The sequence below is a fragment of the Kumtagia ephedrae genome (assembly GCF_003012745.1).
Classification (GTDB): Bacteria; Pseudomonadota; Alphaproteobacteria; order Rhizobiales; family Rhizobiaceae; genus Kumtagia; species Kumtagia ephedrae.
The window spans coordinates 222,138-262,937 of the sequence record NZ_PXYK01000006.1 but is presented as its reverse complement, the minus strand read 5'-3'; the positions used below and the strand labels follow the sequence as shown (position 1 = coordinate 262,937).

Sequence of the window (40,800 nt, the reverse complement as noted above, 5' to 3'; positions counted from 1 at the left end):
GCATCCGGCTGCATTTCCTGCCCGCCTACGCGCCCAACCTCAACGCCATCGAGCGGCTGTGGAAACTCATGCACGAGCACGTCACCCACAACCGCTATCATGACAGCTTCCGCGCCTTCGCCGAGGCCATCATGCGCTTCTTCAAGTCCACATTGCCGAAGAACTGGAAATCCTTCCGCGACACCGTCAACGACAATTTCCACATCGTCAGACCCGAGGCTTTTCGGGTCGTCGGGTAGGCGGGGTATTACTAAAGAGGCTCGGCCCAGCGCCCCGCTTCCCGACTTCTCCCTCCGCGGCAGGGAATGCCCTTCGACAACGGCCAGGGCCGCAAGGCAGCGTGGCGAGGATGGAGGCTGGCTGTTGAAGACGGTCTTGTCTCAATCTTCGTGAGGACCGTCGCACAGCCTCCAAACTATCATGCATCATGCATCATGCCTTGACATCTGCGCATCGCGCCTGTTATTGCCGACCTCGATTTCGACGCCATGCGCGCGGTCGATCATGCATCCTCCCATCCCCACAGGAGAAAACTGATGCCATCACCGAGCAGCGGCGGTGCCGGATCGAGATCCAACAGCTTCGCGCCTGCGCCGGAGACGGTCGCCATGCTGAAGGAGCGGGCGCGCTTCATCCGCCTGGAGACCGTACGCCTCATAGACATCGCCAAGACCGGGCACTACACCTCGGTGTTCTCGGCGGCCGAGATTTTCGCCGCCCTCTATTACGACGTCATGCGGCTCAGGCGCGGCGAGCCCGGCTGGCCGTCGCGCGACCGCTTCACCATCGGCAAGGGCCACGCCGCCGTTGGCCTGTTCCCCATCTACGCCGATCTCGGATTCTTCCCGGCGGAATGGCTCGACAACTACACCCGCCTCGGCAGCCCGCTCGGCGACCATCCCGACATGCGCAAGGTGCCGGGCGTCGACTTCTCCTCCGGCTCGATCGGTCATGCGCTTTCCAACGGCCTCGGCATGGTGCTCGCCCAGCGCTGGACCGGCGAGGACTACAAGGTCTTCTGCATGATGGGTGACGGCGAGATGCAGGAGGGCCAGGTCTGGGAGGCCGCCATCGGCGCGGCCCAGCACAAGGCGAGGAACCTGATCGCCATCGTTGACCGCAACGGCTACCAGCTCGACGGCAAGGTCGACGACGTCATGAACATCGAGCCGCTCGACGACAAGTGGCGCGCCTTCGGCTGGGAGGTGCATGTGGTCGACGGCCACGACGTCGCCGAGACGACCGAGCTGCTGCGCCGGGTCCGCGCCGACGACGAGCGCGCGAAACCCTGCTGCATCATTGCGAAAACCGTCAAGGGCAAGGGCGTCTCCTATATGGAGACCGAGCCCGGCTGGCACCTCGGCTATCTCGACCCGTCCGACGCCGAAGCGGCGATCGCCGAAATCAAGTCCCGGGAGATTTGAGCATGACCGGTCCGCTTTCCCCCAATTCCTGGCAGTACCGCGGTCTCAACGCCGCCAATCCCGGCCTCGACCACCTGTCCAACGGTCTCATCGAGCTGGTCAAGGCCGGCCACAACGTGGTCGCCGGCTCGGCCGACCTGCAATATTCCAACGGCTTGAACCGCTTCGCCGCCGCCTATCCCGACCGCTACGTCTCCTTCGGCATCTCCGAGCAGAACATGGTGAGTGCGGCCGCCGGCATGGCGAGCTGCGGCGTCGTGCCTTTCGTCGCCACCTTCGCCTCCTTCATGGCCCTGCTCGCCTGCGAGCAGATCCGCATGGACGTCGCCTATTCGGCGCAGCCGGTGCGCCTCATCGGCCATCACACCGGCATCTCGCTCGGCTTCTACGGCACCTCCCACCACGCCACCGAGGACATCGCGACGATGCGCTCCATCGCCGATCTCGCCGTGGTCTCGCCGGCTGACGGCGCGCAGCTCGAGGCGGTGATCCGCGCCTCCGCCGGCTACGACCGGCCGATCTATGTCCGCATCGGCCGCGGCCGCGACCCCGTCGTCTACGCGGGCGGCGCCAGCTTCGCCTTCGGCAAGGCGCACGAACACCTCAAGGGCGACGAGCTGACCATCATCGCCTGCGGCATGGCCGTCCACGGCGCCATCGAGGCGGCCAGGGCGATGAACGCCGAGGGCCGTTCCGTCGGCGTCATCGACATGGCTTCGATCAAGCCGATCGACCGCGACGCCATCCTTTCCGCCGCCGCGCGGACGAAGAAGATGATGACGGTCGAGGAGCACAACGTGCTCGGCGGCCTCGGCGCGGCGGTGGCCGAGGTGCTCACCGACGAGGGCGCCGGCGTCAAGCTCAAGCGCCACGGCATCTACGACGAGTTCAGCCTGATCGCCCCGCCGACGCATCTCTACGCCCATTACAGGCTCGACGGCGCCGGCATACGCAGCGTCGCGGAGGAATTCTTGCGGTCGTGAGCGGGCACCGCTTCGCCCCCGGCGGCAGCGGCGAAAATCTCGACCGCCTCTACGCCACCTCGATGAAGGAGGCGCCGGAGCCCGGCATCGTCGAACCGGTCCCGCTCGCCGGCTCGCTCTTCGTCCGCTACCGCGGCTGGGCACTCGATGTGCCGGTCGGCCGGCCGGGCGGGCATACTGACAGGCCGATCGCGCGTGATGTAGGGTCTGTCGAAACAAAGGATCCCATTACATGCATGGCAAGCCGCTTTCCCGCGCCAACCTCTCGACGCAGCTCTACGAGGATCTGCGCCAGGGGCTGATGGACGGGCATTTCAAGCCCGGCCAGCGGCTCACCATCGCCGCCTTCGCCGAGCAGTACGGCACCAGCATCACGCCGGTGCGCGAGGCGATCTCGCGGCTCGCCAGCGAGCGGGCGCTGGAGGTCCGCGCCGCCACCTCGATCGTCGTGCCGAAGCTGACGCCGCGCGACCTGCGCGAGATCGTCGCCATCCGCGTCGAGCTCGAGGGCATGGCCGCCTACCGCGTCGCCGAGATCGTGACGCAGCAGCAGGTCGAGGAATTCGAGGCGCTCAACGACACCTTCACCCGCGCCGCGCACGATCCCGAACTCGCCAGCCGTGCCAATCGCGACTTCCATTTCCGCATCCTCAGGCTCGCCGGCATGCCTTATGTCGAGGCCATCTGCGAGAGCATGTGGACGCTGATGGGGCCGTTCCTGCGCACCTTCCACGAGGAGATCCCGGTCCGCCAGCTCACCGGCCGCAACCACAAGCATTTCCAGTTCCTCGACGCGATCAAGGCGCGCGATCCGGCCGCCGCCAAGCATGCCATGCAGGAGGATATCCGCTGGAGCGACGTGCTGGTCACGGCACAGGAGAAGGCCGACGCCGAAAAGGGCAAGGGCGAGCAGCAGGCCGTCTGACGAAGAGGGTTCGGGAAATCAACATCGATTTTCCGTGGGAGGCCCTCGGTTTTCGGTGGAAAGCGAGAGCTTTTCTCGTCCAAAGCGATACAAATCCGGACTGCTCGACCCGCTTTTCGGCGCTGTTTCCCAGGAGCGGAACTGCTGCTGCGTCCTGCGATCTCTCTGACCGGGCGATTTGTGTGACCATGCCGAAACCCGAACCGTCGCTCACACCTCCGGAATGTTCTCCTTCAGGATGAGGTGCAGCCGCGGCGGGTGACCTTCATAGGGCAGGCCGCGCACGGCATGGGTGAGCAGATTCAGCGCCTCGCGCGCCTCGACGCGCGGGTTCTGGTCGATCACCGCGTCCAGCGTGCCGTCGAGCAGGAGCCGCTTGGTCCCTTCCGTCAGCTCGTGCCCGAGGAACACCACCGACCGCTCCAGGCCGCGCTCGCGCAGGGCGCGGGCGACGCCCTGGTTGCCGGCGCCGATGTTGTAGATGCCGGCGAGGTCGTCGTGGCGGTCGAGCAGGGCGGCGGCCTCGACATAGGCGCGCTCGCGGTCGTCCAGCATCTCGCGCAGCTCGACGATCGACAGGTTCGGGAACTCCTCGCCGAGCACGTGCCGGAACCCCATCTCGCGCTCCTGATGACCGCGATAGGAGAGGGAGCCGGCGAACATCGCCACCTTGCGCGGCGCGCTGCCGCCGAGCAGCCGCCCGAGCACATAGCCGGCGAGGCGGCCGGCCTGGCGGTTGTCGATGCCGACATAGGCGATGCGCGGCACATGCAGCACGTCGGTGGCCAGCGTGACCACCTTGACGTCGCTGGCCGACAGGGAGCGGATCGCCTCGCGCACCGTCGGATGGTCGAGCGCGATCAGCCCGACGCCGCGCGTCCTGCCCTCCAGATCGTGCAGGGTCCGCGCGAGCGTGTCGGGATTGAACCCCTCGATCGAACTGATGTGGACGTCGAGCTCCTGCCTTGCAGCGCCCTGCAGCGCCAGCTGGTCGCGCAGCATCCGGATGAAGGTGTTGGTGCCTTCGGGCAGGACGAAGTCGAGGCGGATCGTCTCGGACGGGCCGAGATCGGAGACGTCGCGATCCCCGGCGATATAGCCCAGTCTTCGCGCCGTCTCGTACACGATCTCGCGGGTGCGCTCGCGCACGCCCGGCCGGTTGTTGAGCACGCGGTCGACCGTGGCGGCCGAAACGCCGGCTTCGCGTGCGATGTCGATAAGGGTCGAGCGCATGCTAGGAGAAATCCCGTGAATTTGCGGGGCCGAACGGGGACAACTTCATCCTCCGGATGAAAGCCGCTGACTGCGATTCTGATGGGAAATGATGTATCTCATGCTGGCGCGGCAACAAGCCGGCGCGGCATGTTTCCTCAGCCTTGTCACGGATGCGCATCTCGATCCGTCGAAGAGAGGCATCAAAACCCATCATGACGGCGAACGCTTACGGCGCGGAAGATCGTAGATTTTGCATGAGTTTCCCTCCTAAGCGACAGATATGATGATTTTTGATTTGAACTGATGTTGACAGCCTCATCGCCTCGCGTCAATGTGCATCAAGCTGGTGCCGGAGGTTCCAGAGGGGAGGAAATCAATGTCGAACATCATGCGCATGTCGCGCCGCGGTCTGCTCGCGTCCGGAGGAAAAGCCGTCCTGTTTGCCGGCGCGGTCGGAATCGCACCGAAATTCATCCGTCCGAGCCGCGCCTTCGCGGCCGATGCGCTTGCCGCCGGCATGATCGGCGGCCCGACGGGCTTCGAGGGAGCCGAGCGCTACCAGTATGGCGCCGACACGCCGGAAGGACGCGCCGTCGAGGCGGCCAAGGCGATGAAGGCGGCGGGCGTCGACAGGATCGTTCTCGGCCTGTCCGACGGTTCGATCGGCCAGCTCACGCAGCCCTTCCCGGCCGGCGCGCCGTCGATCAAGGACCTGTGGGAGAAGGAGACCGGCATCGCGCTGGACATCGTCGGCGTCCCCAACGGCCAGGAATTCACCAAGACCATGCAGGACATCTCCACCAAGGGTGGGGCCTACGACATCTATGCGGTGGAGTGGAACCGCCTTGGCGACCTCGCCGAAACCGGCGGCATCCTCAAGCTCGACGACTTCGTCGCCAAGCACAGGCCGGAATGGGACAATCCCGAGAACGGCTATGTCGGCGGCGCCAAGGGCGTGTCGCTGCTCAACCAGTATCGCGGCTCCACCTATGGCGTGTCGCTCGACGGCGACTTCCAGACCTGGGTCTACCGCACCGACCTGTTCAACGACGAGGCGGAGAAGAAGGCGTTCAAGGACAAGCACGGCTACGACCTGGCGCCGCCGCGGACCTGGAAACAGCTCGACGAGATATCGCTGTTCTTCCATCGCCCGGACAAGAACATGCTGGGCTCCACCGACATCCGCAACCAGGGCTGGGGCTACACCAACTGGTACCAGCGCTACGTCTCGATGGGCTCGCCCAACCAGTTCCTGTTCGACGACACCGGCAAGGCGCTGATCAATTCCGAGGCCGGCATCGCCGCCACCAAGGAATATGTGGACTCGCTCGCCTACAAGTCCCCGGACGCGATTTCCTGGGGCTGGCCGGAGCAGTACGGCAACTTCGCCAAGGGCGGCGCGGCGATGACCTGCGCCTTCTCCAACCTGCCGAAATTCCTCGACAATGCGGCGAACAAGGATTCGGCCGTCACCGGCAAGATCGGCTCGATGCTGCCGCCTGGCCGCGAGGTCGACGGCAAGCTGGTCAGCCGCTCGGTGCTGTGGCTGAACCTGTCGGCCTCGGTATCGTCGCAGGCGAAGAACCCGGAGGCCTGCTACCTCTTCCTGCAATGGCTCGGCTCGGCCCGCATCTATGCCTGGATGACGGCCAATCCCGGCGGCTATTTCGATCCGTTCCGCCTGTCGGATTTCTCCGATCCGCTGGTGCGCCAGACCTACCACGCCTACCACATGGACGTGGTGCGCGAGACGGTGGCCCGCACCGTGCCGACCATCAACTATCCCGGCGCCACCGCCTTCCACAACGCGCTCGACGAGAACCTTGTGGCTGCACTTACCAAGACGAAGACGCCCGAGCAGGCGATGGCCGACACCGAGCGGGAGTGGACCCGCATCGCGCGCCGCACCGGCGAGGACAAGCTGCTCGAGGCGATCAAGACCAACAAGGAGGCATGGCCCACGGTGCTCGACCCGGTGAGCTGATCCTCCCAAGCAAGCCGGACGGGAGGGACGCTCGGCGCCCCTCCCGGCACCTTCAGCCAGCAATGCATCGATCGTAATGAACCGTTCCCTGTCCTTCGAGCTGTTCCGCTACGCCGCGATCCTTCTCGCGCTGGCGCTGACGCTGATCCCCATCCTGTGGATGGCGTCGATGGCGTTCAAGCCGATCGGCGAATGGTCGGCGACCGGCGCGGACCTCACCTGGTGGCCGAAGGAACCGACGCTTTCCAACTTCCGCTTCATCTTCGGCGAGTCGGATTCAAGCCTGATCGTGGCGCTCGACCGGTCGGCGGCGAAGCCGATCCTGTCCTCGCTGCTGTCGGCGACATTCGGCACGCTGATCGCCATGATCGCCGGCACAGCCGCCGCCTACGGCCTGTCGCGCTTCGGCTCCGGCCAGAACCTGCCGCTGGCGCTCACGCAGCTCCGGCTGTTCCCGCCCATGGCGGTGATGATCCCGGTCATGATCATGTGGGCCTTCCTCAATCTCACCGACACCTGGTGGGGGCTGGCGCTGGTCTACGGCATCGTCACGCTGCCCTTCGCCTTCTGGCTGATGAAGACTTTCTTCGACGACATGCCGCGCGAGATCGAGGAGGCCGGCCTGGTCGAGGGCTGCTCGCGCTGGCGCGTGTTCACCAGGATCACCCTGCCGATGATGCGCCCCCCGCTGGCGAGTGCTGCGCTCTTCGTCTTCATCCTCAACTGGTCGGACTATCTGATCGCGCTGCTTCTGACGACGCGCGAATGGGTGACGGTGCCCGTCTACATGGCCTCGCTGTCGTCCTCCATGACCGGCCAGCTCTACGGCGCCAAGGCCGCGCTCGGCCTGATCGCCGCCGTGCCGCCGGTCATCATGGGCATCGCCATCCAGCGCCACTTGGTGCGCGGCCTCACCTTCGGGGCGCTGAAGCAATGAGTGGTCTTGTGGCTCGGTTGACCCCCACCCCTAACCACTCCCCACAAGGGGGAGGGGGAACCGGAAGCGCTGGCGCCAAGTTCCCCTCCCCCTTGTGGGGAGGGGTTAGGGGTGGGGGTATCGTGCGCACAAGGTTGAACCCATGAGCGCGACCACTGTTCCAGCAAGCGGCGCGATCACGGCAGTGGAAGCCGCACACAACAAGCCCTCTCCCGATTCCGAATCCACCCGGCTCGGCTTCCGCCTGACCCTGCCGGCGCAAATCCTGGTGCTCTTCATCGCCGTCTTCCCGCTGCTGATGCAGCTCTACATCAGCCTGACCGACTGGTCGCCGCTGTCGGGCATCGGCTGGTGGAGCGCCTGGGAGCTGTGGAACGGCTTTGCCAACTATTCCGACCTCGTCTCGGACAACCGGCTGTGGGGCGCGCTGTGGCGCACCTTCGTGGTGATGATCGTCTGCGTGCCCGTCGAATTCCTGCTCGGGCTGGCGCTGGCGACGCTGTTCGCCGACGATTTTCCGGGCAAGCGGCTGTTCTATTCGATCCTGCTGATGCCGATGATGGTGGTGCCGGCGGTGGCCGGTTACATGTTCTTCATGCTGTTCCAGTCGGGTGGGCCGGTGAACGACATCTTGTCGACGCTGACCGGCACGCGCATCGCCATCGCCTGGCTCTCCGATCCGACGCTGGCGCTGGTCGCGGTGATGATCGCCGACATCTGGCAGTGGACGCCGCTGATGTTCCTGATCCTGCTCGCCGGCCTGGTCGGCGTGCCGCAGGACCAGATCAAGGCGGCGACGCTGCTCGGCGCCAATGCCTGGCAGCGCTTCCTCACCATCGTGCTGCCGAAGATGAAGACGATCATCATCATCGCGCTCGCCATCCGCGTGATCGAGAACTTCAAGATCTTCGACACGCTCTACATCATGACCGGCGGCGGTCCGGGCGTCGCCACCGAGACGATCTCCGTCTACATCTACAAGGTCACCACGCAGGACCTGATCTGGGGCTATGTCGCGGCGATCGCGCTGGCCATCCTGATCGTGCTTTCCTTCGCCACCGTCTTCGCCATGAAGCGCATGGCGGCGGCACGGGAGGCGCGGGCATGAGCGCGATCCACCTGCACAACCTGGTCAAGAAATTCGGCGACTTCACCGCGCTGAAGACCATGGATCTCACCATCGAGGACGGCGAGTTCGTGGCGCTGCTGGGGCCGTCGGGCTGCGGCAAGTCGACGACCATGAACATGATCGCCGGCATGGAGCAGCCGACCGAGGGCCGCATCCTGTTCGGCGAGCGCGACATGGCCGGCGTGCCGATGGGGCGCCGCGGCGTCGGCTTCGTGTTCCAGAACTATGCCATCTTCACCCATATGACGGTCCGCCAGAATCTTGCCTACGGGCCGCGCATGCATGGTACGCCGAAGGCGGAGGTCGACCGCCGCGTCGGCGCCATCGCCGAGCTGCTGCAGCTCACGCCGCTGCTCGACCGCCGCGCCGACCGCCTGTCGGTCAACATCCTGCAGCGCGTGGCGATCGGCCGCTCGGCCATCCTTGAGCCGGCGATCTTCCTGCTCGACGAGCCGCTGTCGAATGTCGACGCCGCCTTCCGCGCCGTGATGCGCACGGAACTGAAACACCTGCAGCGGCAGTTCCGGCAGACGATGGTCTATGTCACCCACGACCAGCTCGAGGCAATGACCATGGCCGACCGTATCGCGGTGATGGATCACGGCGTGCTGCAGCAGGTCGGCACGCCGATCGAGGTCTACAACAACCCGGCCAACGTCTTCGTGGCGAAATTCATCGGCTCGCCGGGCATGAACCTGCTGCCGGGGCGGCCGGCGGAAAGCGACCGCGGGCTGGTGATCGACCTCGGACCGCTGGGCGCCACCGCGCCGCTTCCGGACCGCCTGGCGCACGTCCTGCGCGGTAGTTCGGGCGAGGTGCTGTTCGGCTTCCGCCCGGAACAGGCGACGCTGGCCGCAGAGGGCAGGGGCATCGCCGCGCCGGTCACCGCTGTGGAGCGCATCGGCGCCCGCACCATCGTGCATCTCGGCAGCGGCGAGCAGGCGATGAAGGTCGTGCTGGACAACGACCAGCGCGCGGATCTGGACGGTTCGGCGGTGGTCAGCCCCGACATGAATGCGGTGCGTATCTTTGACCGCACGAGCGGCAGGGCGTTGGGGGGCGCCTTTCAATGAACAGCTTCGAGCGTTTCTGCAGTCCCTCATCCGCCTGCCGGCACCTTCTCCCCGTATACGGCGGGGATAAACGCCGGCGGTCGGCACCTCATACCCCCACCCCTAACCCCTCCCCACAAGGGGGAGGGGGACTTCGCGCCCGCTATGCAGCGCAAAACCGTCGACCATTGCCGCTCAGCGAAGATGCAGCCAAGTCCCCCTCCCCCTTGTGGGGAGGGGTTAGGGGTGGGGGTAACTCCATATGCAATTGCCTTTCGGTAAACGGGGAGAAGGCCGCTGGCGTCCCTGCTTTCGCAAATCGCCGGTGTTGGGGATTGGCGAAATCCGAGATGCCAGCCACTCTCTCCCCGTTTACGGGGAGAGATGCCCGGCAGGGCAGTGAGGGGCGGCGCAAACAGCCAAACGTCCGATCGACGCAGCAGATCGGAGCTCGGCATGGCTGAGATCGCCTTCCGCAACGTGACGAAACGTTATGGCGACACGATCGCTGTGGCCGATGCGTCCTTCACCGTAGAGGACAACGAGTTCTTCTGCTTCTTCGGGCCGCCGCTGTCGGGCAAGTCGACGATCCTGCGCTTGATCCTCGGCCTGGAGACGCCGGATTCCGGCGAGATCCTGATCGACGGCCGTCCCGTCAACCGCGTGCCGCCGGCGGCACGCAACATCGCCATGGTGTTCCAGAATCTCGCGCTGTTCCCGCATATGAGCGCGCGCGACAACATCCGCTTCCCGCTGGTCGAGCGCAAGGCGCCGCCGGCGCAGATCGAGCGCAAACTGGCCGAGGTCGCGGAGAAGCTGCATATCGGCCATATCCTGCACAAGCCGCCGGCGCAGCTTTCCGGCGGCGAGCGGCAGCGCGTGGCGATCGCCCGGGCGCTGGTGCGCGATCCCGTCGCCTATCTGATGGACGACCCGATCTCGGCACTCGACGCGCGGCTGCGCGAGGAGACCCGGGTGGAGCTGAAGCGCATCCAGCGCGAGCTCGGCAAGACGCTGATCTACGTGACGCACGACCAGGAGGAGGCGATGTCGGTCGCCGACCGCATGGCCATCCTGGAGGGCGGCGCCATCCGCCAGGTCGGCACGCCACTCGACATCTACGACCGTCCGGCCAGCGTCTATATCGCGCGCCTGCTCGGCTCGCCGATGATGAATATTCTGCCGACCGAGGCCAGCGCCGGCGCCATGCGCGTGGCCGACGGCGCCATCGCGATTTCCGGGCTCGCCGCAGACGCGGAGGTGATCGAAATCGGCCTGCGCCCCGAGGACATCAAGGTCGCGCCCTGGGCGGACGGCGCGTCCGGCGTGCCGGCGCGCGTCTACGAGGTCGAGCCGCTCGGCGGCTACACGGTGGTGACGGTCGATGCCGGCGCGGCGCGGGTGCGGGCGCTGCTGCGCGGCCAGCCGGACATCCGGCCGGAGGCGAGGGTGGCTCTGTCCTGCGAAGCCGCCCGCGTCCACCGCTTTTCGCGCGACGGTGCTGCGCTGCGCCCGGGTGGGCAGGGATGACAGGGAGGATTGAGATGGCGCAAGCCGCGTTCCAGCCGGACGTCGAGGTCCGGAGCAGAGACTACAGGATCGGCTGCATCGGCGCCGGCATGATCATGGCCGAGTGCCACCTCGCGGCGTACAAGCAGGCCGGCTTCCCGGTGGTGGCGATCGCGTCGCGCACGAAGGCGAATGCGCAGAAGGTCGCCGAGCGCTGGGATATCCCGACCGTCCACGACACGCCGGAAAAGCTGATCGAGGACACGTCCGTCGAGATTATCGACCTCGCCTTTCCGCCCGACCAGCAGCCGGCGCTGATCCGCCACGCGCTGAAGCAGCCGCATGTGAAGGCGATCCTGGCGCAGAAGCCGCTGGCGCTGTCGCTCGGGGAGGCGGTTCTGCTGCGCGACGAGGCAAAGGCGGCGGGCAAGATCCTCTCGGTCAACCAGAACATGCGCTACGACCAGTCGATGCGGGTGCTGAAGCAGATCATCGACAGCGGCGCGCTCGGCGACATCGTGTTCGCGCAGATCGACATGCACGCCATCCCGCACTGGCAGGCTTTTTTGCAGGACTACGATCGGCTGACGCTCTCCAACATGAGCGTGCACCATCTCGACGTGCTGCGCTTCCTGTTCGGCGATCCCGACGAGATCACCACGCTGACGCGAAAGGACCCGCGCACGACATTCGACCACAAGGACGGCATCACCGTCTCGACGTTGCGTTTTCCCTCCGGCGTGCTCGCCGTGTCGCTGGAGGACGTCTGGTCCGGCCCGCGGCAGGACGGCTACAGGGACGACCAGCATATCTCCTGGCGCGTCGAGGGAACGCAGGGCGTCGCCAAGGGCACGATCGGCTGGCCGACGGGCGCGGCCTCGACGCTCTCCTACGCTTCCGCCAAGACCACCGGCGGCGAATGGGTGTCGCCGAGCTGGGAGACCATGTGGTTCCCGCATGCCTTCATCGGCGTCATGGAGCAGCTCCAGCACGCCGTCGCCACCGGCGCGGCGCCGGCGCTCTCCGTCGCCGACAACGTCAGGACCATGGCGCTCGTCGAGGCCGGCTACCGGTCGATCGCCGAGGGCCGCACGGTCAAGCTTTCCGAAATCTCGATCAACTGAACCAATCCGGGAGGAGTTTCACGCCATGATGCAAGCCGGTATTTTCACGGGATATTTCCCCTACGGTCTCGAGGAGACCGCCAAAAAGATCCGCTCCCTCGATTTCAACACCGTGCAGCTCGACCTGCACTTCAAGGACGTCGACCTGTCGGCGGGCCAGATCACCAGGGACAAGGCGAAGCGGGTGCGCGACGTCTTCCGCGACCATCACCTGCCGATCTGCTGCATCTCCGGCTACACCAACATCATCCACCCGGACAAAGGCGAGCGCGAGCGGCGCGTCGGCTATCTCAAGGAGATCATCCGCAACGCCCGCCATTTCGGCAGCCCTTACGTGATCTCCGAGACCGGCACCTACAACACCGAGTCCGACTGGGTGCACCACCCGAAGAACAAGACCGAGGAGGGCTTCGAGGAGTGCCGCAAGGTCATCGCCGACCTTGCCCAGACCGCCTACGACCACGGCGCGGTCTTCCTGCTCGAGACCTACGTCAACAACGTCGTCGGCTCGGTCGAGGAGACGGTAAAAATGTTCGCGCAGGTCGACCATCCCGGCCTCGGCCTGCTGATGGATCCGACCAACTATTTCGAGACCCACAACATCGACCGCATGGACCAGATCCTCAATCAGGTCTTCGACACGCTGACCGACAAGATCAGGATCGCCCATGCCAAGGACGTGAAGCGCTCGGGCGACGACAAGACCGAGAAGCATGCCGACATCGGCGATGACGACGCGCTGGAGAGCCACACCTTCCGCGGCGTCGGCGAGATCGAGCTGCCGGCGCCCGGCCTCGGCTCGCTGAACTACGACCTCTATCTGCAGCGGCTGGCCGAGAAGCACCCGAACATCCCGGTCATCATCGAGCATTTGTCGGAGGACGACGTGCCGCGCGCCAAGAAATTCCTCGATGGCAAATTCCGCGAAAACGGCCTGTGACGGCCGAAGGGAGGTTTTGATGTTCAAGCTCGGTCTGAAACTCTTCGCCGCCGCGCTGCTGGCCGGTGCCGCTTTCGCGACGCCCGCACAGGCGCAGGACGCCAACAAGACGTTCTACCTGCTGTCGCATGGCGGCCCGTCCGACGCCTTCTGGCTCGACTGGAACGCCGGCGCGGAAGCCGCCTGCAAGCAGCTCGCGGTCACCTGCAACATCTCCTTCTCCGGTGGCGACATGGCTGCCCAGAAGGAGGCGTTCAACTCGGCGATCGCCGCCAAGCCGGCCGGCATCGGCACCACCTCGGCGCAGCCGGGGCTGTGGACGGAGGAGGTGAAGGCGGCCAAGGCGGCCGGCATCCCGATCGTCTTCTTCAACACCGACGACACCGCCACCGGCCGCCAGGCCTATGTCGGCGCCGACCTGCGCCAGGCCGGGGTGACATGGGCGAAGTTCCTGGTCGACAACAAGCTGGTGAAGCAGGGCGATACCGTCTTCCTGCCGGTCGAGGTGCCCGGCGCCAGCTACCAGCAACTCGAGACGGAAGGCATCGCCAGCGTCTTCGATCCGCTTGGCATCAAATACGACGTGGTCGACGCCGGCACCGACCCGGCCGGGATCATCGCCAAGATGAGCGACTATATGCTCGCCAACAATCCGCCGGCGATCATCGCGCTCGGCGACTCGGTGGCGGCGGCCGTGCGAAAAGTGTTCGACAATGCCGGCATCAAGGCGGGCTCCATCCCCGTCGTCGGCTGGGGCAACTCGAAGGAGACGGCCGAGGCCGTGCGCGACGGCTACTTCAACGCCGCCGCCTGGCAGTTCCCGTCGGCGCAGGGCTTCATGCCGGTGGCGCTGCTCAACCTTGCCGCTTCCGGCGAGCCGATCGGATACGACATCCAGACGTTCAGCCTCTACGACAAGGGCAGCGTCGACCCGATCCTGAAGCTTTACAACAAGTGATGCGGTCGCCGGCTCCGGCCGGCGGCGCGCCTTCCCCTGGATAAGACGATGGCAGCTGTGACGGAACAAGCGACTATGCGGGGGGACCGGTGGCGTGGCCTTGTGGCCACGCCACAGGTCGCATCGCTGATCATCCTGGCGGTCGTGCTGGTCGGCTTCTCGCTTGCCAACCCGAACTTCCTTTCGCCGCTCAACATCTCCAACATGATGGCCTTCCTGCCGGAACTCGGCATCATGGCGCTGGCCATGACGCTGCTTCTCACGGCCGGCGAGTTCGACCTGTCGGTGGGCGCCGTCTTCGCGCTCGGACCGGTGATCGTCATGCTGCTGGCGCAGACGGCGGGCGTCGACATCGGCCTTGCCCTGCTGGTCGGGCTGGCGGTCTGCATCGCCATCGGCGCCATCAACGGCATCATCGTCACCAAGATCGGCATCTCGTCCTTCCTGGTGACGCTGTCGATGCTGCTGATCGCGCGCGGCGCGGCGCTCTACATCACCCAGGGTTTTCCGCTGAAGTCGTGGGACCAGCCGGGCATCTTCGTGACGCTGCTTGCCGGCAGCTTCGAGCTCGGCCCCTTCCGGCTCTACGTCTCGCTGTTCTGGTTCGTCGGCCTGACGCTGCTTGCCGCCTACATCCTCAACTGGTCGAAGCTCGGCAACTGGATCAGCGCCATCGGCTCCAACCGCAGCGCCGCGGTGGCGCGCGGCGTCCCCGCCGACGCGGTCAAGATCGGCCTGTTCATCGCCACCTCGGTGCTGGCCGGACTTGCCGGCATGATCAGCGCCTTCCGCATCTCGGCCGCCTCGCCAGTTGCGGGCACCGGCTACGAGCTGGAGGTGATCGCCATGGTGGTGGTCGGCGGCACGGCGCTCACCGGCGGCTACGGCACCATCCTCGGCACGGTGGTCGGCGCCGTCATGCTGCGCGTCATCCGCAACGGAATCGTGCTGATCGGCGTGCCCGGCCTCGCCTTCAACATCTTCGTCGGGGCGATCATCCTCGTGATGCTGATCATGCACGCCATGATCCAGAAACGGAGTGCCCGGCGATGACCGCGGAAGTCCTGCGCCTCGAATCCGTGCGAAAGTCCTTCGGCAGCGTCACGGCGCTGCGCGGGGCCTCGCTCAGCCTGCGCGAGGGCGAGGTGGTGGCGCTGCTCGGCGACAACGGCGCCGGCAAGTCGACGCTGATCAAGGCGGTGTCGGGCGTCCACCCGATCGACGGCGGCGCCATCTATGTGCGCGGCGAGAAGGCGTCGATCCGCTCGGCGCGCGACGCCATCGACCTCGGCATCGAGACCATCCACCAGGACACCTCGCTGGCGCCCGACCTGTCGATCGCCCGCAACCTCTTCCTTGGCCGCGAGCCGGTGAAGCTGCCCTTCCTCGGCGTGTTCGCGCCGATCGATTTCCCGGCGCTGCGGGGAGCCGCCTCGGCGCTGCTCAAGCGCGTCGGCATCTCCAAGAAGCTCGACGCCGACGCCGCGGTGAACACGCTGTCGGGCGGCGAGCGCCAGTCGATCGCCATCTCGCGCGCCATGCAGTTCGCCGCCAAGGTGATCATCCTCGACGAGCCGACCAACAATCTCGGCGTCGAGGAGACGCATGGCGTGCTGCGTTTCGTCAAGGAGGTGCGCGACGCCAGGCACACGGTGCTGTTCATCACCCACAACATCCACCACGTGTTCCAGGTCGCCGACCGCATCGTCGTCATGCGCCGCGGCGAGATCGTCGCCGAGCGCGCGGTTGCGGACACCAACCTGCTGGAGGTCGAGGCGCTGATCATGGGTGTCGACGTCTCGACGCTGGCCGAGCAGGCGAAGGTGCATTGAGATGAATGCTCTCCTGCACACCCCCCTCTGGCCTGCCGGCGTCCTCCGGACCCCCCTCAAGGGGGGAGCAGTCCCGTGTGGATTTACCCCCACCCCTAACCCCTCCCCACAAGGGGGAGGGGGATCGGCCGGCGTCTCCGCCAAGCGCCAAACGTCAACGGTTTCGCGTGGCATGGCGGCAGCAAAGTTCCCCTCCCCCTTGTGGGGAGGGGTTAGGGGTGGGGGTATCGGAGAGGACCGCAACGCATGGTGACCCTCTACGGCCAGACGCTCACCCGCAGGCAGGTCGCCGAACGCTCCGGCATGCTGTCGCAATTCGCCGGTGTCCGCCTGATGACGCTCGGCGACGGCGTCGAGCGCGGCATCCGCATGCTGGAGTTCCGCACCGGCAGCGGCCTGCGTTTCACCGCGCTGCTCGATCGCGCCCTGGACATCGCCGACTGCGACTACAAGGGCCAGGCGATCGGCTGGCACTCGCCGAGCGGGTTTAGGCATCCCGGCTTGCACGAATACGAGGGCGAGGACGGCCTTGCTTGGGCGCGCTCCTTCTCCGGCCTGCTGCTCACCTGCGGCCTCGACCATATCCTGGGCGGCCAGGAGGTTGCGGCCGACAGCTACAACTATCCCGGCAAGACGAGCGTGCGGCATTCCCTGCACGGCCGCGTCAGCACCATTCCCGCGAGGCTCACCGGCTATGGCGAAAGCTGGGACGGCGACCGCTGCGTGCTGTGGGCTGAAGGCGTCGTCCAGCAGTCGGCGGTGTTCGGCGAGGATCTGCATCTTCATCGCCGTATCGAGGCCGATGTCGGCGGCAGCGAGATTCGCATTTCCGACCGGGTGGTGAACCACGGCTTTTCGCGCACGCCGCATATGTATTTCTACCACGTCAATGTCAGCCATCCGCTGGTCGACGAGGGCGCGCGCTATGTCGCCCCGGTGAAGGAGGTGCTGTGGGCCGCGCATGCCGGTGACGCCTATCGCGCCCAGGGCGTCGGCTACCGAACGCTGCCCGCGCCGAAGCTCGGGTTTCGCGAGCAGGTCTGGCAGCACGAGCTTGGTGCGGATGCTGGCGGCCTCGTACCGGTCGCCGTCGTCAACGACCGCATCGGCCTCGGTTTCGAGGTCGTCACCCGCAAGGACCAGCTTCCCTGCATGTACCAGTGGCAGAATTTCCAGGCGGGCCAATATGCGATGGGGATCGAACCGTCGACGCATCATGTGCTGGGCAACAACGCGGCGCGCGAGCGCGGCGAGATGATCTGGCTGGAGCATGACGAGCAGCGGACCTACGAGGCGACGTTTCGGGTGCTCGACGGCGCCGCCGAGATCGCGGCGGCGGAAAAACGGATCGCGGCGATCGCGCGCCAGCCGGAGGAGGATTTTCCGGCCCCGTCGGGACGCTTTCCGGCGCTGGCGGGAGGGTCGCGGAGATGAGCGGGGGAAAGAACGGCCGGGAGGAGATCGGGAGGAACGGACGGACGAAAGGCGGCTTCCGGAGAAGACGATGACGAGCATGGAAAAGACGAAGCGCGATTACAGCCTAGTCGGCGAGAGCACGAAGCGGGCGATCGAGACCGGCCTGGCCTCGGCCGAGTGGTACCACACCGAGGTGCCGCGCAAGGTGATGAAGGAACTGATGCAGCGTTCGGACGGTCCCGCCATCCGCGACACCATCGTCTGGGCGGGCGTGCAGATCGTCTCCGCCGCCGGCGCCATCTATTTTTGGGGCACCTGGTGGTGCGTGCCGTTCTTCCTCGTCTACGGCGTCTTCTATGCCTCGGCGAGCGACTCGCGCTGGCACGAATGCGGCCACGGCACGGCCTTCCGCACCCGCTGGATGAACGACGTCGTCTACCAGATCGCCTCCTTCCAGCTCATGCGCAACCCGGTCGCCTGGCGCTGGAGCCATGCACGCCACCACACCGACACGATCATCGTCGGCCGCGACGCCGAGATCGCGGTCATGCGCCCGCCGGACCTGCTGAAGGCGGCGCTGGCCTTCACCGGCCTGCTCGACTTCCGCTATTCGCTGCCGGCGCTGTTCCGCCAGGCCCTTGTCGGGCTGAACGCCGAGGAGAAAAGCTACGTCCCCGAGATGGAGCATCACAAGGCGGTGGTCGCGGCGCGCTGGCACGTCGCCATCTATGCCGCCACCGTGGCGCTGGCGATTGCGCTCGGCTCCTGGCTGCCGCTGATGCTGATCGGCCTGCCGCGCCTCTACGGCACCTGGCACATGGTGTTGACGGGGCTGCTCCAGCACATCGGCCTCGCCGACAACGTCACCGACCACCGGCTGAACACGCGCACCGTCTACATGAACCCGGTCAGCCGCTTCATCTACTGGAACATGAACTACCACGTCGAGCATCACATGTTCCCGATGGTGCCGTATCACGCGCTGCCCAGGCTGCACGAACTCATCAAGCACGACCTGCCGGAGGCGAACCCGTCGATGTGGCACGCCTACAGGGAGGTATGGCCGGTGCTGCTGAAGCAGCTGAAATACGAGGATTTCTACCTCAAGCGCGACCTGCCGCCGACAGCCAAGCCGTATCGCGACGAGTTCCACAACATGACCGTGCCTTCCGCGGCGGAATAGGCGCTCCAAGCATCCGGCGCCGCCCGGTCGCGGCGTTCCAACGAACATCCGAGAGAAGACGAAGAAGACATGGCTGAATGGATCGAGGCGTGTGGCGCCGACGACGTGGACGAGGAAGATGTCATCCGTTTCGACCACGGTGGACGCACCTTCGCGATCTACCGCTCGCCGGATGACGAGTATTTCGCGACGGACGGGCTTTGCACGCATGAGAAGGTGCATCTGGCCGACGGGCTGGTGATGGACGACGTCATCGAATGCCCGAAGCACAATGGCCGCTTCAACTACAAGACCGGCGCGGCCAAGGGTGCACCCGTCTGCGTCAACCTCCAGACCTATCCGGTGAAGGTGGAGGCCGGAAAGGTCTTCATCCAGCTTGGCTGATGCCGAAACCACACTGAAGACGCCGCTCGCCGCCTGAGGAGAACGACCATGAGCCGCACCAGACCGACTGTCGCCGACCTGCGCGCGATGAAGGGCAAGCGCCAGCTTACCATGCTGCGCGTGATGACGCTGGAGGAGGCGGAAGCAGCCGAGCGGGCCGGCGTCGACATCGTGTCGATCCCGCCTGACCTGCTGCTCGATCCGCGCTACCGCGACGCAGCGCCCAGCCTGTTCTCGATGCCGGGCGACAATTTCTACGAGATCGGCACGGCCGACGACTTCGTGCGCTGGGCATTCCGCATGTACAAGGCGGGCGCCGACGCGGTCTATTGCAGCGCCAGCTTCGCCACGATCAAGCGCATGGCCGACGAGGCGATCCCGGTGATCGGCCATGTCGGGCTGATCCCGTCGCGCCGCACCTGGACGGGCGGCTGGAAGGCGGTCGGCAAGACCGCCGAGGGCGCGCTCGAAATTCTGTCGGCCGTGCGCCAGCTCGAGGAGGCCGGCGCTTTCGGTGCCGAGATCGAGGTGGTGCCGGTGGAGGTGGCGGCCGCGATCTCGCAACGCACCTCGCTGTTCCTGATCTCGATGGGCGCGGGCATCGGCTGCGACGCGCAATACCTGTTCGCCGAGGACGTGCTCGGCCAGAACCGCGGCCACATGCCCCGCCACTCCAAGGTCTACCGCAACTTCGCCGCCGAATACGACCGGCTGCAGGCCGAGCGTGTGGCCGCCTTCAGCGAGTTCGTGGAAGACTGCAACAGCCGTGCCTATCCCGAGGAGCGGCACATCGTGCACATGGACCCGGCCGAACTGGCGAAGTTCATGGACGCGATCGACGGGTAACGCCGCGGCTGCCACGCGCATCCAGCCTCCATCCTCGCCACGCTGCCTTGCGGCCCTGGCCTTTTCAAAGAGCGCTCCCTGCCGCGGAGGGAGAAGTCGGGAAGCGGGGCGCTGGGCCGAGCCTCTTTAGTAAAAACATGGCGCGGCCTTCGCGCCCCGCCGGCGATTTCGGGCACCGTCCCGTTCCGCTTCGCTATAGCTCCGGCTCCGGCTTCTTGCGTCGCCTCGGCTGGCCATGCCGCAGCACTCGTCCAGTGCGCCCCGCACCTAGTTGCGGAGGAGGAACCTTCGGACGGGCCTCCCCGGGCGCGGGCTACGTCTTCCCGCACCGGAGGCGCCGGCTCCTCCCCACCAAACCACCGTCGCGACCGGCGTTCCCGCGGGAGGAACTGCCGCGATTATGGGAGAGACGGAAAGGGAGGGGACAAGGACGACGGGATTCTCTGGCGTGCGCGTGGCAAGGGACTGGAAAGGCAGGAAAATATTCCCGGCGGGGCGATTTTTTGTCCCCCTTGCTGGCTGCGCTCGCACCGGTTCGGGTCGGTCGCAATCAAGCCTCGATCGACACGAGGTAGGGCGGCAGCGCATCCTGCGACAGCGGCTTCAGGCGGCGGATCAGCTCGAGGTTCGATCCGAGCGACCGCCGCAGATGCGCTTCGAGCGCGACGGCTGCCTGCTTGCGGCGGCCCGACCGCAGGCGGTCGAGTATCTCGAGATGCTCGCCGATCATGGTGGAGATTTCTTCGCGGCTGCGGTGCTCGTAGGTGGAATGGGTGGCGATGATCGGCAACTGGCTGCGCCGGATCGTCTCGCGCAGCTGCTGGTTGGGGCAGCGCAGCACGATATCGACATGGAGGTCGTTCTCCAGGCCCTCCAGAACCGACGGCGGCCGCGGTCCGTCGCGCGCCTCGGCGGCGCGCCGGCGCTTGGCGTCGAGCTCGGCGGGGTCGAGATCGGCCGCGACCTGGTCGAGCGCAATCGGCTCCAGCAGCCAGCGCATCTCGAAATGCTCGCGCAGCAGCCGTTCCGTCAGCGGCCCGGCATACCAGCGCTGGTTGGAATCGCGGGCGATCAGGCCGGTCCGGTCGAGCTTGGTCAGCACCTCGTGGGCGACGGTGCGGCTGACCTTGTGATGCTCGGCCAGCGCGCTCTCGTTGAGCAGGAAGCGGCCATAGGCAAGGCAGGCGGCGACCTCGTGCTCGACCAGGGGGTAGAGGAGCTCGTGGCGGTTGCGCGCCTTGGTCTCGCCGGCGAAATCGGGCGGCAGCGTCAGTCCGGCGGCGAACAGGTCCAGCCGCACCGGCTTGCCGTTGCGCCGGCTGGCCGTCACATAGCCGCGGCCCTCGAACGCCTCGACCAGACCTTCCTCCTGCAGGCGCCTCAGCGCCGCCGCGGCCGGCACCCGGCTGGCGCTGAAGGCGCGGGCGACGCCGGTCTCGCCGAGCACCAGGCCGGGCGGGAAGACGCCCTCGACGATATGGTCGCGCAGCACGCCGTGGATGAGCTCGTAGAGCGGCGAGGCGCCGAGTTGTGCTCGGGGTGAGGCCTTTTTTCGCACGTCGTGCCGCCCCTCACCTGCCTGCCGGCATCCTCTCCCCGCAGGCGAGGAGAGGGACACGTTCATCAATGATTTCGCCAATCGTCAGCGTCGCAGAACGAGTCTCGTCGAAGCGGCCTGCGTCCTTCTTCCCGCAAGCGGCGGGGCGATCGTATATGGCAGGCGGCGGGAAATTCGGCGGCCTCGTACCCCCACCCCCAACCCCTCCCGACAAGGGGGAGGGGGACTTTGCGGCCGCCATGCCACGCGAAACCATTGACGATCGGCGTATGGCGGAAGTGCAAGCCGGTCCCCCTCCCCCTTGTGGGGAGGGGCCAGGGGTGGGGGTGATTCCATATGCGATTGCCCAGCCGCTTGCCTGGAGAAGTACCCGGCAGGGCGAGGAGGGGTGATGCCTGCGGCTGGAAGTCATTGCCTACTCCGCCGCCGCGGGACGCTCTTCCTCGACCGCGTGGATGCGGTTCATGATCGCCCGGCTCACCGTCTCGTAGCGGCGGCCGTTGGCGACCTCGCCGACCAGGCGCTTGCCGTGCATGACCAGGATGCGGTCGGCGAGCGCCACCATTTCCGGCATATCGCTGGAGATCAGCAGCACCGACGTGCCTGCCTCGGCGATCTCGTGGATAAGCTCGTGCAGATAGGCCTTGGTCTTGATGTCGATGCCGACCGTGGGCTCGTCTATGATCAGGATCTCGACATTGGCGGCGAGCCATTTCGCCACGCTGACCTTCTGCTGGTTGCCGCCGGAGAGATTGCCGACGGTCTGCTCGATCGACGGGGTGCGGATCTCCAGCCGCTCGACATAGGGCAGCACGGCACGCGCCTCCGCCGGCGGCGCGATCAGCCCGAGCATCCCGGCGAGCCGCTTCCAGATCGTCACCGCGATGTTTTCGCGGATCGAATGGGCGAGGATCAGCCCTTCCTGCTTGCGGTCCTCGCTGATGTAGCCGATGCGGTGGTGGTCGAGTGCCTCGTGCATGTCGCGGATGCGCACCGCCTTGCCCTTGAGGCGCAGCGCGCCGCCGGTGACCGGGATGTCTCCGACGATGGCGCGGGCAAGCTCGCTGCGGCCGGCACCGACCAGGCCGTAGAGGCCGAGGATCTCGCCGCGCCTGAGCGCGAAGGAGATGTCGCGATGGCCGAAGGCGGTATTGATCCCGCTGGCCTCCAGCACCACGTCGGTCTCGACCGTGCGCTGCGGCCGCTCGACGATGCGCTCCTCGCGGCCGACCATCAAGGATATCAGGCGCTGGCGCGTCATCGCGCTCATCGGCTCGCCGATCGCGGCGTTGCGGCCGTCGCGCAGCACGGTCACCCGGTCGGCGATGGCAAAGACCTCCTCCAGCTTGTGGCTGACGAAGACGATCGCCGCGCCCTCGTCGCGCAGGCGCCTGAGCAGCGAGAACAGCGCCACCGTTTCGTGCTCGGTGATGGAGGCGGTCGGCTCGTCCATCAGCAGGCATTTCGTCTCGAGCGACAGGGCCTTGGCGATCTCGACGATCTGCATCTGCGCCACCGACAGCGTGCGCACCTCGGCGCGGGTGTCGATGCCGCGGTCGAGCAGGTCGAGATAGCGGCGCGCCTCGCGGTGGATGGCCTCGCGGTCGAGCAGGCCGCGATGGGTCGGCAGGCGTTCCAGCAGGATGTTCTCGCCGACCGAGAAACGCGGGATCAGGTTGCGCTCCTGGTGCACGGCGCTGATGCCGGCGGCGATGGCATCGCGCGGCGACTGGAAGGACACTTCGCGGCCGTCGACCAGCAGGCGGCCGCCGTCCGGCCGGTAGAGGCCGGTGATGATCTTGATGAGGGTCGACTTGCCGGCGCCGTTCTCGCCCATCAGTGCGTGGATCTCGCCGGGCCTCAGTTCCAGCGAGACATTGTCCAGCGCCTGGACCCCGGGAAAGGCCTTGCTGGCGGATTCGATGGCGAGATGCATCAGCCCATCCCCGTCCTGACCGCGCGCCAGCGGTTCAGCCAGACCGCGGCGAGGATCAGCGCGCCGAGCACGAACTGCACCCAGTAGGGATCTACCTTGGCGAGCACCATGCCGTTCTCGATGAGCGCGATCAGGACCACCGCCAGCGTAGTGCCGAGCACCGACACGTGGCCGCCGGTGAGTGCGGCGCCGCCGATGATCGGCGCGGCGAAGGAGAGCAGCAGCCAGTCGGCCCCGATGGTCGGCTGCGCCGAGCCGAGCTGGGCGACCGCCAGCACCGCGGCGGCGCCGGCGAGCGCGCCCGACAGCGCATGGGCGAGCATGGTGATGCCGTCGCGCGAGATGCCGGAAAGCTCCGCAGCCTGCGGGTTGCCGCCGACGGCGAGCAGGTGCCGCCCCGGCACGGTGCGGGCCAGGAACAGGCCGAGCAGCGCTGCCACCACGATCGGCGCGATCAGCAGGTAGGGGAAGCCGAAGAAGCGGTTCGAGCCGAAGGCGACCAGGGAAGGCGGCATGTCGTAAAAGGGGATCGACTCGGTGATGCCGAGATTGATGCCGGTGAAGGCCGACGCGGTGGCCAGCGTTATGATGAAGCCGTTGATGCCGGTGCGAACCGTGAGCACGCCGTTCAGCAGACCCGCGAGCCCTCCGATGCCGATGGCAAGCGGCACGGCGACGGCGACCGGGAAGCCGAGCTTTTCCATCATGCCGCCGGCGAGCACGGCGACGAGCCCGCCCAGCGCGCCGACCGAGATGTTGAGCTGGCCGACGGCCAGCGTCACCATCTGGGCGAAGCCGACCAGCAGCGCCACGCAGAAGCTGCGCAGCATGACGTAGATGTTGAACTCGGTGAGGAAGGCGGGTGACAGCCAGGCAAGCACTGCGGCGCCGAGGATGATCGCGGCCAGCAGGCCGGACCATTCGACCATGAGGAGGCGGCGGAAGATCGTGTTCATCGGCGTCCCATGGAGCGGCGCTCGACGAAGATGCCGCGATAGCGGTCGGCCATGACGGCGGCGAGCAGGATCAGTCCGAGGAAGAGCTGCAGCCAGAAATTGCCGATCTGCAGCACCAGCAGGCCGCTGCGGATGGTGGTCACCAGCGCCGCGCCGATGATCGTGCCGACCACCGCCACCGAGCCGCCGGCAAGCAGCGTGCCGCCGAGTACCGGACCGAGAAAGGAGGGCAGCAGCCATTCCTCGCCGCCAACCGACGGCATCGCCGCGCCGAGCCGCGCCACGATCATCAGGCCGGCGGTTGCGGCGAGCAGCCCCGACAGCGTGTGGCTGATGACGATGACGCGGTCGACCGGGACGCCCGACATGGCGGCGGCGCGCGGATTGGCGCCGGCGGCAAGGATCTGCCGGCCCAGCGCGGAGTGGCGGTAGAGCACGTAGAGCGCCGCGCCAATGGCGAGCGCGATGATCAGCAGCGGCGATACATAGCCGCCGATGCGCATGCGGCCGAAGGCGCCGATCTCGGGCGGCAGGCCGTTATAGGGCACGGCCTTGGTGAGGATCAGCATGGCGCCGAGGAACAGGCTGGCGCTGGCCAGTGTGATGATGAAGGCGTTGACGCCGGTCCTGACGATGGCGACGCCGTTCAGCCAGCCGAGCGCGGCTCCGAGCGCCAGCGCGCCGGCGAGCGCCAGCGGGATGGGCAGGCCGAGATCCTGCAGCAGGAAGCCGCTGGCCATCACCGCGCAGACGCCGATCGAACCGACCGCGAGGTTCATGCCGCCCGTCGCCAGCACCACCATCTGCGAGAAGCCGATGACGATGTCGATCGCCAGCGACCGGCCGATCGAGAACAGGTTGATCGGCGAGGTGAAGCCGGGCGCCAGCGTCGAGAAGACGAGCCACAGCAGCGCGACGATGGCGAACAGGCCGAACTGGGCGGAGGCGCCGAGCAGGCCCGGTCGTCGGGGGGCGGATGTGGGGATGGCGTCGTCGGTCATGCTGTCCTGGTCATCTCATGCCAGTGGAAACGGACGGAGGAACCCTTGCCGGCTAGCTTCGCTCGCGACCGTTCGCCGGATCGATGGCCATAGATGTTCCGATCTCCGGTTCTGAGCCGAGACCAGTCTGCACCGGTTCTGGTGTTTCGAGTCCGAGGCATGGATCCTAGGGTCTCCGCCTCCGCTACGCTCCGGCTCCGCCCTAGGATGACGAATTGGAGGGAGGCCTGCGCCAATCTCGAACGCTGGTGATTGGCCGCAAACCCCCATTGCCTTCGTCATCCTAGGGCGGAGCCGGAGCAAAGCGGAGGCGGAGACCCTAGGATCCATGCCTCGGACTCGAAAAACCAGAACCGGTGCAGAATGAAGCTCCACAGCAACCCCACGGTAAAGGTACTGTCCCCGGAACCACCGTCGCGACGCTGGTGCTTCTCCAGCCTGAGTTCCTCGCCAATGAGGGAGAGGAACCCAGCGAAGCGAACTGACGAGGGTGCTCCGAGGTCGCCAAACCTGCACGAGCGGAGCTCGCCAAATCCGGCTCGATGCACCTGCCCCTCTCGGCTCACGCCACAGCCTACGGACAGTTCATGTACTTGTCCTTGAACGAGGCCTGGATCGACGTGGTGATTTTCTTCAGATCGTCCCTGTAGCTCTCCAGATTGTCGGCGTTGATCACCATGGTGCCGGAATCGATGAAGCGCTTGGTCTGCGGCGTTTCGATCCACGGCGCGTCGTCCTTCATGGTGCAGCCGCCGCCGGCCAGCAGGTCGAGCGCGAAGGCGCCGACATAGCCCTGGCCGTATGGGTTCTGCGCCATGGTGCCGGACACGAAGCCGTCCTTGATGGCGTCGAGCACGATCTGGTCGTCGTCGATGCCGACGAATTTTATGCGCTTGTCGCCGAGCGAACGCAGCGACTTCGAGGCGACGACCGAGGGGATGTAGCCGGTGGCGATCATGCCGCCGATGTCGTCCTTCTGGGCGGCGAGCAGCGCGTTGATCTTCTGGTCCGCGGCTTCCTGTGCGTCGGTGTCGGCGACGGTCTGCAGCAGCGTCACCGCCCCGTTGGTCTCGGCCACGGCGGTCTCGACCGCCTTGACGCGCAGCGTCGTGTTGGGATCGACCAGCAGGCCGGCGAGGTGGACGATCGCGCCCTTGCCGCCCATCGCCTTGATCAGCTCCTTGGTGCCGAGATAGGCGGAGTTGTAGACGTCGGTGCCGAGACAGAAGGCGACGCCGGTCGGATCCTGGGCGCAGCCGGCAAGTGCTGCCGACGGGATGCTCGATGCCTTCAGTTCCTCGACGGTCGAATTGATGCCGACGGCGTCGCCGGGGAAGATGCCGAAGGCGGTGTAGCCCTGCGCGGCCAGGCTCTCCACCAGCTCGGTCTGCAGGCTGAGCTTCCACTCGGTCGGCACCTTGAAGTCGACGGCGGCTATGCCGAAATCCTTCTGGGCATCGGCGGCAGCCTGCTCCCACGGCTTGAAATAGGGGTGCGGGCCGCCTGGTATCAGCGCGATCTTGTTATCGGATGCATATGCCGAGCCGCCGAGCGACATCGCCAGGCCGGCGGCAATCATCGACGCGGCCAAGCCGCGACCGGAATCGCAGAACAATCTCATGGTATCCTCCCTGGTGCGAAGCTGTCACGACCCGATCGGGCCGCCGCTCCACATGGGGAAGCTAGCGGAAGCGCATATCGCATGCAATATACGTTTTGACATGCGACGACCGCGCTGTCGGGGACGCGGCGTTGCCGCCGTTTGGCCTCGTGGATAGACCGGCCGTCCCCGTCGTCTCGGTTTACTCGTCGACCTCGCCAGCTTGCCCGCGCCGCCAGTAGGCGGCCGCGAGAAAGCGTTTCTTCGGCAGGCCGCGCTCCGCTTTCAGGAAAGCGCGGATAGCGCGGGCGGCGGCGTGCTCGCAGGCCGCCCAGACGTACGTGTCGTCCTGCCAATGCGAGTCATCGAGCGACCGCAGCGCGTCGATCAGCAGCGTCGTGGAGCCGGCCGGACGCCCCTCGCGCGACAGCCAGTGCACATCGATGCCGGGCTTTGCCGCAAGGTCCTGCCGTTCGGCATCGTCTGCGATCTCGATCAGCACGGTGGCGCGTGCCCCGGCCGGAAATTCCTCCAGCATACGCGCGATGGCGGGCAGCGCCGTCTCGTCGCCGGCAAGGATATGACGCGAGGCCGGCGGCAGGCTCCCGCCGCCGCCCGGTCCGGTCATGCCGACCACGGCACCGGGAAGCGCGTCGCGGGCAAACTGTGCGCCGGGCATGCCGTCGCCCTCGTGCATGACGAAATCGATGTCGATCTCGCCGGCTTCGACGTCGATCCTGCGGATCGTGTAGACCCGGGCGACCGGCCGTTCCCCCTCGGGCCAGGCCTGCCGCCCGTCCGCCGCCATCACCGGCCATACCGGGGCCACGCCCGGCCGGGGTGCGAACAGCAGCCGCACATGCAGCCCGTCATGAGCGAAGCGAGCCAGATTTTCGCCGGCAAGCGTGAGGCGCCGCATCGCCGGCGTCACGTCGACGGCGCGGACCACCCGCATCTCGCGGAAATAGGGCAGCGGCGCGCCGGGCGTCGTGCCGCCCTGCCAGACGATGTCCGGCTCTTCGCCGGGCGCGAATTCGTTGACATGCTCGGCCACGCTCCATTGCAGGAACGACAGCGAGGTGTCGTCGCCGGCCTCGACGCGGAAGGCGAGAGCGCCATCGCGCAGGGCGACCGACGCCGTGCCGATCTCGAACGCGACCGACCAGCCGCCGGACTCGCCCGAGACGATACCGTGCTCGCCGAAATGTTCGTGCAGATGCGCCATCACCGTCTCGGGGGAGCGCACGCGGACCAGCGTTTCGGCCTTGAGCGGCAGGATTGCGTTCATCGCTCGAAAACTCCGGAGGGTTTTGCGCCCGGCGCCGCGACTTCGCCGCCGGACGGTTTTCCGTCGGCGACCAGCGCGATCGCCGGAATGGCGGCGAGCGCGACGGCAGCCGCGCCGGCATAGAAGGCCGTGTAGCCGAAATGCTCTGCCGCGTAGCCGGCGAGCACGCCGCAGGCCATGCTGACCAGCGCGTCCATCGACTGGAACAGGGTGAAGTCGACGCCGCCCTGGCGCGGATCGGACCAGCCCATGAACTGCGCATAGAGCGCGACGAAGCCCAGCGCCATGACGCCCGACGAACTGGCGACCGCCACCGCCATCAGCAGCGTCTTGGATATGCCCGGAAACAGACCGTAACCGGCGAAGAACAGCAGCGCGGCGCCCTGCAGCACGAGCGCGAGCACCAGCACGGTTCTCGCGCCCCAAGCCCTGACCAGAGCGCCGCCGGCGAGCGCCGCTGCGAAGCCGACGAACAGGCTGCCCACGCCGTTCAGCAGGCCGATCTCGGCGAGGCCGAAGCCCGCATCGATCAGGAAGGGGCCGAGCATCATCATGCTGCCCTTCTGCGCGACCACGTAAATCGCGGCGGCGAGAAGGCCCCTGCGCACTTCCCTGCGCCGCAGGGCGGAGGCGAGCGACGGAGTGTGCGGTCGGGTCTCAGCGGCAGCGTGGGAGCGGGCGTGCAGCAGGAAGGGTGCGCCGAGCAGCACCAGCAGCAGCACCATGGCCAAAACCGCAACCTGCCAGCCGCCGGCGGCTACGAGGACCAGGAACAGGCCGCCGCCGATGGCCGAGCCGAGATAGGCGCCGCCGACCTGGGCGGCGTTGCCCCAGCCGTGGAATTTCTTCGCCAGCGTTTCGACCGCATAACCGTCGCAGGCGATATCGACCGTCGACGCCGCGAAGGCCACAACCGTCAGGCAGGCCAGCACCGGAAACAGCGCCTGCGGCCCGAGCATGCCGGCGAGCGCCAGGCCGAGAATGCTGATCAGGCCGCCGACGAGCACGATCGTGCCGGAGCGGTTGCGACCGCTGCGGGGCAGGCGGAACCGCTCGACCTGCGGCGACCACAGGAACTTCAGCGCCCAGGGCAGCGCGATCAGCGACAGCAGGCCGACATCATCCAGCGCCAGCCCGCCGTCGCGCAACACCGCCGGCAGGCCGGTCCAGCTTATGCCGCCGATCACGCTCTGCGCGACATAGAGGCCGCCGATGGCGAACACCACGCCGGCAGGGGCAATTGGATGGGAGTTTACCCCCACCCCTGACCCCTCCCCACAAGGGGGAGGGGAACTTGCGTGCGCTTCCGCCGGGCGCCAATCGTCGATGGTTTTCTGCGGCATGGCGGCCGCAAAGTCCCCCTCCCCCTTGTGGGGAGGGGTCAGGGGTGGGGGTACCAGGTGGCGGAAGCCCTCGTCTTTTGTCATGTCCCGCTGCCCTGCACGGTCGGATCGGCTCGGCCAGCCGAATTCATCAGAACCGGTAACGCAGGCTGCCGAACACCGAGCGGCCCTCGTCCTTGTAGCAATAGCCGGCCGAGCAGATCGGCTTCTGCTCGTCGAACAGGTTTTTCGCGTTGACCTGCAGCATGACACCGTCCCAGGCTGGGTTTTTCGTGCCGAAATCGTAGGAGACGGCGGCGTCGACGAAGGTGCGGGCCTCGTTCTTGAAGGTGTTGGTGTCGTCGCCGTAGCTGCTGCCGACATAGCGGATGCCGGCCCCGAGGCCGAGCCCGGCCAACGTGCCGTCCTCGAAGAGATAGTGGCCCCACAGCGAGAAGATGTCGTTGGGCGTGGCCGAGAGCTCTTTGCCGTCGGTTCCTTCCGCGCCGTTCAGAATCTTCATGCGCAGATGGGTGTAGGAGGCGATGATGCTGAAGCCGTTGTCGAGCGATGCGTTGGCCTCGATCTCGAAGCCGCGCGAGTTGAGGTCGAGCTGGCGCTGCTTGTTGATGCCGGTGGAGGCGTCGAAGACCACGCCGTCCTCCTGGTCGATGTCGAACAGCGCGGCCGTGATGACGGCGTTGTAGTCCGGCACCTCGTATTTGACGCCGATCTCGCGCTGCGTGCCGATGGTCGGGCGCGCGACCCGACCCACCGTGCTGGTGACGTCGTCGTAGACGAGGCCGATATTGGGCGAAAAGGAGGTGGAATAGTTGACGTAGGGGATGATGCCCCACTCGGTCCGGTAGGAGAGGCCGAGCCGGTAGGAGAAGGCCTCATCCTTCTGCGTGCTCTCCGTTTCGTCGACCGCGGTCGACTTGGTGTCGACCCAGTCGTAGCGGCCGCTGGCGAACAGGGTGAAGTCGTTCCACTCCACCTGGTCGTGCAGATAGATGCCGATATTGTGCATGCGCTGCCCGCCGGCATAAGGAACCGGCGCGTCCGCCGTGTCCTCCGCCGAGACGTAGCCTACGCCGCTATGGGCGTCGTAGTCGGACCAGCCATAGTCGACGCCGGCCACCGCGGTATGGCTGGCCGCGCCGGTGTCGAACTCGAACTGCGCCATGTTGTCGACGACGAAGTTCTTCATGTCCTCGGTATAGTGGCCCCAGTAGCGGGCGAGGCCCGAGCCGCTCGGATAATGGCCGCTGTATTCGAGGTCGGCGTCGACGGCGTTGAAGCGCAGGTTCTGGCGCAGCGTCAGCAGGTCGTTGACGCGGTGCTCGAACTCGTAGCCGATGCGCCCCTGCGTCTGAGTGAAGTCGTTGTAGTTGGGGTCGCCCTCGTAGATGTCGGAGACCACGCCGTAGGCCGGATTGTAGAAGGCCGCCGTGCCGCCGGTCACCGAATGGGATATCTCGCCGAGGATGGTGAGTTTCGTGTCCTCGTCCGGCTTGAAGGTTATCGCCGGGGCGAAATAGGCCTTGTCGTCGGGATAGCCGGGCAGCTCGGTGTTGCTCAGCCGGCCGAGGCCGGTCAGCCGGTAGAGCAGGGCGCCGTTCTCGGTGGCGGGGCCGGAGAAGTCGAAGCCGATCTGGCCGCGGTCATAGGTGCCGCCCAAAAGCTCGATCTCGCGGAACTGCTCGTCCTTCGGCCGCTTGGTGACGACGTTGACGATGCCGCCGGGGCCGCTGATGCCGTATAGCGAGGAGGCGGGGCCTTTCAGGATCGTGACGCCCTCGATGCCATAGGGCTCCGTCTTGAACCAGGCCGAAGGGCTGTTGTATTGGCGCAGCCCGTCGCGGAACATACCGTTGTAGTGGGCCGGGAAGCCGCGCAGGAAGAACGCGTCATAGCGCGTGTCGAAGCCGAAGCTGTTGGGGTTGGCGCTTGCCGTATAGCTCAGCGATTCGTTGAGGGTGCGGGGCTTCTGGTCCTCCATCTGGTCCTGGGTGACGGTCGAGATCGCCTGCGGGATCTCGACGATCGGCGTGTCCACCTTGGTGCCGAGCCGGTCCTGCTTGGCAACATAGCCGTCCTGGACCAGCGTGTCGTCACTTTCCGATTCCACCGTGATCTGCTGGAGAACCGTGGGGGCCTCCTGCGCGATGACGGCCGCCGTCGTCAACGGCAGCGACAATGCGGCAAACAGCCCTGCGCGGCCGGTGCGGTACCCGAAAAAGCTCACTTCAAAACCCCTGGTCTCACTCATGAAACCTGGCGGCCCGCCGCACGCGGCGGACCTCCAGACGGGCGCTCCTAAATATCTGGATAAGTTCAGTCAAGTTAAAGGCGACCCCTGCCGCGAGGGCAGGTGCAATTTCCCCGCGAGGTGTTGCTCATCGGTCGATGCCGCGTGTCGGCATGACAGAGTTCGGCGGAAATAACCGGCATCCGCGGATAACGCGGCGGGTCGACCGGGCACAGAGTCACGCCGAGTTCAGGGCTTGGGCGCAGGTACGTCTCAGTCGACGGTGAACTGCTCGTGCGTGCGCAGGAAGCGCAGAAAGTCCTCGCCGCCCAGGATAAGGTCGCGTTCCATCGCCGTGCGTGCCTTGGCCGTATTCTTCTCGCGGAGCGCGACGATCAGGTTGTCGTGCTCGGCCGCGCCGACGTAGCGGTGGTCGCCCTCGTTGAAGAAGACCGTCAGCATCGGTCCCATCGATACCCAGAGGCTCTCGATGTGGGTGACCAGCATCTCCATTCCGGACAATCGATAGACGGTGAAATGGAAGTCGCGATTGTAGCGGAAGGCCCGTTCCGAATCGCCGCCATTGTCCACTTCGACGAAGGCCGCCTGGAGATCTGTGAGCCTGGCGATGTCGTCTTCGGTGGCGTTCGGCGCGGCGAGGCCCGCCGCCAGCCCCTCCAGGGCGAGCCGGATGGTGCGCACCTCCATGTAGCGGGCCATGGTCATGGCAGGCACCGTGACGAACCGGCCGGAGCGCAGCTCGAGGCCGCACTCGCTGACCAGCCGAAGGCAGGCTTCGCGTACGGGTGTCACGCTCGTGCCCAGCTGGTCGGCGAGATCGTGCATGACCAGCCGCTGGCCGGGCCGGAACTGGCCGGCGATCAGGCCTTCGCGTAGCGCCTGATAGGCGCGGGCGGAAAGATTGCCCTGTTCAAGTGGCTGAATGTTCACGACGCTGTCCTCCTCAGCCTTCGTTGCCCAGCATCATCCGTCTGAGTCTGATCCTACAAAGTATAGGCCCGCCATGCACCTCGTTATTTGGAACAAGGGGTGGGGCGTCGCGGATCGGCATGCCGGACGGCCGCGAGAGTGTCTCAATGCTTCTTCTGCAGGTTTCGCGTCCGGGCGTGGCCCACTCGATGGATCATCCTGCCACCTCGAAAACATATAAGATATAAGTTATGGATAAAACCGTAAGAACCGTCTTACAGACTCTTGAAGCTCACCGCGCACCATGGGCATGAGACTGCATCCGTGTTGGCAGATCGACCGAGCTGTACGAGCAGGGGCCCGCTGAGCGTGGCGGGCGGCGACGACGTCCATGACTATGTCGCCGCCGCCAGGCGCTATACAAAAGCTTGGTCCGGCTAAGGGCGATTTCGCCGGGGTCGAACGTGGGCCGCTTGGCCGCTGCCAGCCGCCCACGTGCGAAGAGGAGGAACGTCATGAACGACAGACATCACGATCCGGCTGACGGCATCGCTTTCGTGAACGGGACCTATATGCCGCTCGCCGAGGCCAGCGTGCCGCTCACCGACCGCGGCTTCGTCCGCTCCGACGCGACCTATGACGTCGCCCATGTGTGGAAGGGCAGCTTCTTCCGCCTCGACGACCATATCGAGCGCTTCGAGGCGTCGATGCGTGGCCTGCGCATGAGCTTGCCTTATTCGCGGGCGGAGATCGCCGCAATCCTGGTCGAATGCGTGCGCCGCAGCGGCCTGCGCGACGCCTACGTTCAGATGACCTGCACGCGCGGCGTGCCGCCGCGCGGCACGCGCGACCCGCGGCTCTGCCAGAACCGCTTCTATGCCTTCGCCCAGCCCTTCGTGTGGATCGCCAACGAGGAGCAGCGCCGCGACGGGCTGAAGATGGTGGTGAGCTCCGTTCAGCGCATCCCGCCGGAGGCCATCGACCCGCGCATCAAGAATTTTCACTGGCTCGACCTGACCATGGGCATCTTGGAGGCCTACGACCGCGACGCGATCGTGGCGCTGCTCAACGACGGCCACGGCAACGTGACCGAAGGGGCCGGCTTCAACGTCTTCGCCGTCAAGGGCAGCACGATCGCGACGCCGGATCGCGGCGTGTTCGAGGGCATGACGCGGCGCACCGTCATCGAACTCGCGGGCGAGGTGGAGCTACGTTGCGAGGTCCGCCCGGTCGCGATCGAGGAACTGCACGATGCCGACGAGATATTCATTACCAGCACGGCGGGCGGCATCATGCCGGTGACGGTGCTGGACGGCCGCATCTACGGCAACGGCAAGCCCGGCCCGGTGACCGGCCGCATCCACGACCTCTATTGGGCGAAGAAGCAGGCCGGCTGGCTGAGCACGCCGGTCGATTACGGGACGGCGTGACGGGCGCCAGGCCGCCTTGCCGGCTTCCTCGGCCGCCCCATAGCTGATGCCGCGCGGCGCCTTTCCGGTCAGCGCCGCACCCCCAGCCGCAGGGCGACCTCTTCGGCGATTGCGAGGCAGGAGGTCAAGCCGGGGCTTTCGATGCCGAACAGATTGACGAGGTTGTTCAGGCCGTGGACCTCGCCGCCCTGGATGACGAAGTCCGCCGCGGCTTCTCCAGGACCGGAGAGTTTCGGCCGGATGCCGCTATAGGCCGGCTGCAGGCTGCCGTCGGCGAGGCCCGGCCAGTAGCGGCGAACTTCTTCGTAGAAGCGCAGGCTGCGGTCGGGATCGACACGATAGTCGAGCGTATCCGTCCATTCTACGTCTGGGCCGAAGCGGGCGACGCCGTTGAGATCGAGCGTCATGTGGACGCCGAGCCCGCCCGGTTCGGGCACAGGGTAGACGAGCCGCGAAAATGGCGCTCGCCCGGCGACGGAGAAGTAATTGCCCTTGGCATAGTGGAGCTGCGGCACCACCCCGGGATCGAGACCGGCGAGCGAACGGGCAAGGGTGTGAGCGCCGAGGCCGGCCGCGTTGACCACATGGCGGGCGGCGATGGAAAACGCGCCGCCGCCTGCCGCGTCCTGCGTGTCGAGCGCGATCCGGCCGTCTTCGACACGGCCCGCGACCACCCGTGTGTTGAGGACGGGCACCGCCCCGTCCTGCTCGGCGTCGCCCAGCAGCGTCAGCATCAGCGTATGGCTGTCGATGATGCCGGTCATCGGCGACAACAGGGCGGCGGTGCAGCTCAGCGCCGGCTCCAGCGCCTGCGCCTCGGCTGCGTCGAGCAGCGTCAGCTCGCCGGCGCCGCAGGCGCGGGCGCCGGCGGCGATCCGCGCCAGCATAGGCTCCTGCTCGGCGCCGGTCGCCACGATCAGCTTGCCGCAGCGGGCGTGCGGAACGCCGCGCTCGGCGCAGTAGCGGTAGAGCCGCTCGCGGCCCTGGATGCATAGCCGGGCCTTCAGCGACCCGGCGGGGTAATAGATGCCGGCATGGATGACCTCGGAATTGCGCGAGCTCGTCCCCGTGCCGATCGCGTCTGCCGCCTCCAGGACGAGCACTTCGAGACCGCGTCCAGACAATTCGCGGGCGATCGCCAGGCCGACGACGCCGGCGCCGACGACGACGCACTCGACTTCCTCCATGCTCAGGCCGCAGCGCTGCGGGCGACCAGCCGGTCGAGGATGATCTGGCCGGCTTCGCTGATGTCGTCGACGATCGCCTGCTCGGCCGCGTCCGGGTCCCGGGCTTCGACGGCGCGGAGGACGGCGTAGTGGTGCTCGATCATCAGGCGTCCTCCCGCCTGGTACGATTCGGCGATCAGCGGTCCCATCTGCAGCCAGAGCCGGTTCAGGATGCCGCGCAGCACCGCCATGTCGGCGATCTCGGCAAGCGCGAAATGAAAGGTCTGGTTGAGATCGAGTGCCTCGAACCAGTTTTTCCCGGCGATCTCCCTCTCGTTGCTGGCGATCAGGCCGGCGAGCCGTGCGACATCGGCCGGGGTGGCCTTGAGGGCGGCCTCGCGCGCTGCCAGTCCTTCGAGCTTCAGACGTATCTGGCGGATTTCGCGATAGCGCGCCGGCGTCATGATGGGCACCCGCACCTCCCGCGCCGAGCGCTGCACGAGCCCCTCGTCCTGGATGAGGCGCAGGATGGCGTCGCGCACCGGCGTCACGCTGGTGCCCAGCGACTGGGCGAGATCGCGGATGGTCAGCCGCTGGTCCGGGGCGAACCGCCCCTTGATGAGGGCCTCAGCGAGTCGGGTGTAGACGGTGTCGCCCAGGCTCTCGCGCGCCAGGGTCTCCAGAGTGAAATCCGACTGCACCTCATCCCCCGCCATGTGACCGATACTTCTTCTTGACATCATATCTTATAAGAAAGATGATGCATCAAACAGCAAATAGCAAGAGGCGACCCGGCACGGTGTGGCGGCTCGTGGTATGAGCCTCCTGCGTCGAGGAAGCCTCCATGGATGCCCAGCCCAACTCCCCCGAAGCCCGCGACATCCGTTATCACCTCCATGCCTACACCAATGCGCGCAAGCATCAGGAAACCGGCCCGCTGGTGATCGAGAAGGGCGACGGCATCTATGTCGAGGATGCCGCCGGCAACCGCTACATCGAGGCGATGGCGGGCCTGTGGAGCGTGGCCGTCGGCTTCTCGGAGCCGCGGCTGGTCGAGGCGGCCGCCCGGCAGATGGCGAAGCTGCCCTTCTACCACAGCTTCAGCTCCAGATCGCATTCGCCGCTGATCGACCTTGCCGAGAAGCTGGTGCTGATGGCGCCGGTGCCGATGAGCAAGGCGTTCTTCACCAATTCCGGCTCAGAGGCCAACGACACGGCCATCAAGATGATCTGGTACCGGTCGAACGCGCTGGGCCAGCCGCAGCGCAAGAAGATCATCGCCCGCAAGCGCGGCTATCACGGCGTCACCATCGCCGCGGCCAGCCTGACCGGCCTTCCCAGCAACCAGACCTCCTTCGATCTGCCGATCGCCAACGTGCTGCATACGGCATCGCCACATTACTGGCGCGAGGCGCTGCCGGGCGAGAGCGAGGAGCAGTTCTCGACCCGACTGGCCGGCGAGCTGGAGCAGCTGATCCTCGCGGAAGGGCCGGAGACGGTCGCCGCCTTCTTCGGCGAGCCGGTGATGGGGGCGGGCGGCGTCGTCGTGCCGCCGGCCGGCTACTGGGAGAAGATCCAGGCGGTGCTGGCGAAGTACGACATCCTGCTCGTCGCCGACGAGGTGATCTGCGGCTTCGGCCGCACCGGTGCGATGTTCGGCTGCCAGACCTACGGCATCAAGCCCGACATCATCGTCATGTCGAAGCAGATCTCGTCCTCCTACCTGCCGATCTCGGCGCTGCTGATCAACGACAGGGTGTTCGAGCCGATCGCGGACGAGAGCAATCGCATCGGCACCTTCGGGCACGGCTTCACCGGCGGCGGCCATCCGGTCGCGGCGGCGGTGGCGCTGGAAAACCTCAACCTGATCGAGGAGCGGGATCTGGTCGGCAACGCCCGCAGGGTGGGAGCCCATATGCAGGAACGCCTGCGCCGCCTCGCCGTGCACCCGCTGGTTGGCGAGGTGCGCGGCGTCGGTCTCATCGCGGCGATCGAACTCGTTGCCGACAAGGCTGCCAAGGCGCCCTGGGGGTCGGTCGGCGCGCTGGGCGGCCTGGTCAACGGCCTCCTCCAGGACAACGGCGTGATCACGCGCAACATGGGCGACGCGCTGGCCTTCTGCCCGCCGCTCATCATCACGGAGAAGCAGGTCGATCTTCTTATGCAGGCGGTCGAGCAGGCGCTCGACGCGGCGGCGAAGCAGGTCGCGAAATGACGTGCGGTGTGGAACGAACGGGATGAGCGAAGGATGTGACGCGAGCATCCGTCGCCAGGTAAAGTCGGGAAAACGACAATAGAAGAGTGGTGCAACGGAAGGGTGATGCCCTTCGACCGGCCTGAAGCGCCCGGAGGGGGCGTCTGGCCAAAAGAGATGGGAGAATTTTCATGCGCAAGTTTGGAAGAACGCTGGCCTTCGCCCTGTCGGCCACGATGGTTTCTGTCGCTGCGGCCGAGGCTGCCGACTGGTGGCCGTTCAAGATTGCCTCCGCCAAGGACGGCGATCTCAACACCATCCAGCAGATCGAATACGCGCCTTTGGAGAAGGCCGAGAAGCCGTGGAACCTCTGCGTGCTGTTCCCGCATCTGCAGGACAGCTATTGGGTGTCGGTGAACTACGGAATCGTCGAGGAGGCCAAGCGCCTCGGCGTCAAGGTGACGGTCTTCCAGGCCGGCGGCTACACCGCGCTGCCCAAGCAGATTTCGCAATATGACGACTGTGTCGCTTCCGGCGCCGACGCCATCCTGATCTCGGCGATCTCCGAGGCCGGCGTCGCCGCCAAGATCGGCGAGGGCATGGGCAAGGGCATCGTCAACGTCGCCGTCGCCAATCCGATCCTGGAGACGCCGATCACCGCCCGCATCACCCCGGACTTCTACCAGAAAGGTTTTCAGACCGGCGAATACGTGAAGAAGTTCCTGGGGGACAAGCAGGGCCAGGCGGTCGCCTTCCCTGGTCCGCAGGGCAGCGGCTGGGCCGAGACCTACATGGGCGGTTTCCGCGACAGCACCAAGACCGGCAACGTCAAGCTGCTGGCCGAGATGTTCGGCGAGGCCAGCGTGCCGGCCCAGCTCCGGCTGGTCGAGGACGCACTGCAGACCTATCCCGACGTGAACGTCATCTGGGGCGGCGCGCCGACCGCCGAGGCTGCCATCGGCGCCGTGCAGGATGCCGGGCTGGAAAACGTCACCATCATGTCCTCCTATGAGAACCAGACCATGCTGAAGGCGGTCAAGGACGGCGCGGTGCTCGGCTTCGCCACCGAATATCCGGTGATCATGGGCCGCATCGGCGTGGACCTCGCGGTCCGCGCGCTGGAAAAGAAGGAGCACGAGAAGATTCTGCTGGTTGCTCCGGGCATCGTGACCAGCGAGAATGTCGACAAGATCGACACGACCCAGATTTTCGCGCCCGACGGCTGGCGCCCCGAATTCTCGGTGAAATAGGAGGCGGGCCAGAGCTCGCGTCCTCGCACGCCGCGATGCGTTCGCGATCCTCCCGGGCCTTGCCGCGCATCCGTCGCGGTCGGGCCTTGCCGCCGCCAATTTGGGCATTTTGACGGGATGCTGGAAGTTACAGGATTCACCAAGGCGTTTCAGGGCGTCGTCGCGCTTGACAATGTCGATTTCTCGCTCGAGCGCGGCGAGGTTCACGCACTGCTCGGCGAGAACGGTGCCGGCAAGTCGACGCTGATCAACCTGATCGCCGGCACGTTTCCCTGGACCGAAGGCTCCTGCCGCATCGGCGGCCGGCCGGTGGCCAGCCTGACGCCGCAGGCGGCGCGCGAGAATGGCATCGCCGCCGTGTTCCAGGAATTCAGCCTGGTGCCGGACCTGACGGTGCTCGACAACCTGTTTCTCGGCCGCGAGCAATCAGGCGGCTTCTTCCTCAAACGCCGGCAGATGCGCCAGGCGGCCGTCGATCTGCTCGACGACCTCGGCTTCCATGTGCCGCTCGACGAGAAGGTCGCCTTCCTCTCGCGCGCCCAGAAGCAGATGGTCGAGATCGCCAAGGCGCTGCGCACCCGGCCGGAAGTGCTCATCCTCGACGAGCCGACGGCCTCGCTCACAGACGGCGAGGCCGAAAAGCTGTTCAGCGCCATGGCGGTGCTGAAGGGGCGCGGCGTCGGCATCATCTATGTCTCGCACCGCATGGCCGAGATACGGAAGCTTTCCGACCGCGTCACCGTGCTGCGCGGCGGCAAGAAGATCGGCACCGTTGCGACCGCCGAGATATCGGACGATGACCTCATCGAGATGATGGTCGGCCGTCCGGTCGAGCAGCTCTTTCCCAAGATCGAGCAGAAGCCCGGCGAGGTCCGGCTCGAGGTCCGCAACCTCACCACCGCCGACGGCTCCGTGATCGACGCTTCCTTCGTCGCCCGGGCGGGGGAGGTGGTCGGGCTGGCCGGGCTGGTCGGTTGCGGCCGCAGCGAATTGTGTCGTGCCGTCTTCGGCCTGGAGGCGGTCGAGTCCGGCACGATCCGGCTCGGCGACAAGGTCGTGGAGCGACCGTCGCCGCCGGCCATGCTGGCCGCCAATCTCTGCTACTTCCCTGCCGACCGCGGCTCGGAGGGCCTGGCGGTGATGCGTCCGGCGCGCGAGAACGCCACCATGAGTGCGCTCAGGCTGCCGTCGCTGGCCGCCGGGCCGGTGCTGAAATTCTGGCGCGAGAACGAGGTGATCCGCGCGCCGCTGACCGAGCTCGCGCTCCGGCCGATGGCGCCCGAGCGCCGGGTCTCTGCCTTTTCCGGCGGCAACCAGCAGAAGGTGATGCTGGCGCGCGGGCTGATGAAACCCTTCGACGTCTATCTCTTCGACGAGCCGACGGTCGGCATCGACGTCGGCGCCAAGGCCGATGTCTACAACCTGATCAAGCGGCTGGTCGAAGGCGGCGCCTGCGTCGTCGTCTCGACGTCGGAGCTGCCGGAGCTCGTCAATCTCGCCTCGCGCATCTACGTCATGCATGAGGGCCGCGTCGTGGCCGAACTCGGCGAGAACGAACGCTCGGAGCAGCAGATTCTCTCCCACTATTTCGGGGGGAAGGCATGAGTACGATGAACTCGACTGCCGCCTCAACGGCCGGCACGGAGCGGACACCGCACCGCGTCGGCCTGCTCGACCGCTTCCTCATGCAGGGCGGCATCGTCATCACCTTCCTCGTGATCGCCGTCGTCGCCACGGCGCTGATCGAGCCGCGTTTCCTCAACCGGCTCAACCTCATCAACATGATGCGCAACTTCTCCTTCCTGCTCATCCCCTCGCTGGCGCAGATGCTGGTGATGACCGCCGGCGGCTTCGACCTGTCGGTGGGCGCGGTGGTGGCGATCGCCTCCGTCGTGACGGCCACCGTCATGCTGGTCGGCAGCGGCTATTTCCCCGACGCTGGCGTGCTGCTGATCCTGCTGTCGCTGGCCGCCGTCGTCGGCGTCGGCGTGCTGGTCGGCTCGGTCAATGCCTGGCTGGTCGCCTCCTTCTCGCTGTCGCCCTTCATGGTGACGCTCGCCATGATGTCGGTGCTGGT

35 protein-coding genes (1 of these 35 cut by a window edge) are annotated in these 40,800 nt (G+C 66.5%); 23 read left to right on the top strand and 12 right to left on the bottom strand.

All coding sequences use genetic code 11. The features are described 5' to 3' along the window. From C7I84_RS08770 to C7I84_RS08755, 4 genes are all read left to right on the top strand, one after another. A partial coding sequence (locus C7I84_RS08770) for a transposase (RefSeq protein ID WP_207770980.1) occupies window positions 1-239 on the top strand: 239 nt, incomplete at its 5' end. Window positions 240-536: 297 nt separating this feature from the next. Further along, complete coding sequence (locus C7I84_RS08765; protein WP_106771778.1) at window positions 537-1,424, top strand: transketolase; 888 nt, start codon at window positions 537-539, stop codon at window positions 1,422-1,424. A gap of 2 nt (window positions 1,425-1,426) precedes the next feature. Further along, window positions 1,427-2,407: a transketolase family protein gene (locus C7I84_RS08760; RefSeq protein ID WP_106771777.1), complete on the top strand. Its 981-nt coding sequence runs from the start codon at window positions 1,427-1,429 to the stop codon at window positions 2,405-2,407. 232 nt (window positions 2,408-2,639) lie between these two features. After that, the gene (locus C7I84_RS08755; RefSeq protein ID WP_106771776.1) at window positions 2,640-3,332 is read left to right on the top strand and encodes a GntR family transcriptional regulator; all 693 of its coding nucleotides are present in this window, start codon (window positions 2,640-2,642) and stop codon (window positions 3,330-3,332) included. Between the two features lie 210 nt (window positions 3,333-3,542). Here the strand turns inward: C7I84_RS08755 and C7I84_RS08750 are convergent, their stop codons facing one another. Next, window positions 3,543-4,565, bottom strand: coding sequence for a LacI family DNA-binding transcriptional regulator (locus tag C7I84_RS08750; RefSeq protein ID WP_106771775.1), 1,023 nt, complete (start codon window positions 4,563-4,565; stop codon window positions 3,543-3,545). Between the two features lie 358 nt (window positions 4,566-4,923). Here C7I84_RS08750 and C7I84_RS08745 point away from each other — a divergent pair, with 358 nt between their 5' ends. The 14 genes from C7I84_RS08745 to C7I84_RS08675 all read left to right on the top strand — a co-directional run bounded on the left by C7I84_RS08745 (window position 4,924) and on the right by C7I84_RS08675 (window position 19,841). Continuing rightward, window positions 4,924-6,531 (top strand): extracellular solute-binding protein, encoded by a 1,608-nt coding sequence (locus C7I84_RS08745; RefSeq protein ID WP_106771774.1) that lies wholly within the window; start codon window positions 4,924-4,926, stop codon window positions 6,529-6,531. Between the two features lie 76 nt (window positions 6,532-6,607). After that, the gene (locus tag C7I84_RS08740) at window positions 6,608-7,468 is read left to right on the top strand and encodes a carbohydrate ABC transporter permease (RefSeq protein WP_106771773.1); all 861 of its coding nucleotides are present in this window, start codon (window positions 6,608-6,610) and stop codon (window positions 7,466-7,468) included. Window positions 7,469-7,610: 142 nt separating this feature from the next. Next, entirely contained in the window at window positions 7,611-8,576 is a 966-nt protein-coding gene (locus C7I84_RS08735) for a carbohydrate ABC transporter permease (protein ID WP_245428363.1), read from the top strand. Further along, window positions 8,573-9,670, top strand: coding sequence for an ABC transporter ATP-binding protein (locus C7I84_RS08730; protein ID WP_106771771.1), 1,098 nt, complete (start codon window positions 8,573-8,575; stop codon window positions 9,668-9,670). The genes C7I84_RS08735 and C7I84_RS08730 overlap by 4 nt, the downstream gene beginning before the upstream one ends. A gap of 435 nt (window positions 9,671-10,105) precedes the next feature. Continuing rightward, on the top strand, window positions 10,106-11,179 hold the full coding sequence (locus C7I84_RS08725; RefSeq protein ID WP_106771770.1) for an ABC transporter ATP-binding protein: 1,074 nt from the start codon (window positions 10,106-10,108) through the stop codon (window positions 11,177-11,179). Window positions 11,180-11,193: 14 nt separating this feature from the next. Beyond that, window positions 11,194-12,282, top strand: a complete 1,089-nt coding sequence (locus C7I84_RS08720) for a Gfo/Idh/MocA family protein (RefSeq protein WP_106771769.1) — start codon at window positions 11,194-11,196, stop codon at window positions 12,280-12,282. Window positions 12,283-12,307: 25 nt separating this feature from the next. Next, the gene (locus C7I84_RS08715) at window positions 12,308-13,222 is read left to right on the top strand and encodes a sugar phosphate isomerase/epimerase family protein (protein ID WP_106771768.1); all 915 of its coding nucleotides are present in this window, start codon (window positions 12,308-12,310) and stop codon (window positions 13,220-13,222) included. 19 nt (window positions 13,223-13,241) lie between these two features. Continuing rightward, the gene (locus C7I84_RS08710) at window positions 13,242-14,180 is read left to right on the top strand and encodes a sugar ABC transporter substrate-binding protein (RefSeq protein WP_106771767.1); all 939 of its coding nucleotides are present in this window, start codon (window positions 13,242-13,244) and stop codon (window positions 14,178-14,180) included. Between the two features lie 75 nt (window positions 14,181-14,255). After that, on the top strand, window positions 14,256-15,233 hold the full coding sequence (locus tag C7I84_RS08705; protein WP_106771766.1) for an ABC transporter permease: 978 nt from the start codon (window positions 14,256-14,258) through the stop codon (window positions 15,231-15,233). Further along, window positions 15,230-16,012: an ATP-binding cassette domain-containing protein gene (locus tag C7I84_RS08700; protein WP_106771765.1), complete on the top strand. Its 783-nt coding sequence runs from the start codon at window positions 15,230-15,232 to the stop codon at window positions 16,010-16,012. Before C7I84_RS08705 ends, C7I84_RS08700 begins: the two co-directional genes overlap by 4 nt. Window positions 16,013-16,258: 246 nt before the next feature. Beyond that, a complete protein-coding gene (locus tag C7I84_RS08690) occupies window positions 16,259-17,446 on the top strand; it encodes an aldose 1-epimerase family protein (protein ID WP_106771764.1) in 1,188 nt (395 codons plus the stop codon). Window positions 17,447-17,516: 70 nt separating this feature from the next. Then, complete coding sequence (locus C7I84_RS08685; RefSeq protein WP_106771763.1) at window positions 17,517-18,611, top strand: fatty acid desaturase family protein; 1,095 nt, start codon at window positions 17,517-17,519, stop codon at window positions 18,609-18,611. A 69-nt stretch (window positions 18,612-18,680) separates the two neighbouring features. Beyond that, window positions 18,681-18,995 carry a MocE family 2Fe-2S type ferredoxin gene (locus tag C7I84_RS08680; RefSeq protein ID WP_106771762.1) on the top strand — a complete coding sequence of 105 codons (315 nt, stop codon included), beginning with the start codon at window positions 18,681-18,683 and terminating at the stop codon, window positions 18,993-18,995. Between the two features lie 48 nt (window positions 18,996-19,043). After that, window positions 19,044-19,841, top strand: a complete 798-nt coding sequence (locus tag C7I84_RS08675) for a 3-methyl-2-oxobutanoate hydroxymethyltransferase (RefSeq protein ID WP_106771761.1) — start codon at window positions 19,044-19,046, stop codon at window positions 19,839-19,841. 550 nt (window positions 19,842-20,391) lie between these two features. Here the strand turns inward: C7I84_RS08675 and C7I84_RS08670 are convergent. The 9 genes from C7I84_RS08670 to C7I84_RS08630 form a co-directional block, all read right to left on the bottom strand. Then, window positions 20,392-21,399, bottom strand: coding sequence for a GntR family transcriptional regulator (locus C7I84_RS08670; RefSeq protein WP_245428361.1), 1,008 nt, complete (start codon window positions 21,397-21,399; stop codon window positions 20,392-20,394). A 415-nt stretch (window positions 21,400-21,814) separates the two neighbouring features. Further along, a complete protein-coding gene (locus tag C7I84_RS08665; protein ID WP_106771759.1) occupies window positions 21,815-23,335 on the bottom strand; it encodes a sugar ABC transporter ATP-binding protein in 1,521 nt (506 codons plus the stop codon). Next, window positions 23,335-24,291 (bottom strand): ABC transporter permease, encoded by a 957-nt coding sequence (locus C7I84_RS08660; protein ID WP_106771758.1) that lies wholly within the window; start codon window positions 24,289-24,291, stop codon window positions 23,335-23,337. The genes C7I84_RS08665 and C7I84_RS08660 overlap by 1 nt, the downstream gene beginning before the upstream one ends. Beyond that, window positions 24,288-25,292, bottom strand: coding sequence for an ABC transporter permease (locus tag C7I84_RS08655; RefSeq protein ID WP_106771757.1), 1,005 nt, complete (start codon window positions 25,290-25,292; stop codon window positions 24,288-24,290). The genes C7I84_RS08660 and C7I84_RS08655 overlap by 4 nt, the downstream gene beginning before the upstream one ends. Window positions 25,293-25,866: 574 nt before the next feature. After that, window positions 25,867-26,913, bottom strand: a complete 1,047-nt coding sequence (locus C7I84_RS08650) for a sugar ABC transporter substrate-binding protein (protein WP_106771756.1) — start codon at window positions 26,911-26,913, stop codon at window positions 25,867-25,869. Window positions 26,914-27,094: 181 nt separating this feature from the next. Continuing rightward, the gene (locus tag C7I84_RS08645) at window positions 27,095-28,180 is read right to left on the bottom strand and encodes a siderophore-interacting protein (RefSeq protein ID WP_106771755.1); all 1,086 of its coding nucleotides are present in this window, start codon (window positions 28,178-28,180) and stop codon (window positions 27,095-27,097) included. Next, complete coding sequence (locus tag C7I84_RS08640; protein ID WP_245428360.1) at window positions 28,177-29,442, bottom strand: MFS transporter; 1,266 nt, start codon at window positions 29,440-29,442, stop codon at window positions 28,177-28,179. Before C7I84_RS08640 ends, C7I84_RS08645 begins: the two co-directional genes overlap by 4 nt. Window positions 29,443-29,653: 211 nt before the next feature. Then, window positions 29,654-31,750: a TonB-dependent siderophore receptor gene (locus tag C7I84_RS08635; protein ID WP_245428359.1), complete on the bottom strand. Its 2,097-nt coding sequence runs from the start codon at window positions 31,748-31,750 to the stop codon at window positions 29,654-29,656. Between the two features lie 276 nt (window positions 31,751-32,026). Further along, window positions 32,027-32,704, bottom strand: a complete 678-nt coding sequence (locus C7I84_RS08630) for a GntR family transcriptional regulator (protein ID WP_106771752.1) — start codon at window positions 32,702-32,704, stop codon at window positions 32,027-32,029. Between the two features lie 494 nt (window positions 32,705-33,198). Between C7I84_RS08630 and C7I84_RS08625 the strand changes: the two genes are divergently transcribed. Continuing rightward, window positions 33,199-34,113, top strand: a complete 915-nt coding sequence (locus tag C7I84_RS08625) for an aminotransferase class IV (RefSeq protein WP_106771751.1) — start codon at window positions 33,199-33,201, stop codon at window positions 34,111-34,113. Between the two features lie 68 nt (window positions 34,114-34,181). Here C7I84_RS08625 and C7I84_RS08620 read toward each other — a convergent pair whose 3' ends face one another. Both C7I84_RS08620 and C7I84_RS08615 read right to left on the bottom strand, forming a co-directional pair. Further along, a complete protein-coding gene (locus C7I84_RS08620; protein WP_106771750.1) occupies window positions 34,182-35,300 on the bottom strand; it encodes an NAD(P)/FAD-dependent oxidoreductase in 1,119 nt (372 codons plus the stop codon). Window positions 35,301-35,302: 2 nt separating this feature from the next. Then, window positions 35,303-35,995, bottom strand: coding sequence for a GntR family transcriptional regulator (locus C7I84_RS08615; protein ID WP_245428358.1), 693 nt, complete (start codon window positions 35,993-35,995; stop codon window positions 35,303-35,305). 128 nt (window positions 35,996-36,123) lie between these two features. Between C7I84_RS08615 and C7I84_RS08610 the strand changes: the two genes are divergently transcribed. The 4 genes from C7I84_RS08610 to C7I84_RS08595 form a co-directional block, all read left to right on the top strand. Further along, window positions 36,124-37,494: an aspartate aminotransferase family protein gene (locus C7I84_RS08610; protein ID WP_106771749.1), complete on the top strand. Its 1,371-nt coding sequence runs from the start codon at window positions 36,124-36,126 to the stop codon at window positions 37,492-37,494. Between the two features lie 170 nt (window positions 37,495-37,664). Beyond that, complete coding sequence (gene torT / locus C7I84_RS08605) at window positions 37,665-38,723, top strand: TMAO reductase system periplasmic protein TorT (protein WP_106771748.1); 1,059 nt, start codon at window positions 37,665-37,667, stop codon at window positions 38,721-38,723. Between the two features lie 117 nt (window positions 38,724-38,840). After that, on the top strand, window positions 38,841-40,328 hold the full coding sequence (locus C7I84_RS08600) for a sugar ABC transporter ATP-binding protein (protein WP_106771747.1): 1,488 nt from the start codon (window positions 38,841-38,843) through the stop codon (window positions 40,326-40,328). Further along, window positions 40,325-40,800 carry the 5' end (the start) of an ABC transporter permease gene (locus C7I84_RS08595; RefSeq protein ID WP_245428357.1) on the top strand. The gene runs 559 nt beyond the window's last position, so 476 of the gene's 1,035 nt are visible here — the first part of the coding sequence; its start codon is at window positions 40,325-40,327; its stop codon lies off the right edge, out of view. Before C7I84_RS08600 ends, C7I84_RS08595 begins: the two co-directional genes overlap by 4 nt.

Excerpts from the sequence above, each read along its gene's own strand:
- C7I84_RS08610 (WP_106771749.1), top strand. The coding sequence starts at position 36,124 with ATGGATGCCCAGCCCAACTCCCCCGAAGCCCGCGACATCCGTTATCAC.
- C7I84_RS08745 (WP_106771774.1), top strand. The coding sequence starts at position 4,924 with ATGTCGAACATCATGCGCATGTCGCGCCGCGGTCTGCTCGCGTCCGGA.
- C7I84_RS08675 (WP_106771761.1), top strand. The coding sequence starts at position 19,044 with ATGAGCCGCACCAGACCGACTGTCGCCGACCTGCGCGCGATGAAGGGC.
- C7I84_RS08730 (WP_106771771.1), top strand. The coding sequence starts at position 8,573 with ATGAGCGCGATCCACCTGCACAACCTGGTCAAGAAATTCGGCGACTTC.
- C7I84_RS08600 (WP_106771747.1), top strand. The coding sequence starts at position 38,841 with ATGCTGGAAGTTACAGGATTCACCAAGGCGTTTCAGGGCGTCGTCGCG.
- C7I84_RS08735 (WP_245428363.1), top strand. The coding sequence starts at position 7,611 with ATGAGCGCGACCACTGTTCCAGCAAGCGGCGCGATCACGGCAGTGGAA.
- C7I84_RS08680 (WP_106771762.1), top strand. The coding sequence starts at position 18,681 with ATGGCTGAATGGATCGAGGCGTGTGGCGCCGACGACGTGGACGAGGAA.
- C7I84_RS08765 (WP_106771778.1), top strand. The coding sequence starts at position 537 with ATGCCATCACCGAGCAGCGGCGGTGCCGGATCGAGATCCAACAGCTTC.
- C7I84_RS08740 (WP_106771773.1), top strand. The coding sequence starts at position 6,608 with ATGAACCGTTCCCTGTCCTTCGAGCTGTTCCGCTACGCCGCGATCCTT.
- torT (WP_106771748.1), top strand. The coding sequence starts at position 37,665 with ATGCGCAAGTTTGGAAGAACGCTGGCCTTCGCCCTGTCGGCCACGATG.
- C7I84_RS08620 (WP_106771750.1), bottom strand. The coding sequence starts at position 35,300 with ATGGAGGAAGTCGAGTGCGTCGTCGTCGGCGCCGGCGTCGTCGGCCTG.
- C7I84_RS08645 (WP_106771755.1), bottom strand. The coding sequence starts at position 28,180 with ATGAACGCAATCCTGCCGCTCAAGGCCGAAACGCTGGTCCGCGTGCGC.
- C7I84_RS08625 (WP_106771751.1), top strand. The coding sequence starts at position 33,199 with ATGAACGACAGACATCACGATCCGGCTGACGGCATCGCTTTCGTGAAC.
- C7I84_RS08685 (WP_106771763.1), top strand. The coding sequence starts at position 17,517 with ATGACGAGCATGGAAAAGACGAAGCGCGATTACAGCCTAGTCGGCGAG.
- C7I84_RS08615 (WP_245428358.1), bottom strand. The coding sequence starts at position 35,995 with ATGGCGGGGGATGAGGTGCAGTCGGATTTCACTCTGGAGACCCTGGCG.
- C7I84_RS08750 (WP_106771775.1), bottom strand. The coding sequence starts at position 4,565 with ATGCGCTCGACCCTTATCGACATCGCACGCGAAGCCGGCGTTTCGGCC.
- C7I84_RS08650 (WP_106771756.1), bottom strand. The coding sequence starts at position 26,913 with ATGAGATTGTTCTGCGATTCCGGTCGCGGCTTGGCCGCGTCGATGATT.
- C7I84_RS08660 (WP_106771758.1), bottom strand. The coding sequence starts at position 24,291 with ATGAACACGATCTTCCGCCGCCTCCTCATGGTCGAATGGTCCGGCCTG.
- C7I84_RS08725 (WP_106771770.1), top strand. The coding sequence starts at position 10,106 with ATGGCTGAGATCGCCTTCCGCAACGTGACGAAACGTTATGGCGACACG.
- C7I84_RS08720 (WP_106771769.1), top strand. The coding sequence starts at position 11,194 with ATGGCGCAAGCCGCGTTCCAGCCGGACGTCGAGGTCCGGAGCAGAGAC.
- C7I84_RS08710 (WP_106771767.1), top strand. The coding sequence starts at position 13,242 with ATGTTCAAGCTCGGTCTGAAACTCTTCGCCGCCGCGCTGCTGGCCGGT.
- C7I84_RS08755 (WP_106771776.1), top strand. The coding sequence starts at position 2,640 with ATGCATGGCAAGCCGCTTTCCCGCGCCAACCTCTCGACGCAGCTCTAC.
- C7I84_RS08655 (WP_106771757.1), bottom strand. The coding sequence starts at position 25,292 with ATGACCGACGACGCCATCCCCACATCCGCCCCCCGACGACCGGGCCTG.
- C7I84_RS08665 (WP_106771759.1), bottom strand. The coding sequence starts at position 23,335 with ATGCATCTCGCCATCGAATCCGCCAGCAAGGCCTTTCCCGGGGTCCAG.
- C7I84_RS08705 (WP_106771766.1), top strand. The coding sequence starts at position 14,256 with ATGCGGGGGGACCGGTGGCGTGGCCTTGTGGCCACGCCACAGGTCGCA.
- C7I84_RS08690 (WP_106771764.1), top strand. The coding sequence starts at position 16,259 with ATGGTGACCCTCTACGGCCAGACGCTCACCCGCAGGCAGGTCGCCGAA.
- C7I84_RS08700 (WP_106771765.1), top strand. The coding sequence starts at position 15,230 with ATGACCGCGGAAGTCCTGCGCCTCGAATCCGTGCGAAAGTCCTTCGGC.
- C7I84_RS08715 (WP_106771768.1), top strand. The coding sequence starts at position 12,308 with ATGATGCAAGCCGGTATTTTCACGGGATATTTCCCCTACGGTCTCGAG.
- C7I84_RS08760 (WP_106771777.1), top strand. The coding sequence starts at position 1,427 with ATGACCGGTCCGCTTTCCCCCAATTCCTGGCAGTACCGCGGTCTCAAC.